General features: G+C 40.2%; 44 protein-coding genes (2 of these 44 cut by a window edge). 17 read left to right on the plus strand and 27 right to left on the minus strand.

From position 1 onward, the window contains the following. From FN809_RS03925 to FN809_RS03960, 8 genes are all read right to left on the minus strand, one after another. Positions 1-2,314 carry the 5' portion of a hypothetical protein gene (locus tag FN809_RS03925; RefSeq protein ID WP_142532147.1) on the minus strand. The gene continues 1,136 nt to the left of window position 1, outside the view, so the window shows 2,314 of its 3,450 coding nt (coding positions 1-2,314); it begins with the start codon at positions 2,312-2,314; its stop codon lies beyond the left edge, outside the window. Positions 2,315-2,352: 38 nt separating this feature from the next. Next, complete coding sequence (locus tag FN809_RS03930; protein WP_142532148.1) at positions 2,353-3,231, minus strand: hypothetical protein; 879 nt, start codon at positions 3,229-3,231, stop codon at positions 2,353-2,355. Between the two features lie 203 nt (positions 3,232-3,434). Next, positions 3,435-5,684: a beta-glucosidase BglX gene (bglX, locus tag FN809_RS03935; RefSeq protein WP_142532149.1), complete on the minus strand. Its 2,250-nt coding sequence runs from the start codon at positions 5,682-5,684 to the stop codon at positions 3,435-3,437. A 173-nt stretch (positions 5,685-5,857) separates the two neighbouring features. Continuing rightward, positions 5,858-6,958 carry a glycoside hydrolase family 16 protein gene (locus FN809_RS03940; protein ID WP_142532150.1) on the minus strand — a complete coding sequence of 367 codons (1,101 nt, stop codon included), beginning with the start codon at positions 6,956-6,958 and terminating at the stop codon, positions 5,858-5,860. Positions 6,959-7,026: 68 nt separating this feature from the next. Next, positions 7,027-8,784 (minus strand): PKD domain-containing protein, encoded by a 1,758-nt coding sequence (locus tag FN809_RS03945; protein WP_142532151.1) that lies wholly within the window; start codon positions 8,782-8,784, stop codon positions 7,027-7,029. Between the two features lie 18 nt (positions 8,785-8,802). After that, entirely contained in the window at positions 8,803-10,329 is a 1,527-nt protein-coding gene (locus FN809_RS03950) for a RagB/SusD family nutrient uptake outer membrane protein (protein ID WP_246095431.1), read from the minus strand. A 19-nt stretch (positions 10,330-10,348) separates the two neighbouring features. Beyond that, positions 10,349-13,480, minus strand: a complete 3,132-nt coding sequence (locus tag FN809_RS03955) for a SusC/RagA family TonB-linked outer membrane protein (protein WP_142532152.1) — start codon at positions 13,478-13,480, stop codon at positions 10,349-10,351. A gap of 652 nt (positions 13,481-14,132) precedes the next feature. Next, the gene (locus FN809_RS03960) at positions 14,133-17,039 is read right to left on the minus strand and encodes a triple tyrosine motif-containing protein (protein ID WP_142532153.1); all 2,907 of its coding nucleotides are present in this window, start codon (positions 17,037-17,039) and stop codon (positions 14,133-14,135) included. A 324-nt stretch (positions 17,040-17,363) separates the two neighbouring features. Here FN809_RS03960 and FN809_RS03965 point away from each other — a divergent pair, with 324 nt between their 5' ends. Then, on the plus strand, positions 17,364-19,586 hold the full coding sequence (locus FN809_RS03965) for a tetratricopeptide repeat protein (protein WP_142532154.1): 2,223 nt from the start codon (positions 17,364-17,366) through the stop codon (positions 19,584-19,586). 149 nt (positions 19,587-19,735) lie between these two features. Beyond that, on the plus strand, positions 19,736-20,149 hold the full coding sequence (locus FN809_RS03970) for a DUF3859 domain-containing protein (protein WP_142532155.1): 414 nt from the start codon (positions 19,736-19,738) through the stop codon (positions 20,147-20,149). A gap of 49 nt (positions 20,150-20,198) precedes the next feature. On the opposite strand, the gene FN809_RS17680 is transcribed toward FN809_RS03970, so the two are convergent. Further along, positions 20,199-20,351: a hypothetical protein gene (locus FN809_RS17680; protein ID WP_185957430.1), complete on the minus strand. Its 153-nt coding sequence runs from the start codon at positions 20,349-20,351 to the stop codon at positions 20,199-20,201. 364 nt (positions 20,352-20,715) lie between these two features. Between FN809_RS17680 and FN809_RS03975 the strand changes: the two genes are divergently transcribed. After that, entirely contained in the window at positions 20,716-21,459 is a 744-nt protein-coding gene (locus tag FN809_RS03975) for a LytR/AlgR family response regulator transcription factor (protein WP_142532156.1), read from the plus strand. Position 21,460: 1 nt separating this feature from the next. Here the strand turns inward: FN809_RS03975 and FN809_RS03980 are convergent, their stop codons facing one another. The 5 genes from FN809_RS03980 to dnaN form a co-directional block, all read right to left on the minus strand. After that, positions 21,461-22,063 (minus strand): DUF4294 domain-containing protein, encoded by a 603-nt coding sequence (locus FN809_RS03980; RefSeq protein ID WP_142532157.1) that lies wholly within the window; start codon positions 22,061-22,063, stop codon positions 21,461-21,463. A gap of 221 nt (positions 22,064-22,284) precedes the next feature. Next, entirely contained in the window at positions 22,285-23,385 is a 1,101-nt protein-coding gene (gene ychF / locus FN809_RS03985; RefSeq protein WP_142532158.1) for a redox-regulated ATPase YchF, read from the minus strand. Between the two features lie 113 nt (positions 23,386-23,498). Then, entirely contained in the window at positions 23,499-25,562 is a 2,064-nt protein-coding gene (locus tag FN809_RS03990) for a TonB-dependent receptor (RefSeq protein ID WP_142532159.1), read from the minus strand. Positions 25,563-25,649: 87 nt separating this feature from the next. Beyond that, positions 25,650-26,849 (minus strand): tRNA 2-thiouridine(34) synthase MnmA, encoded by a 1,200-nt coding sequence (mnmA, locus tag FN809_RS03995; protein WP_142532160.1) that lies wholly within the window; start codon positions 26,847-26,849, stop codon positions 25,650-25,652. Between the two features lie 232 nt (positions 26,850-27,081). Continuing rightward, a complete protein-coding gene (gene dnaN / locus FN809_RS04000) occupies positions 27,082-28,209 on the minus strand; it encodes a DNA polymerase III subunit beta (protein ID WP_142532161.1) in 1,128 nt (375 codons plus the stop codon). A gap of 405 nt (positions 28,210-28,614) precedes the next feature. Between dnaN and ilvD the strand changes: the two genes are divergently transcribed. Then, positions 28,615-30,291, plus strand: a complete 1,677-nt coding sequence (gene ilvD / locus FN809_RS04005) for a dihydroxy-acid dehydratase (protein ID WP_142532162.1) — start codon at positions 28,615-28,617, stop codon at positions 30,289-30,291. An 85-nt stretch (positions 30,292-30,376) separates the two neighbouring features. Here the strand turns inward: ilvD and FN809_RS04010 are convergent, their stop codons facing one another. From FN809_RS04010 to nusB, 7 genes are all read right to left on the minus strand, one after another. Continuing rightward, positions 30,377-30,835, minus strand: a complete 459-nt coding sequence (locus tag FN809_RS04010; RefSeq protein WP_246095433.1) for a DUF5606 family protein — start codon at positions 30,833-30,835, stop codon at positions 30,377-30,379. A gap of 105 nt (positions 30,836-30,940) precedes the next feature. Then, the gene (locus FN809_RS04015; protein ID WP_142532163.1) at positions 30,941-31,675 is read right to left on the minus strand and encodes a TerB family tellurite resistance protein; all 735 of its coding nucleotides are present in this window, start codon (positions 31,673-31,675) and stop codon (positions 30,941-30,943) included. A gap of 294 nt (positions 31,676-31,969) precedes the next feature. Continuing rightward, positions 31,970-32,551 (minus strand): dephospho-CoA kinase, encoded by a 582-nt coding sequence (gene coaE, locus FN809_RS04020; protein WP_142532164.1) that lies wholly within the window; start codon positions 32,549-32,551, stop codon positions 31,970-31,972. After that, positions 32,548-33,567 carry a CdaR family protein gene (locus tag FN809_RS04025; RefSeq protein WP_142532165.1) on the minus strand — a complete coding sequence of 340 codons (1,020 nt, stop codon included), beginning with the start codon at positions 33,565-33,567 and terminating at the stop codon, positions 32,548-32,550. The genes coaE and FN809_RS04025 overlap by 4 nt, the downstream gene beginning before the upstream one ends. Positions 33,568-33,627: 60 nt before the next feature. Continuing rightward, positions 33,628-33,948 (minus strand): preprotein translocase subunit YajC, encoded by a 321-nt coding sequence (yajC, locus tag FN809_RS04030; RefSeq protein ID WP_142532166.1) that lies wholly within the window; start codon positions 33,946-33,948, stop codon positions 33,628-33,630. Positions 33,949-33,962: 14 nt separating this feature from the next. Beyond that, positions 33,963-34,430, minus strand: a complete 468-nt coding sequence (locus FN809_RS04035) for a DUF1573 domain-containing protein (protein ID WP_142532167.1) — start codon at positions 34,428-34,430, stop codon at positions 33,963-33,965. Further along, the gene (nusB, locus tag FN809_RS04040; protein WP_142532168.1) at positions 34,420-35,367 is read right to left on the minus strand and encodes a transcription antitermination factor NusB; all 948 of its coding nucleotides are present in this window, start codon (positions 35,365-35,367) and stop codon (positions 34,420-34,422) included. The genes FN809_RS04035 and nusB overlap by 11 nt, the downstream gene beginning before the upstream one ends. Before the next feature lie 379 nt (positions 35,368-35,746). Between nusB and FN809_RS04045 the strand changes: the two genes are divergently transcribed. After that, positions 35,747-36,109: a DUF3276 family protein gene (locus FN809_RS04045; protein WP_142532169.1), complete on the plus strand. Its 363-nt coding sequence runs from the start codon at positions 35,747-35,749 to the stop codon at positions 36,107-36,109. Positions 36,110-36,494: 385 nt separating this feature from the next. On the opposite strand, the gene FN809_RS04050 is transcribed toward FN809_RS04045, so the two are convergent. Together FN809_RS04050 and FN809_RS04055 are read right to left on the minus strand one after the other, a co-directional pair. Then, positions 36,495-36,803 (minus strand): thiamine-binding protein, encoded by a 309-nt coding sequence (locus FN809_RS04050; RefSeq protein ID WP_221929349.1) that lies wholly within the window; start codon positions 36,801-36,803, stop codon positions 36,495-36,497. 14 nt (positions 36,804-36,817) lie between these two features. Beyond that, complete coding sequence (locus FN809_RS04055; RefSeq protein WP_142532170.1) at positions 36,818-37,582, minus strand: hypothetical protein; 765 nt, start codon at positions 37,580-37,582, stop codon at positions 36,818-36,820. Positions 37,583-37,822: 240 nt separating this feature from the next. Between FN809_RS04055 and feoB the strand changes: the two genes are divergently transcribed. From feoB to FN809_RS04080, 5 genes are all read left to right on the plus strand, one after another. Continuing rightward, complete coding sequence (feoB, locus tag FN809_RS04060) at positions 37,823-40,324, plus strand: ferrous iron transport protein B (RefSeq protein ID WP_142532171.1); 2,502 nt, start codon at positions 37,823-37,825, stop codon at positions 40,322-40,324. Positions 40,325-40,328: 4 nt separating this feature from the next. Further along, positions 40,329-40,541 (plus strand): FeoB-associated Cys-rich membrane protein, encoded by a 213-nt coding sequence (locus tag FN809_RS04065; protein WP_142532172.1) that lies wholly within the window; start codon positions 40,329-40,331, stop codon positions 40,539-40,541. 47 nt (positions 40,542-40,588) lie between these two features. Continuing rightward, positions 40,589-41,101 carry a hypothetical protein gene (locus tag FN809_RS04070; protein WP_142532173.1) on the plus strand — a complete coding sequence of 171 codons (513 nt, stop codon included), beginning with the start codon at positions 40,589-40,591 and terminating at the stop codon, positions 41,099-41,101. 135 nt (positions 41,102-41,236) lie between these two features. Beyond that, on the plus strand, positions 41,237-43,450 hold the full coding sequence (locus FN809_RS04075; protein ID WP_142532174.1) for a TonB-dependent receptor: 2,214 nt from the start codon (positions 41,237-41,239) through the stop codon (positions 43,448-43,450). Positions 43,451-43,642: 192 nt separating this feature from the next. After that, on the plus strand, positions 43,643-43,966 hold the full coding sequence (locus FN809_RS04080; protein ID WP_142532175.1) for a heavy-metal-associated domain-containing protein: 324 nt from the start codon (positions 43,643-43,645) through the stop codon (positions 43,964-43,966). A gap of 174 nt (positions 43,967-44,140) precedes the next feature. On the opposite strand, the gene FN809_RS04085 is transcribed toward FN809_RS04080, so the two are convergent. Next, positions 44,141-44,833, minus strand: a complete 693-nt coding sequence (locus FN809_RS04085; protein ID WP_185957431.1) for an SIMPL domain-containing protein — start codon at positions 44,831-44,833, stop codon at positions 44,141-44,143. 173 nt (positions 44,834-45,006) lie between these two features. Further along, positions 45,007-45,360: a response regulator gene (locus FN809_RS04090; protein WP_142532177.1), complete on the minus strand. Its 354-nt coding sequence runs from the start codon at positions 45,358-45,360 to the stop codon at positions 45,007-45,009. Between the two features lie 328 nt (positions 45,361-45,688). Between FN809_RS04090 and FN809_RS04095 the strand changes: the two genes are divergently transcribed. The 6 genes from FN809_RS04095 to FN809_RS04120 all read left to right on the plus strand — a co-directional run bounded on the left by FN809_RS04095 (position 45,689) and on the right by FN809_RS04120 (position 54,765). Further along, positions 45,689-46,966, plus strand: coding sequence for a galactokinase (locus tag FN809_RS04095; protein ID WP_142532178.1), 1,278 nt, complete (start codon positions 45,689-45,691; stop codon positions 46,964-46,966). Between the two features lie 12 nt (positions 46,967-46,978). Beyond that, positions 46,979-48,001 (plus strand): aldose epimerase family protein, encoded by a 1,023-nt coding sequence (locus tag FN809_RS04100; protein WP_142532179.1) that lies wholly within the window; start codon positions 46,979-46,981, stop codon positions 47,999-48,001. Positions 48,002-48,352: 351 nt separating this feature from the next. Then, complete coding sequence (locus tag FN809_RS04105) at positions 48,353-49,606, plus strand: MFS transporter (RefSeq protein WP_142532180.1); 1,254 nt, start codon at positions 48,353-48,355, stop codon at positions 49,604-49,606. 433 nt (positions 49,607-50,039) lie between these two features. Next, positions 50,040-50,615: a TetR/AcrR family transcriptional regulator gene (locus FN809_RS04110; protein WP_142532181.1), complete on the plus strand. Its 576-nt coding sequence runs from the start codon at positions 50,040-50,042 to the stop codon at positions 50,613-50,615. A gap of 182 nt (positions 50,616-50,797) precedes the next feature. Then, positions 50,798-53,410, plus strand: a complete 2,613-nt coding sequence (locus tag FN809_RS04115) for a TonB-dependent receptor (protein ID WP_142532182.1) — start codon at positions 50,798-50,800, stop codon at positions 53,408-53,410. 236 nt (positions 53,411-53,646) lie between these two features. Then, entirely contained in the window at positions 53,647-54,765 is a 1,119-nt protein-coding gene (locus tag FN809_RS04120) for a hypothetical protein (protein ID WP_142532183.1), read from the plus strand. A 488-nt stretch (positions 54,766-55,253) separates the two neighbouring features. Here FN809_RS04120 and FN809_RS04125 read toward each other — a convergent pair whose 3' ends face one another. Then, positions 55,254-55,679 (minus strand): FKBP-type peptidyl-prolyl cis-trans isomerase, encoded by a 426-nt coding sequence (locus FN809_RS04125; protein ID WP_142532184.1) that lies wholly within the window; start codon positions 55,677-55,679, stop codon positions 55,254-55,256. Between the two features lie 190 nt (positions 55,680-55,869). After that, positions 55,870-56,829, minus strand: a complete 960-nt coding sequence (locus tag FN809_RS04130) for a PhoH family protein (RefSeq protein WP_142532185.1) — start codon at positions 56,827-56,829, stop codon at positions 55,870-55,872. A 137-nt stretch (positions 56,830-56,966) separates the two neighbouring features. Here FN809_RS04130 and mazG point away from each other — a divergent pair, with 137 nt between their 5' ends. Beyond that, positions 56,967-57,671: the 5' portion of a nucleoside triphosphate pyrophosphohydrolase gene (gene mazG, locus FN809_RS04135; protein WP_142532186.1), read on the plus strand. 69 nt of this gene lie beyond the right edge of the window; the window shows 705 of its 774 coding nt (coding positions 1-705); it begins with the start codon at positions 56,967-56,969; the stop codon falls past the right edge of the window.

Consider the following 57,671-nt stretch of genomic DNA (forward strand, 5'->3'; position numbering starts at 1 on the left):
ACTGATCCATAAAGCCTAAAGCGAGGTTCATAAACTCAAGTAATTCTGCCGTTTTAATTGCTTTTTTACGCCCGGAGAAGGAATTAGCATAAATAGTGTTGCGGTACTTTTCTCCTGCGCTGCCCAGCACATCGGCAAAATTTCGTCTCTGCTCATCAGAAAATCCGCTTTGTATTAGGGCCTTGTTATCGGCAAAAAGCGCAAAAATGGAATCCAATAACGCTTTCACTTCCTCCGAAACAGCCACTTCCGTAATGTTTGAAGCACTTAATTTATCCGACCAAAATTTTAAAAACCTGCGTAAATAATATAAGGTTACCATGGATACACCATTACCCACCAAAGCATTATTGGCATCGTTCCATTCCGGACGTTGGGTATTTAACCAGATACCTGCTTCCGGTATAAAATTGCTTAACTTAGCCAAAAGGGTCACCAGTATTTTTTCGCTTAAATTAACGCGATACAAGTCGCCTTGCGCATTGAAAAGCATGCGTGCATCCGCACCAATAGCTTTTACTTTAGCTTTTATCTGTTCGTTTAACTCCGCATCAAACGCTATGGTATCCTGAGGATTAGCTACAATTTGATTGTACGACTTAATACGATAAGGTACGTTTGCATACACAAAGCTATCTGTGCTTAGTAACTGATCTAATTTACCCGGGTGATAAGCATTTGATAGCTCAAGGAATTTTTGAAGATAAATAATCTGATGATCGCCCCAGTAGCCAATATAAGCCCAGGGATCATCCGGATCGGGGCATTCCCAATCAATACCTTCGCGAGTGATTCTGTAAGGGTTATAGCCATCCGGTGTGGATGCATTTACAAATTTACTGATCATACCCTCTATAAACTCAGGATAGGAAAGGCTTAAAGCTTCCCAATTTTGAAAAATATCTCGCCAATTACCCTGATAATTCAATTTTATTGATCCGTCCTCGTTCTTGGTTTCAATAGCAAACTGGTTCCACGGACGGCTAGGGTCGCCGTGTCTTCTGCTAAAGGTTAAGGGCAGGTATTCATTTGTGATTCTTATCAGATCAAGATCCCCGGTTTCTTCGGCCAGTTTTGTTAACTCAGGATAGGAAATATGGGCAGGGAGCTTGCTTAACCAATCCTGGTATTTATCCTTAACTAATTTATTGGTTTGAGACACATACAAGGCGTAATCCTTAGTATCTACCGTATAGTTATTGGTAAAAATACCACCACGCATAACATTAAACAAGGTATTCGAAAAGTGACGAACGTACGATAGTTCATCCTTAGAAACCTGCAAACCATCCGCATCAGAAACAATTTTAATTAAGTTGCTTGTTCCCAAGGCAATATCTTCATCCACTATTTGAGCTATAGCTTTTTCAGTTAAAATAAACTGATTTAAATTGGCTACTGCTACGCTATCCTGGTTTATTTCGGCTACTAAGGCCCATTGCCGGGATGACTTTGGACTTAGCTGGAGCGCTGCGTTTAAATAGTATGCCCCCCGGCAAGCCCGCACATCCACCTCAGTTTGCACAGGCATTCCTTTTTTAAAATTTGCCACCTGCTTTTCTGATAACAGAATTTTTTTATCCTTTAAGCCGTGAGACCAAACCGTAGTGGTTTTTAATGATTCACTGGGTTCGGCACGATCGACGGGTATTGAGCTTAACATAAACAAACCCAACCCAGATTCCGCCAATAACTCATTTTTTTTATAGGCATCCAGCAAATTGCTATATTCGTTCTGAAAGGCATAATCAATGCCATAAGGGAGTATGTTTTTAATACCATCCAGCATGTCAAGCGAAACGGAACTGTCTGTTAGGTTGGTGACCTTAGATTTTTTTACAAATCCAAACTTTTCCGTGTTGCTCCACTCATACCGAAAGCTAACACCCAGCTCTTTATTTATTTCTTCAAAAACAACTTTGTTTCCGTAAATACTTTTGTAAATATTTCTTTCGATACTATAAACCTGGCTTACATCAGAAAAGGGTTCCCATAAAAAGGTTTTACCCTCTTTGTTGACCAAGAAAATAGTTTTACTGCCTGTTTTACCTTTGTAATCATGAATTTTATCATCGGTATAATATGGGAATAAGGCATTGTCACGATTCTTTCTTCCGGCCGACAAAGATCCATTACTCGATAAAAACATCCAATGGTCAGAATCGCTTACGATGCTCATAAAAAAGTCCTCCATCTGGTCGTAATTACCAATCTTGTAAAACTTTTCCTGTTGCCATTCTACGAACTCTCCCACAACTTCAGCCTGACTGAAATTTAAACTTGTATTTCCAAGAAAAATACGCTTCTTATCCATTATTTATTAATTTTATTTTTCCTTTTTTTAAAACCACTTTATCCAACATTAAAAACACTATACGTTCGTTGCCATGTATCCGACTCGCCGGGCTTTAAGTGAATTCCTTTAAAAACTTCCGGACTAACTACATGTTTGCGTCCCCATAAATTTATTTTTGTAGGATTAAAGTTTACTGTTTCGCTAATTCCTATACCTAAATGCTCATTTATCAATGTCCAGTTAGTGCTGTTTTTAACCGGATCGGCAATATTTTCATAAAAAAATTCCTCATTGGGTGTCCTGCTCCAATTAACGGTATGCTCATTATACAAAACGACTGCATTTGCACTTAGGCCTTTGTTATATTGAATGGGACACAGCTTACCGTTAAACCTAAGCCGGGTATGCTTCGAGATATTTTTACCTCCCGGTGCCAAAAAATTATGTACATACTCCGAGGTTTTAATTTCACATTGCCCAACATTCTCTAAAAAATAATCTATAGTAAAGCCATCCTCACAAATATTAAATTCCTTTTTCAGAAAAAAGGCACTGTCAAAATCTTTATTTAAACAATGAAACAGAACTGCACTATTATCAACCACCTCGCTAAAATGAATCGGTTTCATTCGATAGGTATGACTAAAATCATAAGGTTCGGGCGTTTCTTTGCAAAGCAATCCCACGCCAATTTTTGGAAAAAAAGCGCCCACTTTACAATCATCGTATCCCACCGGGTCCGTTAATCCAAACTCATTAAAAAAACCACGACCTCCATTTACTTTCCTTCCTTTATAATTTTCACTTGTACAAAAAGGTATGTTTTTCCAATATAATTGAACCACCTTACCAGTCCAGTCGAATCTGGTTCCCCGATATCCCTTTTCGGGCCTCTCAATCAAGAGTTTTATATTTCCTCTCTCTAATTTTATCATCTCAAGTTGTAAGCGTATAGTACAAAGTATCAAGTATTAAATACGTATCATCACGGCCTGTATAGCCAGGGAGGTGACTTGACTAATATATGTTTAATGCCATGTTTAGGAGGTTAAGCACCTATTGTTACACTCCAGTTTTTATTTTCACAGCCTTACCCCTTTCTTTTTACCGGGGCAAGGCTGCTTAAAAATTATAATACTTACTCTACTTTAAACGTGGCCATTAATTGTGCATTTGAATCGCCACCTACCCATAAGTTAAAATCGCCCGCTTCAACTACGCTTTCCATATCCTCGTTATAAAAAGATAAGTTGGCCACTGCCAGCTCGAATTTTACCTTTTGGCTTTCGCCAGCTTGCAGATTAACACGTTTAAATCCTTTTAATTCCTTAACCGGACGCGTAACGTTTCCTACTAAATCGCGCACATACAACTGCGCTACCTCGGTTCCATTATGCTCACCAACATTGGCCAGTTCAACCGTTATTTTTATCGTATCCCCAATAGCATAGGATGCTTTATCCAGCGTAAGCTTATCATAGGCAAAGCGGGTATAGGATAAGCCATAGCCAAATGGATATAAAGGTTTAAAACCGGCATCAATGTAATGCGATTCGTTTCCTAAAGAAGTTTGGGATGCCTTAACCGGGATATCATCTATATGGGTCCACGAAGCCGGATTGGCGGGGCGACCGGTGTTTTTATGATTATAATAAATGGGTATCTGACCTACCTGCTTTGGAAAAGTTACCGGTAACTTTCCGGAAGGGTTTTCATCACCAAACAAAACATCAACCAATGCCTTACCGCCCATGGTTCCCGGATGCCAGGCGTACAGCACGGCATCGGCATAATCCGAAATTTCGCCAATGGTAAGCGGACGACCGGCCATTACAACAAGTACAAGCGGCTTTCCGGTTTTATGTAATTCTTTTATCAGTTCTTCCTGTGCTCCCGGCAAACTAATATCTGCTCTGGAATGTGCTTCACCCGATAATATAGACTCTTCGCCGCCACAGAATACAACTACATCGGCTCTTTTGGCTTTTTCTATTGCCTTTGCAAAACCCTCATTGGTCTTAGTTCGAGATATTGCCAGGCCACTGGCATATTTTACTTTACTCTCGCCCAGATATTCATTTAGTGCTGCAAGAGGTGTTACTGTTAAGGTACTGTCTCCATCAAAAATCCAGGTTCCCAACTGCTCATACATTTGGTTGGCCATGGGTCCAATCAGGGCAATACTTTTAACCTTTTTATCGATTGGTAAGGTTTTATTTTTATTTTTTAGCAATACCATGCTTTCTACTGCTGCTTTTTGGGCAGCATCCAGGTATTCTTTTTTAGCAAACTGGTATTGTTTCTCTTCAGGTACATAGGGGTTGTCGAATAAGCCCAGCTCATATTTTACACGCAGAATCTCCCTCACTGCCTGGTTAATCGTTTTTTCGCTAAGTAAACCTTCGTCTAATAAGGTTTTAATATTTTCTTTATAAGTTGTGGCAAACATCTCCATGTTTATCCCTGCATTAATGGCTCTTAACGCGGCTTCTTTTTTGTCCGCGGCATAACCATGCGCCAGCATTTCATAGGTAGAAGCCCAATCGCTAACCACAAAACCGTCAAATTGCCACTCGTTACGCAACACCTGCCTAAACAAAAATTTGCTTCCCGTTGCAGGCACACCGTCTATATCGTTAAATCCGGACATAAAAGAACGCGCACCGGCATCCACGGCCGCTTTAAATGGTGGGAAATAAACATCCCTTAGTTCGCGGAGCGGTACAAGTGTAGAGTTGTAATCCCGTCCTCCTTCGGCCGCTCCATATGCAGCAAAATGCTTTGCACAAGCAATGATAGATCCCTCCCGGGTTAAATCATCCCCTTGAAATCCTTTCACCATATGCACCCCCATTACAGATGTCAGATAAGGGTCCTCCCCAAAACTTTCTGCAATCCTGCCCCAGCGGGCATCGCGGCTAATATCAATCATAGGTGCAAAGGTCCAGTTTACGCCTGATGACCATGCTTCCTGTGCGGCAATCTGAGCCCCCTGCTGCACGGTTTCCGGATTCCATGTTGCGGCTAACCCTATGGGAATAGGGAAAATAGTTTTAAAACCATGCACCACGTCACGGCCTATAAGTAAAGGTATGCCTAAGCGACTTTCTTCAACGGCAATTTTTTGAATTTCGTTTAGTCTTTCAACATCCACCTCATTTAAAATAGATCCAATTTCGCCGTTGCGCAAGGCCGTTTTCAGCTCATCGGGAATTCCTCCAAAGCCATTTGATTGACACATCTGACCAATCTTTTCATCCAGGGTCATTTGGTTTATTAAATGACTCACTTTTTGCTCTATATTATTGTCTTGCTTTACGTTGGAATACCGGCAGCCCGTAAAAATAAGGCATAACAAGCCCATATATAAAAAATAAACTTTTTTCATTTGTCTATAATTTGTTTTTTAATGGCCAGATGGAACACGCCACATCAGACGCCCTTCACCCCTTAAGACGAGACAGGTTATATGAGAAGGTACGCTCATAGCCTATCCCGACAGTTCGGGGGTTCGATTCATCAAACATTAAATACCCAGGAGAACTCCCGATAAAACTAAAATTAATTTGGTAATTTATATACCCTTACATAATCCACTTCCATGGTTTGAGGAAAAATGCTGTTGTCAATACCTTGAGCACCACCCCAAGTACCACCAACCGCCACATTCAGGATGAAAAAATGGGGTTTGTCAAAAGGCCAGTTAGAGGCGTTTTTTACTGCAGGAGCATAGGTATGCGTTACATTATCCGGTGTGTCAATATAGAAAACCAGCTCATCCTTATTCCATAGCAGGCCATAGATATGAAACTCTTCTTCAGCTGTATCCAATGCTTTGGATTTACCATTACCATTACCACCGTAACCAGCGGGGGTGTGCACCGTTGCATGTACCACATTGGGTTGATAACCCACATATTCCATAATATCTATTTCGCCACAAGCCGGCCACGACACCTCACTTAAATTAGCACCCAGCATCCATATGGCAGGCCATATACCTTTTCCGGATGGGAGTTTGGCTCTTACCTCTATTCGTCCGTAAGTAAACTCTTTTTTTCCCCAGCTTATCATTCTTGTAGAAGTATACGATCCAGGTGCCTTACTGTCGTTTACTTTTTGTGCAGTAATAATAAGTTTGCCGTCACTAATACGTGCATTATCGCCATTGGTATAGTTCTGTAATTCATTGTTGCCCCAACCACCCGATCCGGTTTCAAATGTCCAGGTGTTTTGGTTAATCTCAGTGCCATCGAATTCATCAGACCAAATTAGCGTTTCTTTATCCCCATCAAAATCCGGATCATCCTGAGCAATGGTGATAGTTTTTGAAATAACTTTGGTATCGGCTGGTTTATTTGTAGGTCCCCATACGGTTAAACTAATTTCATAGGTTCCTTTATTGGGATAATGAACAGACCGTACCGTTGTTTTATCTGTATCTTTACGGCCGGCCCCCTCTCCTTTCCCTAAATCCCACTGTAAGTATAAATAATCGCCCTCAGACGTATTGGTAAGATTTATTTTATTAGGATTTGAGCTATCTATTTCATAGGTGAAATCTGCTGTATAAAAATCTGTTTTTTCGTTTTCAGAACACGAACTAAACAGGATAATTACACTTATCCAGGCCCAAAATATCACACTAATATTTTTATTCATTCGGAGTTTTTTTAAATATCACTTTGTAAAAAGGAGGGTTACAATAACCCTCCTTTATTATTGTACTATTACAATTTAGCTGACTTCAATCCTTCTACATGAGGCCCGGCCAAATCGTCGAAATAAAATTCGTGAACGCCATCACCCACACCCGGGTTGCACATAATGCGAATAATATTGTAAAATCCCTGATTAAAATTAGGATCGGTAGTTACATCCGAAGTAAACTGTTCTCCAGTCCAGTCCCATCCTGCTCCAACACCAGCAAAATCATACTCAGCTACTTCCCAAGTGTCATCCGCTTGAATGGTGTAAATTAGATCATATGTACCAGTTTTCCACGCTTCAGCTTTATCGGTATTTTCCAGCTTCATTAAAACCTGCTGACCTGCTTTACCACGAACCATAATTTTAAACACACTATTTGTGGTTAAATCAAAACGATATCCGGCGGGCAGTGTCATATTGGCATTCGCCCATTCTTGACCTTCTTTCCGGTAATGGAAAACATTCAGCCCTTTATTAGGATAGATGCGATCAGGATTCTCTACTACAGAAACATCACAGTCTTCTCCAGCTACAGGTGCCATTTCTACTTCACTGTTATCCACGTACATTACCATATAATCCAAAAGGAAAGGAACATAGTTAGAATGATGGTTTTCGACTAATATATACTCATTAGTTACCACATCCTCATTAGATGCCATAAGGGTTATCGTAACCGGATAATTACCCTTGCGCATGTACGTATGCTCTGCAGTTCCGGTATAACCATTTACTTCCACCACTTCGGAACCGTCACCAAAATCAACCGTGTAACCACTTACGCTCAAACCTTCCGGTATTACCACATCCATTAAACTTAGCAACCAGGTATTCTCCTCTGCTGTTGCTGCTATATCCACCGAGTAAGTTACGGTAGGCTTAACGTATCCCTTGGGTATCAGTTTAATATACCAACGGTTTCCATCGCCACCAATACAGCTCATATGAATGGAGTTCTCGGTTACTTCGTCTATCTTATACTTATTATCACTTGAACCATAATCGAAACCGAAAAACACGGGTTTCGCTGAACTTAACGTGATATAGTTAACTCCATCTTCCTCACTAAAAGACCATGTTGCGGGAGCGGGAGTAAAATTCACCCTACAATCCAGCTCACCGTATAAAGGCGTAGCGTTTGAATAGTGCTCATTGTCCTTTTGAAAGTCCTTCACGTAGGAATCGCCATTGTTATTGTATTGGAAATCAAAACCCACCAAGGTAAACACAAACTCATCATCGTAAGCTCCGGAATTTGTTTTAGTCAAGGGATCGGCAGCCCACCATTCAAGGCCTGTTCCATCGGCCGGGCCGATGCCAAAATGGCCTGAGGAAGTACTGTCGATAACCCATGTTTTACCTTCGGCAGCAGCCACACCACCCGAAATCATGGTTAGCATAGGGCTTTCTAAAAAAGCATAATCTGTTTCGGTTTGCACTACATTTTGCGTTATAGTAGTACTATTACCATCATTGGCAGTAATGGTTAAAGCTACCTCAAACTCGCCGGGTAAGGGATAGTAAGCTATTACTTTATCACCCTTTGCCGTGCCACCATTCCCAAATTCCCAACTAACCGTATGAATACCCTTTACCGGGGTAAGGTTTTCAAGCACATAATGATATGCATCCTCGCCCTGGGTTATTGTAAACTCCATTTGTTCCTCAGAGGGTGTGGCATTTAGCTCCAAATCCGACTCTCCAAACTCCTCCGGTTGACAGGCAACGAATACCAATGTCATCGCCAAGATAAGTCCTGAAATATATTTAATCTTCATAATTCCTAATTTATTATTTTAATTATACCCCTTATTCTGTACTAATTTGAACTCTCCTTCGGTTTTATCAATTTCCGATTGAGGAATAGCCAAGTACTTCATATCATCGTTCCATGTTCTTTCCGATGAATATGCAGGAATACTCTCGGTAAGCAGATTAGTATCGCCCCATCGTACCAAATCCCAAAAACGCATTCCTTCGCCCACAAACTCGCGACGACGCTCTAATTTGATATTTTCGGCCGTAGCTGCGATAGGATCTACACCAGCCCGTGTACGCACCAAGTCCAGACACTCTTGTGCAGTTAAGCTACCAGCCGGAGCTACACCGTGTATCACCATTAGCTCTGCAGCGTTAAGCAGGGTTTCTGCATAACGGAAAATTCTAACATTATTTTCGAAGTTCAGATCCTGTCCATAAGGCGCATCGTTATACTCTTTACGTGCAGCATATTTAGCCATAAAGTAACCTGTATCCTGAAAACGCGGTGTATAGGTACCTTCGCTAAACTGATTGATGGAAGCGGCCAAACGCTCATCACCTTCTTCATAAATACCAACTAAATCGGGTCTCACCGGGCCAAATCCCCAACCTCCTTTGTAAAAGTCTTCACCACTTAGGTTATCAGCTCCATTGAGTCCGTTAGGTGAGATAAACGCGGGTAGGTTAGTTCCATAACCGGTCCAGGCAGCTCCCCAATCTTTACCTTCGGGCAGATGGTTGGCTTCGAATATTGATCCCGGTCCAAACTCCCCTTCTCTATCCCAGATAGAAGCAAAATCAACCAGCTCAAATGCTCCACTGGCATGGATCGCTTCCATATCGGCCAGCACTTCGGCATATTTGCTTTGGTCTTTCTGATACATTACAATCCTGGCCTTCAACATCATGGCAGCGGCCTTTGTAGCACGTCCATCGTTGGCAGCTGTTGTTTGCATAGGCAATTTATCTCCTTCGATGGCAAAGTTTACATCATCAATTATTTCGTTGTACACTTCGTCAGCCGTAAATTGGCGTGCAAAATAAGGCGCAGGCAGATCCTGCTCAAAATAAGGGATATTACCCCAAAACTTCCACAGCCAGTGTACGTAATAAGCTCGTAAAAAACGGGCTTCTGCTCTAAACTGGTTTAATTTGGCTTCATCTACACCCACTGCATTATCGCAAGCCTCGAGCACATTATTACACCTACTTAGTCCGCTGTAGTAAATATTCCACAATCCTGCGGGTGTTTCGTTGGGGTTTACATTAAACTGTGATAACAGATAAAGCGGACGCTGGTCGCCGGCATCACCACCACCTTTGAAAATATCATCTGATCGAAGATCGGACAGTAAAGGGACACTATTGTAATTAAAGTCGGCATAGCTATCGAACAACAACACTTTATATGCAGAGCCCAAATTGGACAAGATAGCACCTTCCGTTGCAGTACCCCCTGCCTCCTGCGAAGCGGTAGGTTGCACCGTTAGGAAATCTTCGCTGCAGGAACTGAATCCCATCAATACAGCCAAGAAAACTGGCAAAATATATTTTTTCATCATTTTTTATTTTTTATATTATTTAAAATGTAATGTTAGCACCTATCGAGATCGTTCTGGATTGCGGATAAATACCTTTATCTACACCTATAGTTGTATATCCACCCGAAGCAATTTCCGGTTCAAATCCATCGTATTTTGTGAATGTCAATAAGTTTTCGGCCGAAACATAAAGTCTTATATTTTGGAACATATCTTTACTTACCAAATGCTGTGGTAAGGTATAGCCCAATTGTATATTTTTCAATCTCATGTATGAGCCATCCTTTATATATAAATCAGATGAACGCCAGTTAGAATTAGGGTTGGCCGATGTCATACGCGGTATTTTGGTGGATGTACCTTCACCTGTCCAACGATCTAACACCCATGAAGGTCTGTTCATGGCAGCAATATCACCACGTTGCGATATGTCGAAAATATCATTACCCGTGCTTCCCTGGAAGAATACATTCAGGTCGAAGTTTTTATAATCAGCACCAATGGTAATTCCATAAGTAACATCCGGCATACCTTTTCCAATCATGGTTCTGTCCAAATCATCAATAACGTCGTCATTGTTATAATCTACAAAACGTACATCACCGGGTTTTGCATTTTGACCGTACATGGAATTGTAGCTATCTGCTTCACTCTGGTTTTGTAAAATACCAGCCGTTTTATATCCATAAAAATAAGGGAATACCATTCCGTTTGTTCCTTTTACAAAGCTACCAACACCAGAAGCATCCGACGATTCATAGATATTCTCGCCCGAGTCGTTACCCATATTTATCAAGGTATTTTTGATATAGGATGCCTGACCTGTAATACTGTAGTTTAAATCGCCGATGCTATTTTTAAACGTTATTTCCAGCTCTACACCCTGGTTTTCCATATCTCCTGCGTTTGCAATTGGAGCACCTTTACCTACGTAGGAAGGAATAGGCTGATTCATCAACATCCCTTTGGTATCTTTTTTAAAGTAATCAACACCAATAGCTAATGCATGCTTAAATAATCTAAAATCCATACCCACGTCAATCTGCTCCGACTCTTCCCATTTAACATCGGCATTAGCAATACGCGAAGGATTGCTACCATACTGCATCAAGGAATAATCGCCTGAGCCAAAGTAGTAGTTCTGACCACCATCCATCAAGCTGGTGTAAGAGAAAGGTGCAATATTTTCGTTACCATTTCTACCCCAACTGGCTCTTAGTTTCATATAACTTAACCACATAGGTCTGTTGTCCATAAAACTTTCGTTAGTGATATTCCAACCTGCAGAGAAAGACGGGAAAATAGCCCATTTGTTGCTGGGGCCAAAGTTTGACGAACCATCTCTACGAACCGTAGCCTGAAGCATGTAGCGCTCATCGAAGTTATAATCTAACCTTCCAAAGTAAGAAGCCAGGGTTCTTGATGTAAAACCACCTGTACCACCTGCAACACGCTCATCATCCCTATCGGCAATAGCATAATCAATTACAGCTTTATTAGGGTCGTTCTCCAACAAATCATAATCATCGCCAGCTAAGTACCTGGTTGTATATTCCTTAGCGGATTGTCCTAATAACACCGAGAAGTTATGCTTATCATCAAAGCTCTTTACATAATGCAAGGTATTCTCCAGCTGCCAGGTATAGCCTCTGTTCATGTTAGAATACACATGGCTGCGCTCTACATGTTTACCTTGGCTGGCTAAGAAATGAGGGAAGGTATGTCCATCACCACCCCAAAAGGCTAAATCTACACCATAGCTCGATTTAAACTTAAGATCTTGCAACAATTCCAGTTCGCCCCAAAAAGTAGCTACTATTTTATCTGAATTGTCCTTTGAGGCCGAAGGAGCATCTAACATAGCTACCGGATTCGCTATCTCCTGAAAGCCTGCCGGTGGCAAAGAGTATACTCTTCCGTTTTTATCGGTAACCGCCGTAGGTTGCGATGCCAAAACTGCATCAGGATCCGTGGCATAAACCGGAACAGTAGGATTAAAGGCCAATGCACTACCCAGTACCGAACCAAACTCCGAGTTAGTTTCGATACCTGAGGAAACAATACGTGTGTATCCTGCATTAACACCTACTCTAAGTTTCTTCAATAAACCTCTGTCTACATTAAAAACATCGTAAGTATTATTTATACGCACACTATAACGCTCAAAATTTGAACGATCGAAATTACCGCCTACAATACCTTCCTGATTGTAATACCCAAAAGATAAAAAGAAATTAGAAGTCTCACCACCGCCGGATAAGCTTATTTGGTGATTTTGCACCGGTGCATCATAATTAAATGTTTTGCTTTGCCAATCGGTACCTGACCCTGCATTGGCAATTTGATCGGCAGTGTACCTGGCACTGTTGCCATCGTTCAAAGCCATTTCGTTCATAATAACCATATACTGCGTAGCATTCAGCACATCTCTTTCTGTCCAGGGATTCTGGATTCCGTAGGAAAAATCGTAATTCACCTTCGTTGTTCCTTTTTTTCCGGATTTTGTGGTTACCAAAATAACACCGTTTGCCGCCCTTGCACCATATATAGCACCCGATGCCGCATCTTTTAACACCTCAACAGACTCAATATCTGATGGGTTCAGGTAATTGATACCACCATCAACTGCCATCCCGTCTACAATGTATAAAGGCTCACTGTTATTTACAGTTCCTACACCACGAATTCTAACCTTAGAGTCTGCACCAGGCTGACCAGAACTTTGGGTGATTTGAACACCGGAAACACGTCCTTTAAGCACATCCTCGATACGTGATGGATTTGCCTTTTCCAGCTCATCTGCATTTACACTACTAATTGCGGCAGTCATAACACTCTTTTTCTGCACGCCATAACCCACTACTATCACCTCGTCCAAATCGGAGATAATACTTTTCATTACCACGTTAATAGTGGAAGAGCTAATCACATGCTCCTGCGTTTCCATCCCGATAAAGGAAAAAACAAGTGTTTCGCCCATGTTGGCCTGAAGCGAAAAATCGCCATCCAAGGATGTGATGGTTCCAATTGTGGTCCCCTTTACTAACACGCTTACTCCGGGCATACCCAGACCATCGTCCTGGGAAATTACTTTACCCGAAACCGTAGTTTCTTGTGCCCACATTAGTGTGGTGCACATGAAAAGGAAAATTGTTCCTAATAAATTTTTCATTTGTTTTTAGATTTTAGAAATTATAGTGATGCAAACATGTGGACAAATGTTAATGGAAGCTAATAAATGACATCATAAAAACCTCTAACATGCCCTTTTTTTACCTCACTAAAACCTCACACCCAAAAACATTAACCATTATATATCAAGCATTTATACAAACCAACCTATGAAATTCACTTTTTCACCAACCACACTTTAATTATTTTTTAACAAAACGATTCAATAACATCTTTTAACAGCTAACGATTTACTACCCGGGTAAAAGACGCTGCTACTCTGTTAAAACAGGAAGTTTTCTGAATTGCGCTTTGCGCTATTCAGTTATAAACGAATAAATATGGGATTTTTATTTACCACGAAGAAATGTTACCATTATATGCATAGCGCATTTAACGATTCCCCGCCTTTTGCTCTTCCGTTAAACCTGTGGATCATGGAAAGGAAAGCCTGTTTTTGCCGGCCATGGATAATGTAGAGGTACGAAACACCCCCGCCCTAAAGCAGGCAGGCGAACAGAACAGTACACGCCGGAAAAGTTGATTGTGTAGCTTTACTGAGTTAAAAACTTACCTGCCAAACACGAACTAAAATAATTTGCACCCTCAGCAGGTGAAATCTAATTCTTATAACACACCCAGCGCCACAGGTTTTACAAGCTAGCAATATAAGCCGATAAATTATCCCCTTTGTCCAATCCTAATTTTAATCGCAATTTGTAGCGGTTATTTTCAACGGCGCGAGTAGTAACATTCATTAATGCGGCAATTTCTTTGGATGACATACCCATTTTAATAAAGGCGCTTAATTTTTGTTCGCGTTGACTGAGGTCGGGATGTTGTTGGGTAAGTTTTCGTAAAAATTCCTCGTGTACCTGATCAAAGTGCATTTCAAACACATCCCAATTATTTTCGTCGACCAGTTCCCGATTTATTTTTTTGATGATAGCGTTTACTTCATTGTTGATGCCGGATGCCGCCGGCACCTTACTTATTTTTTTGAGCCGTAGTTTGATATCCGACAATACCTCATTTTTTTGTATGAGGTGCAAGGCCGAGTTAGCCAATTCCTTCTTCTTATATACTATTTCGCTACGCAACTTATCGTTACGCATTTTTATCATTTCCTTTTCGGACAATAAGGCGGCATTCTTAAGTTGCTCCTCTTTCGCTCTGAAGTGTTCTTTTTGTTTGGCCTCTTCCTTAAGCCTACTCAAAACAATCCTGCGGTTGATAAAAAACATAAGGATTAAAATTAAGCCTATGGACAATAGTAGATAGGCCATTTTGGCATACAAGGTTCTGTACCATGGTGGCAGCACTTCAAAGCTAAAATAGACAGGTTCCGCTTCTACTCCATATCTATTTTTTGCTTTCACCCCAAATGTATATATACCTTCGTGCAGATTGGCAAAAGTTCTGGTTTTCGATTCGGACCAATCAGAGTAAGCCTGGTCAAAGCCTTTTAGGTAGGTTGAATAGCGCATACCGCTACCCTCTAAAAAGGAAGCTGCGTAACTCACATCAAAAGTATTATTCCGAAACTTAAAAACAGGCATCACAATTTGAGGCAGTGGTCCGCTTTTTACACTGTTAAAACTATAACTTATTGTATCGGAGAGCTCCTTAAACGAACGCACATGCACGTTAAAAGGTATTTGATAGTTTTTTTTGTCATATGATGAATAGTGTGCAAAGCCGTCTTCTATTCCAAACAGCGCATTTTGGCGGTCTTGCACAAAAACAAACTCAAAACCCCCTACCAGCTTCCTCTCCAAAGGTAGAAATGGGTTTACCACTTTTCTATACGTGCCATCCTCCATATAGCGGAGTACCCCCACACTATTATCGCTAAAATACCAGATGTTGTTGTATTTGTCCTCTTTTAAAAATTTAGGAAACCGGCCGGCATCGAAAAACGCATCGTAAAGCTCTTCTCTTTCAAAGGTGGAACTGTCTGATGCAAGTCTGTAAATCCCATCAAAACCCGAAAAAACGCACATACCTCGCACCTTAGAAAGAACCAGGCTAGCCCTGTTTCCGGGAAAAGAATCTCTGGTAAAAGAATCTGCCCTTGTTACGGCCGTAAAATCGTTATCAAACCTTAAGCTAAAAACCCCTTTAAACCCGTGCGAAACCCACAAATTTCCCTTGTCATCCCACTCCATATATCTTGACGATTCGTCGAAACCTTCAATTTTACTTTTAAACAACCACTTGCCTTCCCGTTTTTGAAAAACGCAAATACCCTGATAGGTACCTGAAAGAATAAGGTCGGGTCTACCGGGCACCGGCTTAAAATTCCACACCCCGTTTATCCCTCCCGGCGTAATTTTTTTTGCCGTGCCGTTTGAAATATCAAAAGCGCCAAAATTATGACCGCATAAAAGACTGTTCTGATCATGATATAAAGCCCACACCTGACCATCGGTGTTTGCTAAACGTTTAAAGTCATCTCTGGTTTTCAAGGGATCGGAAAACTTTGAAGCGGAGATTTTAAAAAGAGCCTGGTTGGTGCCAAAATACAAATCATCATTATACTTTTCCAAACAGTATCCGGTTCCCAAATTGTAATAGCCTTGTAAAAAACTTACGCTCGAATTAAAGTTAATCCTTACAATACCATTGTCCAACCCGCCCCAAATATTTCCTTCGCGATCGACAGTCAAACTCAATACCGTATTATTATTAAGGCCTTTGTCTTTATCTATTTGCATAAAAACCTTTCCTTGCATATCCACCACTACAACCCCCCCCTGAATGGTACCAAACACCATAAAGTCGTTGTTATACTTGAGGCCACAAAAAATATTGGTTATTTTCAGCAAGGGGTCGGCCTCCACATTCCACTTCACCACGCCACGCATGTCCCATAAAAACAAACCCGCTCTAATGGTACCAATCACAAAGCTATTATCCGAAGCAGGTAGTATTGAGGTAATTTCCTTACCAATAAACACCTCGCCGCCCGCAACAGGAAACACTTTATCACCACGGACTTCCATCAGTCCCTCTTCCTCATCATGCACCAACAGCAATCCATTTACTACATACGACGAAGTAAAGCGTAAAGGAGCACTGATAATCTTAGCTAATTTATCATTGTTTATAAAAACCAGAGAGTGCTCAGTACGCAACACCACCTCTCCATTCCAACTATGTATATCCCATATATCCCCCAAGCCCTCAGGTATATCTTTGTCCCACAAAGAATTATAACTAAGCTGCTGAATACTATCGTACTCAAAATACCCGAACTCCTCAAACGAACCGGTATACAATCTGTTTCCAATTTCACTGACACTGCGGACGATGTTACCGCTCATCCGGTCAATCATATTCCAGTTTACGCCATCGTACTCTAATAGGCATTCGTTATTGGCAAAATAAACAAAACCGGTGGATGCTTGCTGTATGTCCCAATTTTGTGTGGCCCCTGCATATTGCCGTCTGTTAAAATATTCAATTTCGGGAATACCAATTTTCTGTATCTGGGCATACATGGAGCTTGCAATTATTGCCCACAACAAAAACAGTATGGAGAAGTATTTTTTTTTCATATGGGTATCCTATTGTAGTTCTTCCAAATTCCTGCCTAAGCACCTTTATGGCGAATCCAGGCAGCCGCTAAGCTTATCTAATCATAAAATAATGGTGCTAAAAAAGTCAATAACTCCTATTTCAACTAAGCCTGTCTAAAACCAATTCTTCCTTGTTATTCCGGAGCTTTCCTTTTCGTATTGTAAAGCAAAAATAATATATTCGCATCACAAAAAAAGTTTAGTCCCAAATTATTCTGCACTTTACCCACGTTTTCGATAATCTTTGGGTAGTTAAGCGTATTAATATTAAATTTGGGAGAAGCATTTTAAACTACAGCAATAATGAGCATATCCGAAATAAAGAAAGCACAAGATTCCATTGAAAAAGCCTTAAATGAAAAACGAATTAAGGATGCACTGAATATGCTGGGCAAACTTACTAAAGAACATCATGGAGGACATCTGATTGACGAACATTACAATTTGGAATTAACTTATAAAAGCTTACTCAAATATACAGTTGAAGGTGTTAACGACCCCGAACGTCAGAAAGTATATAACAATATAATAATATCGTGCTACCATTTGTGCGATAACCTTGTTAGATCCATCCGAAACGTGCATTCGAGCGATATTTTTTATGAAACGCGCAGAATGATGGCTGCCAAGGGGGAAATGCAACTTGAGGCATTTATAAAAACCTATTACAGCGAAGTGGCCAAAAAACAAATGAGCGAGGAAGCCGGCATTGGGGGTTCTGCAAAAGATTTAGACACAGCGGTACAGGAAACGGCCACACAGCTTTTCAGAAAATTATGGGTACTGGATAAAATATCAAACGACGAGGAAGAACAAATTAAAAAGCTTATTGACGATGAATCGCTACATTATAGTCAACGCTGTATTTTTGTTTCGGCATTGACTATAGGCACCTTGAAAGAATTTAATTTAGAAAAAATACTTTTATTATTCCACTTTATCCACCATTCGCACAATGAAATTAAACAACGTGCAATTACCGGGCTTTTGCTGGTTTTATTTAAGTATGATACCCGCACCGTACTGTACCCTTCCATTACTTCGCGACTTTCCTTAATACAGCAGGATGACACATTAACAGACAATATGGTTAGCATTGCTATACAGCTGATACGTACCCGCGAAACCGAAAAAATATCCAGAAAACTAACGGACGAAATTATTCCCGAGGTAGTAAAAATGCAGCCCAACCTACGCAACAAATTAGATTTGGACAACATGATCAGTGATAGGTTTAATGAGGGCGAAAACCCTGAATGGGAAGATTTTTTTAAGGATTCGCCGGAGTTAATGAGCAAATTAGAAGAACTTTCGGAACTGCAAATGGAGGGAGCCGATGTGTTTTTAAACACTTTTAAAATGCTTAAACACTTTAGCTTTTTTAACAACATAAGCAACTGGCTAATACCTTTTTACATTGAAAACGAGGCATTAAAACAAGTATGGAAAGATGAAACCAATTTGTTTTCATCTCAAAAATTACAAGACAGTCTTACCAACTCCGGTTTTTTATGCAACTCAGATAAATACTCTTTGTTTTTAAGTGTACCTCACATGCCTCAATTTCAGAAAGATATGATGGGCAACATGTTGGAACAACAACTTGAGCAGATGGGTGAAATTGAAGCTGACGAAAAATTGGTGCAAGCCGGAAAAGAAGACGCCACGATATCGAATCGCTATATTCAGGACCTTTACCGTTTATACAAACTTCATCCGCAGCATCAACAATTTGAAGATGTATTTGCCTGGCAGATGGACTTTCACAACAAATGGTTCTTTCATCAAATCATTAGTAAAAGCAAGCATTTACGCCAGATAGCCGAATTTTTCTTTAAAAAGGAATATTATGCCGATGCAAAAGAGGCTTTTAATTTGATTAACCTGGATGACAACAACCAACTCGAGATAATACAGAAAATAGGCTATTGCCAACAACAATTACAAAATTATCAGAGTGCATTAGATGCTTATCAGAAAGCGGATATTATAAAGCCCGAACAATTGTGGACAACTAAAAAAATAGCTTTAATGTACAAGCTCTTAAAGCAGAATGAAAAAGCATTAGAGTATTATCGCATAGCCGAACGCCTTAAGCCCGACGACTTGCACACCCAAGCATCCATAGGCCATTGCTACCTCGATTTAAAAGATTACGTACAAGCGTTAAAATATTATTTTAAAGTGGAATATCTGGACAACTCCAATACAAAAGTTTGGCGTCCCATCGCCTGGTGTTCCTTTGTAACGGGAAATTTTGATCAGGCAGAAAAATACTATCAAAAACTGCTTATTTCAGATGCAAGAACACAAGACCTGGTTAACCTTGGCCATGTGTATTGGTGTAAAAGCAACAGAAAGGAAGCCTTACTGTTCTACCAAAAAGCGGTGGCCAAAATGAAAAACGACTATTCGGTATTTTTTGAAACTTTTAAGGAGGACACCCCAACTTTATTGGACAATGGGATTAATAGTGAGGATATACCCATTATGCTTGATCAACTAAAATATTTATTAGAAGAATAATACAACAGACTGTTGGCGTTTAAGCAATCCACTTAACTCCAAAGCCTTAGCAAAGGAGCAAGACATTAATTTCATTTGCCAACACCGCACTAGCTGTTATAATTTAAGTTACAAAAAATAACAAAGTTTAGTAGTTTACAGAAAGTACAATGGCAAAAAACAAAATTCAATCCGAATTATATAGTTATGGCATATATTCGCAATGGAACCGCGATTCAAAGGAACTGCCCAAACTAAAAAAAATAACTACGGAAATACCTCTGCAGCTGGGAATAGAGTTTGGATATGTGATAAAAATCAAAGGAGCCAAAGGCAAGCGAATACAATTTGAAATTGATCATCCCCCTTTTCCGGACGAGAACGGAAAAACCACGCCACCCTTTACCGGAGAGCTATTTGTTAAATCGAATGATTATGAGTTTTTTTTGGGCGATACGATATGGGAACCTATTGAGGATAAAAAGGGCGAATGGAAACTATCGACCTGGATTGATGGTAAAGTACTCTACCAAAAATCGCTATTCGTTACAACCATACAACATAACAAAAACAAACCTGGCTAATATCCTTGGCAGTTAAAATATTTAACCCTGTTATATAATTTATTTTAACCTATGGTAACACTACCGTAATAAGGAAAAAGGTAAAACCCAACAAAGCAATCACCAACAACACTTCAATTACAAAGTACCAAAAAATCTTCCGTTTTAACTTTACGGTATTATCATCCGTTTTGCCAAACAATTCCTTAAATTTTAATCTCATAAAAACCAGATAATTACGTAATGTCATCAGTGAAGTTTGGTTTTACTAAAAAATTACATTCCAATTTTTAGGCAAACTGTATCCACAACCATTTATAGTTTTTCTTAACTTTTTTCTTTGTTTACATGGTGTATGTAAACATTTTAAAACTATTAAAAAAAGGCTCACCTTAAAAGTTAAAAAAACTTAATGATAAATATGCGCATGTGTTTTGATCAAAACATCGCTGTTTAAGAACATTTATAATAACATAAGCATACTATTTATGCACTAAAAATAACAAAGCTCAGTTTTTATTTATCAGTTTAATACTTTTTTACTATTTTACTGCTTTATTTCTCACACATTATTTTAGATACTACCTATGCTTACCGCTGCGATAATAGATGATGAGTATTCTGCCCGGCAGAGCTTAGAATTGATTTTACGTATGTATTTGAACGAAACCATTGAAGTGGTTACAACAGCAGATAACCTTAAGGATGGTGTTTTATTAATAAAAAAACACGCCCCCGACATTGTTTTCCTGGACATTTCGATGCCACAGCAATCGGGCTTGGATTTCTTCAGTTATTTTAACACCATCAATTTCGATGTTGTTTTTGTTACGGCACATCAGCATTACGCTATCAATGCGGTGGGTTTAGGTGCATCAGGCTACATATTAAAGCCAATTAAGCCGAAGCAAATAATAGATGAAGTGAATAAAATTAACCTAAAAAAAGAAAAGTATGCACAACAGCTGGCTAAGGACAGTAACGCCGGCTACAATAACTGTAAATTACTGGTAAACCATCAAAAAGGTTTACACATCGTTGCATTCAACGAAATTACTGTTGTACTTGCCGATGGTAATAGTTGTAAAATAATAAAAACAAACGGAGAGTGCTTGTCGGTTAATAAAACCATTGGAAGTATTCAAGAATCACTGCCCCAAAGTCATTTTTTCAGAACACACCGATCGTGCATCGTAAACCTCAATTTTATTACCGAAATCGACAAGGAAAAAAATAAGATTATTTTATCGGATACTGAAACCCCCGTGGCATCTTCAAACATTAAACTGTTGATTGCAAGATTATCGCGATTAAGCCATAATTGCGTATAGTTTACAGCAAGCCATTATCAATCATCAGTATTATGTGTTCTACCATAGCCTCACTGCCCTTACTATTGTACTCGGCCTTAAGGTTGGAGCCAAAAATACGAGCAACGGACTGCCACATAAAGGCCGAGAAGCCTCCCTTTAACTCTTTTATCAGTTGGTAGCTTGTGTCGCCGGTTTCTCTATCTATTAATTTTATCAGCATCCGACCTTGCGAATACGTCAATTTTTTTAGGGGCTGCTCAAATTCATTAAACAGCTCCTTTTCCGATTGTTTTACAAACTGTTTTCTGTGCTTCTCTCCTTTTATGGTATCCAATGAAGCAGCAATTTCATCAATTTTATTTCTGGCCAAACGCGCATAGGGTAAGGTTTTTTTTATGTTTATCACCAATCTACCGTACCTGCGTTGCTCTCTTTTATTTTTAAAAACCCACGGCGTAACTACTTTAATTTCATCAATATAAACATGCGGAACGGTGTCGCCCCGAATTATTTTTTGCGGCACATAAATCACACCGGAATGTATTGAATCCCTTAACTGGCCATACGAGGATTTGCTCGCGACAAGTACAAAAAATAATATAAAAAAGATTAGCCTGTACATTTATATCAACTTGGTGCACAACAAAGTTAAATAAAAAATAGCAATCGATATATAGCGCATAAAAAAACCGATCTGGTGTAGATCGGTTAGTAATAAGCATATTTTAATGGGCCAGCTGATCAACTCCATTTGGCCTCAACACTTTATGGCTAATTATTATTTACAATAAATAGGCAAAACTACCTACCTCCATGTTTTTTAACGAAGCAAAGGTAAAACCGCTACACATTAAATCTAAAGTGCATTATATCACCATCTTTAACCACATACTCCTTTCCCTCCACATTCATTTTGCCTGCTTCTTTACAAGCCTGTTCCGATTTATATTTTATAAAATCGTCATATTTTATGACTTCCGCCCTAATAAATCCTTTCTCAAAATCGGTATGAATTACTGCCGCTGCCTGAGGGGCGCGATCTCCTTTTTGATAGGTCCAGGCACGTACCTCCTTCACACCTGCTGTAAAATAGGTTTCCAAGTCCAGTAACCTATAAGCCGAACGAATCAGTTTAGCCACACCCGATTCTTTCAATCCAATATCTTCCAAAAACATTTGACGTTCCTCAAAAGAGTCCAGCTCGGCTATGTCGGCTTCCGTTTGTGCCGCTATCACCAGCACTTCGGCATTTTCATCGGCAACGGCTTCCTTAACCGCTTCAACATGTTTATTTCCTTTGAGCACTGAACCCTCGTCTACATTACAAACATATAGCACGGGCTTATTGGTGAGCAAAAAAAGTTCCTTGCCCAATTTCTGCTGCGCATCCTCTAATTGAACTGAACGTGCTGATTTCCCCGATTCCAATGCGGCTTTATATAAATGTAGCACCTCCACCAGTTTTTTTAAATCCGGATCTTTAGATGTTCTGGCCGCTTTCTCGGAGCGCTGCAATCTGGCCTCAATCGTTTCCAGGTCTTTTATCTGAAGCTCCATGTCAACAACATCTTTATCTCTCACCGGATCAACAGAACCGTCAACATGGGTAACATTATCATTATCAAAGCAGCGCAGCACATGAATAATGGCATCTGTTTCGCGAATATTCGACAAAAACTTATTGCCCAGCCCCTCGCCTTTACTGGCACCTTTAACCAAACCTGCAATGTCAACAATCTCTACCGTAGCAGGCAGAACTCTTTGGGGCTTCACCAACTCTTCCAGTTTTATCAACCTATCATCGGGCACCGTGATAACACCCACATTAGGTTCAATTGTACAGAACGGAAAATTGGCCGATTGCGCCTTTGCATTCGACAGGCAATTAAACAAAGTTGACTTTCCCACATTGGGCAAGCCCACTATTCCACATTGTAATCCCATTTTATATATTTATTTCAGTATCAATGTAATCTAAACATGATTTGTGTAATCTCAAAAATTTGTGCAAAAGTACATCAAATTTTTGGCTTGATGAAAATAAGACAGTACTTGTTTTAAAAAGACAATTCCACTCCTCCAATGGCATTAAAAGGGAGCCCGGGATAGTAATATCGTGGCCGGGCATTGCCAAAAGATTTAGCATTAACCACCAGCATGGAAGCATAAGGCTTATCGAATATATTGTAAACACCCAAATAAACACTTCCGCCTATCTTGTTTAAACTAAAGTCAAAAGACACCCTGGCATCGGTTTTATGGTATGAGTTTAACTGCTTGCTGTTGGCATCGTTAAGATACTGCGACCCGGTAAAGGCATGGTTTATATTAAATCGGAATGGATTAAAGTATCCCTGCAACTGCAAGCTTGTACTTGAGCCCGGAATACCTGGCAGATGCTTGTTTTTATAGTTGATACCGTCATCAACAAAATCAATGAACGTATTTTTGGAGACAAAAAAGGAAAATTCTAAGCTCAAATGTTTGCTTTCTACTTTTTTAATAAGATCCAGGCCAAGGGTGGCTTCGATACCCCGATGTGCCGTTTTACCTGCATTTTTTCCATAAAACTGATCTATCGCATCGCGCTCGGTTACCAAAAGGTTTTTCATCCTCATCCAATACAAGGTCAAATCGGCATAAATATTGGCTTCGGGATAAGCCCACCTTGTTCCCATTTCATAGCTCATTCCCTCTTCGGGCTTTATGTTTTTGTTAAAGGATCCATTGGGCATTTGCGCTTCTTCTACCGAGGGGGTCGAAAAACCGTGCCCCAAGCTGCCAAAAACATAGATTTGTGCCGATAGCTGATAGTTAAAACCCACCCGAGGCGAAAACACCGGATCATAAGCATATTCTGTTTCTTCGTTGGTTTTAATCCTATTCACTGAAGCATAATCCGTATGGTTATAGTTGAATGCCGCTTGCAAAACAAGTTCCGACAAAGGATGGTACTCAAGCAGTCCAAAAATATTGTAATAGCGGCGCCGATGTTCCGTATCACTAAGCTGCTTACCTAAATCATCCTGTTTTACCCCAAACATAGCAACTTCATTGTTATCGATCATTGTTTCGATTCCAACTTCTGCCCTTAATTGTGCCACACTATAACTAAGCTTATTTCGCAAACCATAGGAATAGCGATTTTCATTAAGTTGGTTAAAAGGACGTAACTCGTTGAGCGATGAACTTTTTGCAAAGAAGCTAAAGGAATTAACCCAGTTGTTTCTAATGGGAGATACAAACCCCAAGCAAAGCATATGTCCCCTGTCCTCTTCGTAGCCCCTGATATTGTACCATGAGGAGGCTGCTTTTTGTGGCTTATCCTTAAAATCCAAACTATCCAGGGAACTGGGAATTCCACCTTTGAGGTATTTGAAATTATACAAGAAATTGAAATAATTACGCCCCAGTGTTTGCTGTCCTTTAAAGGTGAGGTTATACCTTTGATACGAACTATTTTGCCTGTATCCATCCGTATTTATGGCACCCCCTACAAGTTGAAAATTTCCTTTTTGGGTGTTTTTTAGCTTGATATTTGCGTGATGCAAATGGGTACCAAAACTACCTACCCCGCTATTTATACGTATGGTAGACTTATCCAACCCCTTACTAAATGGATGCAGCAAAACAACCCCTCCCAATCCGGCACCGTATAAGGACGAAGCAGGCCCCTTGAGCACCTCTACCCTACCCATGTCGTTAAGTCCAATATTCTCCAATGCAGTAGCACCATCCCCGTCTGTCAGAGGCATTTCGCCCCAATAAGCTTTTATACGATTGGTTTGATAAGGCGTGCGTGATCCGATACCGCGGATAGTGATGCGATTGGTGCTTAAAGTACCCTGCTGCATCACCACACCGGGTAATCTATTAAGTTGAAGCTGTAAAGTATAGGGGCTCCCCGATTGAAGCGCTGTACCCGGTATGGCAGCATAAGCACCCGGCCATTTGTTTTTTGCGATTATTTTTACGGGAGCCTGCACAGAAACTTCATGAATCTGACGATGCACCATTTTTCTATCCAGCGTATCCTTGGGCATTTGATCCTTTTGCCCAGTTTGACCTTTTGATATAAAAACAAAACAACAAAACACAATTAAGGCCCAATTTTTTACCATGGATATCAATTATTAAACATTTGATGTGCCAATGTGAGGATGTAGCTCCTTAGTATAAAATAAAATAGCTGATAAGCACAAGGTATCTTAACCTATTACTCCGGAGCCTATCAACTCATCATCCATATACCAAGCGGCAAACTGTCCTGGTGCAATGCCACGCTGGGGTTGATCAAACACCACATACATGCCTTGTTTACGGCAATGAATCACTCCATTTTGCAGTGGCTGCCGATAACGGATACGAATGCGCAGCCTGCAACTCTCGCCCTCTTTCAAGGCTAAATCAGGACGAATCCAATGCAGCTCGCCGGTATTTATTTTAAGTACCTGACGGAACAACCCGGGGTTTTCTTTGCCCATACCCACATAAATCTGATTGTGCAGAATATTTGTACCAATAATAAACAGCGGTTCGGGAAAGCCTCCAATATTCAGCCCTTTACGCTGTCCCACGGTATAAAAGTGTGCCCCGCCATGCTCACCGACCTTTTTGCCATATTTCGGATGAAATAAATACGGTTTGGACAGCTCTTCGAGTACCTCATCGGTTGGGTTGTCGAAAGCTTGTTGCCAATTGCGCTTGTATAATTCCGAATCCTTTTCAATAAGAAAGACTTTACCTTTTTTTGATTCCAGTTTTTGCTGAAGAAAAACGGGTAAATCCACTTTACCTACAAAGCAAATTCCCTGCGAATCTTTTTTATGGGCAGTAATCAGATTTAACTCATTAGCTATCCTGCGCACCTCAGGTTTTACAATATCTCCTATTGGGAATAAAGACTTGGCCAGTTGTTGCTGCGAGAGCTGGCAAAGAAAATAACTTTGGTCTTTGTTGGTATCATTACCCGCCAGCAATCGATGATATACCTTACCGTCTTTTTCTATGGTGTCCTTTCGGCAATAGTGGCCGGTAGCCACATAATCGGCTCCCAGCTCAAAGGCTTTGTCCATAAAAACATCGAACTTAATTTCGCGATTGCACAGTACATCCGGGTTGGGTGTACGCCCCTTTTCGTACTCGCTAAACATATAATCCACCACACGAGCACGGTACTGCTCGCTCAAATCGACAAAATGAAAGGGAATATCCAGTTTTTTTGCCACCGACATGGCATCGAACCTATCCTCTAACCATGGGCAATCCGAATCCAGCACTCCTGTGGTATCGTGCCAGTTTTTCATAAACAGGCCGATTACCTCATAACCCTGTTGCTTTAAAACATAGGCCGCAACACTCGAATCTACCCCTCCCGACAATCCTATAACTACTTTCTTTTTTTGCATGATTATTTCTTTAATACCCGGACAAGTTATACCTGTAATAAGTATCAGTTATGAAGTATTAGCCATCAGATAATTAAGGCTTTGATACTCACAACCAATAGACTAACTACTGCATTCATCCATCGTAAAAATTTAGCCAACAAAGATATAAAAAAAGGGAGCGCAAGGCTCCCTTTTTTATATCTATATTCATTCATTAAACTGCATCCATTTTTTTATCGGATACAACTAATTACGCGTTAATCATCATGGGCATTAACAACATAAGTTCATCCTCGGGGCCATCGTTTTCGGTGGGTAAAAATATACCCGCGCGAGCAGGGTCGGCTAACTCCATTACCACATCATCTGTAGAAACATTGTCTAGCAACTCAGCTAAAAAGGCCGATTTAAATCCTATTTCTATTGGTTCACCTTCGTACTGACAGCTTAATTTTTCGTATGCTGAGATAGAAAAATCAATATCCTGTGCAGAAACCATCAATTCATCTCCCTTGATAGACAACTTTACCAAATTACTTGCCTGGTTCGAAAACAGGGATACTCTTCCCAACGAATTGACCACCTCCTGACGGTCGATAATCACTTTATTGGGATTGTCCTGCGGAATAACGGCATTATAACTGGGGTAGTTTCCTTCTACAAGGCGACACACCAAACGATGGTTTTCCATCTGAAAAAAAGCATTTTTATCGTCGAACTCTATCAGCACATCCCCCTCTTCTTTTACCAAAACACTTTTTAAAAATGAGGCCGGTTTTTTGGGTAAGATAAAGGACGAGGAAAACTCCGTAGTCGCATCACTGCGCTGATATCGCACCAACTTATGTGAGTCGCTGGCCACAAAGGTGAGATTTTCGGGCGACATTTCGATCAATATTCCGTTCATTACCGGACGCAACTCATCATCGGCAGTAGCAAACAGCGTTTTATTAATCCCCGAAAGTACCAAGGAAGCGGGCAAATTCAAACGTGACGACTTATCGGCATCTATTTGTGGTATCTCCGGAAACTCATCTCCATCCAATCCTACCACACTAAACTTACCTTTGTCGGTAACAATATCTACCTTTTTGGTATCGTCCGAAATATCAAAAGTGATGGGTTGCTCAGGGAACTTTTTGAGTGTTTCAAGTAAAATTTTTGCCGGTAATGCAATTACTCCGGTGCCTTCAATATTTTCCAGAGGCATGGAAGTTACCATGGTCGATTCCAAATCGGAGGCCGTGATGGTAAGTTTATCTTCGCTTAGTTCAAACAAAATGTTTTCCAATATCGGAATAGTACTCTTGCTGCTCACAACACGGCTTACCGCCTGTAAGTGATATAAAATTTCGGAACTTGAAACTACAAATTTCATATTTTATTGTTTATTTTTGATTATATATCTTCGGGGTCGTGCAAAATCCCTTCCTGAATTATCTTGCTACGTACTGCATATGAGCCATTTAAAAAACATCTGCCTTTCCAGCTTACGAAAGGTAATAATAAACTAATTCTTTGATTTAACCAAACCTAATACGTAGGAGTTAACATGTTTTTTTTTGATGAATTACCCTACCATCCGACAAAAAGATAAGCTAAGCAAAACGGATAAGATAAAGGTAAGTGCCACAGGGTTGTTTATAGCTTCCACCTAAACTTGTTAGATGTTTAATAATCCCGCAGGGTGTAAAACAATTCAATTTGCTTAGGTGTTAAAGGAGTTTACAGTTTAAATTAATAACCCCGACATTGTTAACCCCGATGTCAGAAAAAAAAATATATGAAACATCCATTAAACCGACATAGCCGTACTATTACACAAGACGAGAGCCTTCCCGCTGCACAAGCGATGCTTTATGCTATCGGGATGAACGAAAGCGATCAGGAAAAAGCTCAGGTGGGTATCGTAAGTACCGGATTCCAGGGCAATCCCTGCAATATGCACCTAAACGACCTGGCCACCCTGGTTAAACAGGAAGTAGATATCCAACAAGATCTCTACGGACTTATTTTTCACACCATCGGTGTAAGCGATGGCATTACCAATGGTACCGAAGGAATGAAATATTCCTTGCCCTCGCGCGAGATTATCGCGGACTCTATTGAAACCGTTGTTGGTGCCCAATTTTATGATGCTGTGATTCCAATTGTGGGTTGCGACAAAAACATGCCCGGTGCCATGATTGCTTTGGGCCGACTGAACCGCCCGGCCATTTTGATGTATGGTGGCACTGTAAAAAAAGGACATTGGAAAAATCAGGATTTAAATATTGTATCGGCTTTTGAGGCCTATGGCGAGCGGATAACTGGTCATATCTCCGATGATGATTACAAGGGGATTATAAAAAACTGTATACCCGGAGCAGGAGCTTGTGGAGGTATGTACACAGCCAATACGATGGCATCTGCCATTGAATGCATGGGGATGAGCCTACCTTATTCCTCATCCAACCCGGCAATAAGCCCCCAAAAAAACCAGGAACCACAACTTCTTGCCTCTGCCATCCGAAACCTCCTGGAAAAAGATATCAAACCGCGCGATATAATGACAAGATCGGCTTTTGAAAATGCCATTGCGCTTATTATGGCTCTGGGAGGATCAACCAATGCGGTGATACACCTACTTGCCATGGCTAAAGCTGTGGAGGTACCACTTAGCATAGATGATTTTCAGAACATCAGTGACCGAACACCACTTTTAGCCGACCTAAAACCCAGCGGTGCATTTCTGATGGAAGACCTGCATAATGCCGGAGGAATACCTGCTGTGATGAAATTATTATTAAAAGAAGGTTTTATTGACGGCAACTGCCTCACCGTTACAGGAAAAACCGTAGGGGAAAATCTGGAGGAAATACCGGATTTAACAAAAGGACAAAAAATTGTGCATTCTAAAGATCAGCCTTTGCGCAAAAGCGGACATCTTCAGATTCTATACGGTAACCTCGCCAAAGAGGGGGCGGTTGCAAAAATTACCGGCAAAGAAGGTGATCTGTTCAAAGGTCCCGCCCGCGTTTTTGACGACGAAAATGCCGCCATAGAAGGGATCCGTACTACAGTAAAACCCGGCGAAGTAATCGTTATCCGTAATAGTGGACCTAAAGGGGGACCCGGCATGCCCGAAATGCTAAAGCCTACGGGAGCGGTTATGGGAGCCGGATTGGGTAAGGAGGTGGCGCTAATTACCGACGGGCGTTTTTCCGGGGGCTCACACGGCTTTGTTGTTGGACATATTACTCCTGAAGCTTACGAAGGCGGCTTAATAGGGTTACTTAATAACGGGGATATCATTACCATTGACATCAACAACAACCGGATTGATGTAGACTTGAAAGAGGATGAAATAGAAAAACGCAGAAAAAAATGGAAACAACCCGACAATGATTTACCGAGCGGTATGCTAAAAAAATATAGGAATCTGGTATCGCCTGCCTCGCAAGGCTGCGTTACCATTTAACTTAATAAAAAAGAGCCGCATCATACGATGTGGCTCTTTTTTATTATCCCAACAAACAGGTTGTACTCAACTCAAGCACCTCTGTTTAAGCTTCTTCTTCTTTTTGTGTTGATTTTTCATTCGGGGCTTCTTCTGCTGAAGTTTCCGTTTCTTCATCAAATTTAATAATATTCTTATCTACCAGCAGGTTGTACCACATTATAACTTTTTTTATATCTGATACATATACCCTGTCCTTATCGTAATCGGGTAATACCTGGTTAAAATAGCTTTTTAACTCGTTGGCCGACGACTTGTGGCTAATCGCTTGTTTGCCACCTTCCTTTTCGTAGATATTTTTAAACACCTCAGCTAACTTTTCATCACCCTGTTCGGTAAAAATAGAAATATCCTCTAAGGCACTTATCCTTGACGTTGCATATGCAGGCATTCTTTTGCCGTCCACCAAGGATTCGACAATAATGCTATTTTTGGCTTGCGAAATCATTTTAAACAACCCGCTTTGTCCCGAAACGGACAATATCCCCTTTAACATTTCACTCATTGTAATATTTTTATCAATTTAACCCTTGTTGTACGCTATTGCGGTGCAATCTTTAATTCTGTGCAAAAATAGTACAATCACATTAACATCAAATAAAAACCGCAGCTAATTAAATCCTCTTTGTTTTTTTATGGTATTATACGCTTCGTTTACATGCTGAAATTTATTTTTGGCCGAAGCTTGAAACTCCTCTCCCAGATGGGCAATTTTATCGGGGTGAAATTTAATGGCCATTCTTCGATAGGCTTTTTTCACTTCTTCATTGCTTGCCGTAGCCTCCACTTCCAATATCTTATAGGCTGATGTTGTATCTTTTACGTACATATTTAGCACTGCATCATAATCTATCGTTGACAGTCCCAACAGCAATGCAATATGGCGTATCATATCCTGTTCGCTTTGGGGTATATGGCCATCGGCATTGGCCACTCCAAAAAGCATATGTACAAGTTGCACACGCGAGTTATAATCTACATGGCGCGCTATTTGTGCGGCTACCTGCTCCAGTGGAATGTCCTTTGAGAGGATATCACGTAGCATCAAAAGTGCCTCTGCGGTCTTGCTTTCACTGAACGAACCACGCAGGTAGGCTTTAACAAAATCAAGCTCGGTACGCACCACTTTACCATCTGCTTTCATTACGGCAGCAATCAGAATCAGCAGGGCAGCTACAAAACCGTCGCGTGGATTACCAATGGCACTTCCTCTTTCAAAGTCGGTAGAAACCTTATCGGCCATAGTACCTACAACAAAACCAAGCAGTGCACCCACCGGGCCAAATACCCACCATCCTAAACCGGCTCCTAGTAAAGAGGAACCCGATATTTTAAATTTTTTCATCTTTTTATTGTTGATTTCATTTACCAAACGAAACTCGCCATTATAATCATTCCTCCTCCTGCTAAGGCAGGACAAGTAGTGTGAGAGAAAACTCTCATAGCTTGCCCCGACCCTTCGGAGGCTCGTTTCATCTGTAATAATCTACAAGCACCATGTACTCAAAGGCAATACGAGGTTCACTATGTTTTTTGTGTCCTTTGGTTTCCTCCGTGTTCCCTATGGTCATTTATTTAAAAGAACCCCATTGCATGGCTTAAAATAAACTAACAAGCAAAGCACCTGTTGCATCAATATCTATACCATCAATTCCTCATGTATGCGGAGCACTTGTGGAATCACCAAATCAACATCGTTGCAGGCAATAATATAATCTGATTTATTCACCTTTTCTTTCTCCTCCATCTGATTTTTCATTCTGTCCAAAACCATTTTTTCACTTATTCCATCGCGACGCATAACACGCTTTATCCTAACACCTTGCGGTGCTGTTACTGTAACTACTTTATCAACTTGACGATAGGCGCCGCTTTCAAATAAAATGGCAGCTTCTTTAATCACATAGCTACAATACCTATGCTTGCTCAACCATACTTTAAAATGCGCTGCAACGAGTGGATGAATAACAGCATTTAATTGTTGTAATAATTCCTTGTTGCTAAAAACCAAAGCGCCCACCTTATTCCTATTCAATTGGCCATTGTTGTAAATATCCTTACCAAAAAGCAAAGATACTTTCTTCACGATTTCCGGATGGGTGTTGGTCAAATGCCGTGCTTCAGTATCGGCATTATAAACCGGTACGCCTAAAACACCAAATATGTTGCACACGGTAGTTTTACCGCTGCCGATACCACCTGTTACCCCAACTGTTATCATCGTTCCTTAACTTTTTTAAACAAGCATTCCACAAACAATGGTGAGTAAGAAACGTTTTTAATGCCTTCGGGTTGTTTTAACATCCTTACCTTCAACCGGTCGGGCAAACCGGGAGTAGTACTTGAATTAAAATCGACCGCAACAGAAAAATCCTGTATTTTAACCTTATTAAAACGGCTGGCAGCGACGGTAAAGCTAATACCTATATCGTCGGGGAAGGTTTTTAAAGCTAAGGTATCGGGCACATTAAGATGCTGAATGGGAATACGCATATTTTTTTGTGTATAAGGCTCAATAGGAATACTTACAACCACCCTGGCCGGATTGAATGTAACATTAGCGATCTGTTCCAGACTCACATTTCGAATGAGTGAATCGCTCAATCCTTCATAAACCATAAACTCCGTATTCACAAACAGAGTTGAATCCAGGAGCGAACCGGGACCTGCCACCTCAATACTGTCGGGTTTAATTGATACTTGTCCGGATTGATAATACTGCTGCTTAAAATTTAACTGCGAATTAAACTTTACCGGTACCCGTTTACGTACTTTTTTTTCGAAATAGATAAAAAGTGTATCTGGTGAGATGGATAACAACTCTACATCCTTAGGAAAAGCACCTGCAAAATTTTTAAAAATTTCGTGTGTTGGCAAATAAGCCCCATACCTATTTTCTGTTTCTATACGTCGGAAAGTGGAAACTTTAAGTAAATGCGGTTCTAAGAGCTTGCCCATATGGTAGGGTAAGATATTATAGCCCAGAGATTTAATTTCGATATTTAATTTATTTTGCGGTTTACCCAATAAAATAAAATCGTCGGGAAAATCGCCATATTTTACAGGGTACGATATGCTTGTAGTAAACTCCTTACGCAAGGCGTTTAAAAACCAGAGCCCTGTAGCAAGCACCAAAAACAACATAAACACCAACAAATCGCGGTTTTGCTTTACCGAAGCAAACTTTGTTTTGGCTTTATCTGACCACTTTGTTATGTTATTTTTAAATTGCTTCATAGTTAAAAAAGGCCAATAACCACAAATTTAGTTATTGGCCCGGAATTAAAAAATTATCCTTTATCGTTTTGCTTGCGCATCCGACATATCCATGATGATAGCCGACTTGTCGATTTTTATCAACACATCATTGGCTATCTCCATCATAACATGCGCATCTTTTATTTCGGCTACCTTGCCATAAATACCTCCGGTGGTAATTACCTTATCACCTTTTTTAAGTTCTTCGCGATATTTTTTCAATTCTTTTTGACGCTTCATTTGCGGGCGTATCATAAAAAAATAAAAAACCACGATAATTAAAAGAAAGGGCAATAGTTGTTGAACAACCCCAAATCCTCCTTCGGGAGCTCCTTGTAAAAAAACACTTTGTAAATTCATTGTAAAAAATTTATCTAATTAATAACATTGGCCGTAACGACCAACTCTTTCATTTTGCTTTTAATATTTGCGTATATTCGAATCACTTTATACTGATGTCCGGAAAAACCTCGCGAATCGAAGCGTACTTCAATTTCGCCCTCATTGCCGGGCAATAAAGGCTTTTTAGGGTACTTTACCAGCGTACAACCACAACCCGCCTCCACTTTATCAATAACCAGCGGATGATTTCCTGCGTTAGTAAAGTTGAAATAGCAACCTACTGTTTCCCCCGCTTTTACCTGGCCAAAAGTATGAAGCGTTTTTTCAAGTTGTATTTGTGTTTCCTGTGTTGCATGACTAACATCTTGTGTAGAACCGGATGAGTTGCATGCACCTAAGGCTATAAGCACCATTGCACTTGCAGCACAGCCCCATACCTTAGTTTTAAACTTTGTACACAATAACGCCGTACACCAGCGTGTCAACCTTTTACTTTTCACCGTCCATTAATCCTTTTCCGGTTTTTTTAATTTGATTCGTTTCTTTCAGTTCCAGTATGGCTTTATCCAAAATACCATTAATAAACTGACCGCTTTTTTCAGTTGAGTAATGTTTGGCAATCTCAATATACTCGTTCATACTTACTTTAACCGGTATTTCAGAAAACTCAATCAATTCGGCCAGCGCAAGCTGCATTAATACAATATCTAAAAAGGCCACTCTTTCTACCTCCCAATTTTTAGAGTGTTTTTTTATCATTGCCAAGTAATCGTTATGATTAACGGCTGCTTTTCGGAAAAGCCTCTTCACAAATTCTTCATCGTCATCATCCTTAAAAGTATCCATAAGTTTTGGCGGCACCTCTTCATCCAAGGTTTTAACTGTTTTAACCACCATGCTCAAAACAAATTCTACTTCGTCGTTCCAATAAATACTTTGCTCCTCAAAAGTGCTGTAAATAGGCTCAAAATAAGCGATAACTTTTTCAAACAGCTTGGCAATAAATTTCTTATCCAGTTCAAAAGAGCTGCCTTCGGCTATCATATAATCCTTATACTGCTGTGAATCAACAATGTGTGCATATAAACTTTTTACCACTTCTTTATGGTTCGCCCAATTATTGCCTTTTTGATCGAGGTATGTACGAACATCATCACAATCGGCCAGTTTAGAAAGTACTTTGTTAGTTATAAAACGTGTATTGGGATTTAACTCATCGCTTGAAGCCAATTTTTTATTCCTACCATACTCTATCCGTCCCATGGCATAATCCCTAACCTCAAGTATTAAAAGAATATACAAATAGTATAAATCCAGTGATTTAGAAATACTATGAAACAGTTCTTTCTCGGAATTACCGATGCTTGTTTCGCTATGTTGATAGTGTGCATACAATATCTGCATCACCTTAACTCGTAGTAGACGTCTGTTTAACATTATTCAAAGAACTTTTAATATTTTAATTAGGCCGTAAAAATAGGTCTTTTTTAATATGATACCACATAAAAAGTAATATTTCCTTACATATTCAATACAGCAAACGACCTACCACAAGCATAGGATAAAAAGAGTTTAAAAATATAAATATAAAAACTTAAAATGTTAAATTAAAAACATCGCTTCTATTTTATTTAGTAATTGATTACCTAAATATTATAACGTAATTGTGTCGTATTTAAAGTAAAAAAAATCATCTATTAAAGATTATAGTCAATTTTAATTTGGAATAGTATACAATTATTAAAAAATAATTCCCATTTTTGAACAGCAATTAAGAAACAACTTTTTTATTCAATAAATTACAAATTGATTGACGATGGAAGGATATGCGAAAAAAGAAGGTTTTGAAAAGAGAGAAAGAGATGAAATCTTTTCGAAAGCGGTGAGAGCAGGCAAAAGAACTTACTTTTTTGACGTTAAAGCTACTCGCAAAAACGATTATTATTTAACGATTACGGAAAGTAAAAAAAAGTTTGAGCAAGATGGCAGATTCAGTTTCGAAAAGCATAAAGTTTTTCTGTACAAAGAGGATTTCGATAAGTTTGCCGATGGCCTGCAAGAAGTGGTAGATTACATCAAACAAAACCAACCGTTTGAGCAAGAACCAAAAGAAGAGCTGGCAGAAGTTTTGGAAACAAACGAGTACACCAACGTTGAGTTCGAGGATTTATCAGAATAAAACAACTACATTTAAATAACAATAAAAAAAGCTGCTCTGAGAGCAGCTTTTTTTATTGTTATTTTTTTCCGGCTAACCGAAATTAATGATGATGATTCAAACTGACTCATAGTGACGAAAGCCGCTTCCCTTGATGTACGCCATGGTAATTTGTTTTTCAATCCTTTTATTATTACTGTTGCGGTAGTTGGTGCTTACCTTTTTTTATTTTGTTTTAACCCTTGACCACCACATGCCGATCTACTTTTCACGTGTTCAAGAACTACCCGGTAGAGGAGCTTCGGTGTTGGTAAAAAGCTTACCATAATTACCACAAATACCCGGTACAAGAACGTGGCGAAGGATTGGGCATAGCACGCTTATCATCACGTAAATTCCTGAACCTCTATTCAATGTATTTCGCCATTTTATCGTCAATGGTAACATCATGACCGGCTACCGATTGTATTTTTACGTAACACATTACCTTTTGGGCTCCTTGTGAGTAACATACGTTTTGAACACTTTTTACAACTTGCATTAATTCGTCGTAATGACCTTCCAAAACCGTTTCGAATGGGCTTACGGTATAATTTACGCCCGACTCTTCTATCACTTTAATCGCACTATCAACAATCGCATAAGCGTCTTTTTCAGTAGAGATGGGCAGCACTTGCACCGCCACATTTACCATATTCTGATTTAAATAATCCATGTTAAGTTTTATGTTTAATTGTACTCTTCCGTGCTGCCTTTACTTTCATCGCGGGCTTCCTGCACCATATTCCTTATTTCCTCTACAGACAGTTTCTTAACATTGGTAACAATAAATGATGACATTAAAAAATCGCCCATCTGATTACATTCTTTCACTACTTTGTTTATAGTATCCTTAACGTTTACAGCAAAATCAAGCAGTCCGGTTATCATAAACATATCCTTTTCAATTTTCACCTCTTCAACAACACCGCTGTTTTCATCAAAAACATAATCGATTTCTTTTTGAACCAGTTCTTTTTGCCACTCAGCAAGCTCAAGACCCTCGTTGGCCACCAATACAATAAAGTAACGCAAATTACTACCCTGACCACCCATTCCTGTAGAAACGAAAATAGGGGCTTCACCCAGCAACGAAGTCTCCAGCACCATTTTTGATTCTTGAAAAGCCATTTTGCTCCATTGCTCCAGTCCGGCATCCGGCTTTTCGCGATAGGCCTCCAGCGCACGGTAGGCCACAGGGTCGTCTATTTTAGCCAAAGACGATAATAGTTTCTTTTTTTCATCAATGTCAAGCGCTGGATTCAACAAGCCATCTTTTTGATCTATAAGCGCTTTTTTATCCAACCCATCGTATAGTTTTTTCGACATGTCAAAATACTCCATCTGCAGCTCCACGTCCACCTCATCTTCTATTACCGAAATGGTGTTTTTACCATTCCTCAACAGCTCCTGCAATCGCTGATATGCCTTATTAAAATCTATCTCTTCTTTCATACTCTCCATGTTTAAGAACTGCAAAAATAACAAACCTATTTGGTTTCCCGAACCTAAACCATTTATAAACGTTATAAAAAATCGCCCGGTAAAAATGAACACCTGGCATTAAAACACATTTAGCTGTAGGTAACAATAAGGTAGGCATTTTAGCTTATTATAAAAAATCCCTATTTGTTGGTATTTGAGGTGCAGTTTTATAACTATACATTTGTTGATCATTTTGAGGGAGTCAGGTAAATGAATTTAGCAGAACTACATACAAACCAAGAGGCCGTTATTGTAAAAATAAAAGGGCACGGCGCATTTCGTAAGCGTATTATCGAAATGGGTTTTGTGAAGGGGAAAAAAGTGAAGGTAGTTAAAAATGCCCCCTTAAAAGATCCTATTGAATATAAAATATTAGATTATATGGTTTCGCTTCGACGCAGCGAGGCCGCATTGGTAGAAGTAGTATCAGAAGAGGAAGCGAAAAAAATGGCGTCCATCCCATTTGAGGGGACAATAACCGATGAAGTGCTCCGGGAATCGGCCATGGAACGCCGTAAAACCATTAATGTGGCCTTAGTGGGCAACCCTAACTGTGGAAAAACCACCCTTTTTAATTATGTGAGCGGCTCACAGGAACATGTGGGCAATTACAGCGGTGTAACCATCGATGCCAAAGAGGGCACTTTTAAACACAAAGGCTACACCTTTAATATCGTGGATTTGCCGGGCACTTATTCATTATCGGCTTATTCGCCCGAGGAAATTTTTGTGCGCCGCCACATCATCGAGAGAACGCCCGATATCATCATCAATGTTATAGATGCCTCCAACCTGGAACGCAATCTACTACTTACTACACAGCTTATCGACATGGATGTAAAGGTGATAGCAGCACTTAACATGTATGATGAACTGAAAAAGAAAGGCGATACTTTTAACCATCAGAAATTGGGTAATATGTTGGGCATAAATTTTGTGCCCACGGTCAGTTCAAAACGACAAGGTATTCATGAACTGTTTACCAAAGCCATTCGGATTTACGAAGATATGAGCGTAAATCAGCGGCGGGTATCTATAAATTACGGACCGGTGCTGGAAACGGCTATTGCTAAACTACAGAAGGAAGTTTTTCCAGATTTTGACTTACCCAAAGACATATCGCCCCGGTATATAGCCCTAAAAATGTTGGAAGAAGACGAAGTTTTCTGTGCGAATCTTTTGCAAAATGGTGAACTACCTCGTCTGGAAGCCAAAAACCAATCCATCATTAAAAAAGTAGAAACCGATTTGGGTGATGATTGCGAAACCTTGATAACCGATGCCAAGTACGGTTTTATTGCAGGCGCACTTAAACAAACCTACAAAGAATCGCCCAAAATAAGAATCCGTAAATCCGAAATAGTAGACACACTTATCACGCATAAGCTTTTCGGGTTTCCCATCTTCTTCTTTTTCATGTGGCTGATGTTCCAAAGCACCTTTACACTTGGTCAATACCCCATGGATTTGATTGAGAACGGGGTGGAGGCACTGATGGGACTGATGGACAACATCTTAACGGCGGGACCATTTAAGGATTTACTTATAAACGGTATCATTAGCGGCATGGGCGGTGTAATAGTATTTTTGCCCAATATACTTATCCTCTTCTTTTTCATTTCATTTATGGAGGATACGGGTTACATGGCTCGTGCGGCCTTTATCATGGATAAGCTGATGCACAAAATGGGCTTACACGGAAAATCATTTATACCACTTATAATGGGCTTCGGGTGCAACGTGCCAGCCATTATGGCCACACGCACCATCGAGGACAAAAACAACCGCCTGATTACCATGCTCATTAATCCATTAATGTCGTGCAGTGCAAGGTTGCCTGTATATATTCTTTTCATAGGCGCTTTTTTCCCTCAACATTCGGGAACCATATTATTTGGCATGTACGGATTGGGTATATTATTGGCCATTCTTATGGCCCGCTTATTCAGGAAATTTTTATTCAAAGACAAGGATATTCCTTTTGTTATGGAGCTTCCGCCATACCGCATGCCCACGCTACGAACCACCTTGAGACACATGTGGAACAAAGGTGCTCAATACATAAAAAAGGTGGGTGGTATTATTATGGTAGCTTCTATCATCATATGGTTTTTACAGAGTTTTCCGAAAAATATAGAATACACCCAAAATTACGATAACAATATTCATGCACTGCAAACGCAACAGGAACAATTAAAATCTGCAACAAATGAGGAAGCAGATCAGGCTGGTTTAAAGGATGATTTGCAAAGACAAATAGATGCCTTAAAAGCCTCCAAATATACCGAACAACAAAAAGCCTCTTACATCGGTCGCCTGGGGCACTTTATTGAACCTGCTATCCGTCCGCTTGGTTTTGATTGGAAAATGGGAATCAGCATTTTGAGTGGTGTTGCGGCCAAAGAAGTGGTGGTGAGTACCATGGCCGTGATTTACCATAGACCCGGAAATACAGTCGAGGAGGATGAAAATGGCTTAATAGGGAACCTCCAGACCTCAACCGATAGCCAGGGTAAACCATCCTTTACACCTTTAGTGGCCTTGAGCTTTTTAATATTTGTGTTAGTGTATTTTCCCTGCATTGGTGTAATTGCTACCATACGCAGGGAGTCGGGATCGTGGAAGTGGGCCGTATTCACTATTTTTTATACAACAGGCTTGGCTTGGTTGTTGTCGTTTATTGTTTATCAAACCGGAAGTTTAATATTTTAAAGTTATGGTACAAGAGATATTAATGTGGACATGTGTAGTTGGGGCCTTTGGATATACTGCTTATTCATTTGGCAAAGCTATTTGGGAAGCCTACCAACCAAATGTTACCAATGGATGTGGAAGTTCGTGCGGAGGTTGTGGCCCCAAATCAGATTTGATGAAACAGGTAAAAAAGAACCAAATAAGACCGCTCAAGCTATCCAACACAGAGCGTTAACACTTTTTTAACACGAAAATTTAAAAGGATTTATTTTCTTTGTATATATGATAATTCGAGAAATAAATAAGCGTTTTATTGCCATCCTTACCCTGGCTATGTTCTTGTTGAGCACCAATGGGATGGTTCTCTTTTATCATTATTGTCAGCACGGCAGCACGGTAGAATATGTTATGTTTATGGATTCCACCTACGATCAGTGCAGGGAAAATGCAACTGACCATTGCCATATCCATCATCCTGAAAAAGAATGCTGTGAGCAGCACAACGATAAGCTCAATGAGAACTTCAACGAAGAACATTTCTGCTGCTCGGATCATAAAACCTATACAAAAACATTAAAGCTTAAAAACGAATATAATTCTTCTGACAGGCAAGCCATGCCAAAACCTATCTGCTTAGAATTATTCTTATCCAACATTTCTCCAGGCTTAAGCATAAGCAATCACACCATTTTCACTACCGAAGGTTGGCGGGAACTTCCGCTCGAGAAACCTCTTTTTCAGTACAGTGGTACACAGTTGGTGACTTTATATCGCACCTTAAAAATCGCTTGTTAATATTTTGCTACCCCATGAATGCTTTTAATGATAAGGCTTTCATTGATAATTAAAGGATGCAGGGGAACGTGTCTTTACAAAAGCAGCTAATGCTCCCATGCTAAAAACAATTAAAACCACGCAAAATATTTATTGATGAGCAAGATATATACAATCGCTTTCGCTATGCTAATTTCCTTGTCGGCCTATGCCGCTAATATTAAAGGAAAAGTATTGGAGAAAAAAGAAAACAATACCGTTCCGCTGGTAGGTGTAAATGTTTATTGGGCAGGAACTACCCATGGCACCGTTACAGATTACCAAGGTAACTTTCTGTTGGAACAAAACAAAACAAAGAATCAATTACTCGTTTTTAGTTACGTAGGCTATCAAAACGATACAATAACTGTAAAAGGCACTTCGCCCATAACGGTGTTTATGCGTCAGGGTGCAGATTTAGACGAAGTAACCGTAACCTATCGCCGCCCCAATACATCCATTTCGAAACTGACCCCCCAATTTGTTCAAAATATATCGCAAAAAGAACTGGAAAGGTGCGCCTGCTGCAACCTTTCGGAGAGTTTTGAAACCAATGCCTCGGTTGATGTGGCCTATGCCGATGCTGTTTCAGGTGTTAAACAGATACAGCTTCTGGGACTATCCGGCCGTTATTCGCAACTTTCCATAGGTAACATACCCACTTTGCGCGGTGCCGAGTCGGCCTTTGGGATGGAATATATCCCGGGCACATGGATGGACGGTCTGCAAGTTTCAAAAGGTTCTGCCACCGTTAAAAACGGCTACGAGTCTATTACCGGACAAATAAATATTCAGTTAAAGGAACCCGCCGGAGAGGAACGCCTCCATTTTTACAGCTATGGAAACATGGACGGAAAGGTAGAATCAACCTTTGGATATGCTTTTGACTTAAACGAAAAATGGAGCACTTCCATTATGGTGCAAGGGAGTGGTAATTTTAGGGAGATGGATATGAACAACGATGGCTTTTTGGATAAACCCAAGGCCAAAATGGGTACCTTCATCAATCAATGGGATTATTCCGGCGATTCGTTCTCATCTAAATTTGGGTTTTCGTATATAAATGAAGAGCGCCAAGGTGGTCAAAAAGGGTACGATCATAACAAGACACAAGCCTTACAAACACTTTATGGAATCGGAATAAATGTAGAACGTTTCAATGCCTTTGCCAAAAATGGTTTTATTTTCGATCGTGAGGCAAGCAGCCTGGGCACCATCCTGTCGTACAATTACTTCGACAGAGAATCATTTTATGGCAACAGGGTATTTGACGTTACACAGCAAAATTTTTATGGCAGTATCGTTTATCAATCCTACCTGGGCGACACCCGCCATACCTACAATATCGGCACAAGCCTGGTATACGATAATAATGATGCACTCTTTAATAACGATAACGATAACGTAGGATACGAAGAAACCGTGCCCGGTGTTTTTGCCGAATACAACTTTATACCCAATTCAAAATTTACGCTTATGGCGGGTTTGCGCTACGATTACAGCAGCCTGCACGATGGATTTTTCACACCCAGAATACATACCAAGTATAGCCTATCCGATTATGTAACCTTCCGTGCCAGTGCCGGTAAAGGATATAGAACCGCCGATGCCATTAGCGAAAACTCCAACCTATTGGCCAGTTCAAAAGTGTTTTATTTTGATGAGAAGATAAAACAGGAGGAAGCATGGAACTACGGACTAAGCATGGTTAACGAAATCCCCTTGGGCCAAAGAAATTTAAACCTGAGTCTGGAGTTTTACCGTACCGACTTTGAAAATCAGTTGGTGGTAGACATGGATCAAAACAGCAAGGAAGTACATTTTTATAATCTGGATGGTAATTCTTTCTCTAATATTTTTCAGATAGAAGCAGGCTATGAATTATTTAAACGTTTTGACCTTACCGCTGCCTATCGCCATAACGATGTAAAGAGTACATTTAATGGAGTGGAAAAAGAAGTTCCGTTTGTAAATAAATACAAAGGTTTACTATCGGGATCCTACCGTACTAACATGGATAAGTGGCAGTTTGATGTAACAGCGCAGTTTAACGGCGACCAGCGTTTACCTTCAACGGGCAATAACGCCCCAGCCAATACCCGACCCGACACATCGGAGCGTTATGTAATACTATTAGCCCAGGTTACCAAAAACTACCGTAACTGGAGCGTTTATGTAGGTGGTGAAAACCTAGGCAATTTTAAACAAAAGGATGCCATCGTAGCACCAGAAAGCCCTTTCGGAACTGATTTTGATGCCAGCAGGATATGGGGACCCCTTTATGGTGGAATGGTATACGTGGGCGTTAAGTATAATTTAAGTAAGGAATAACAAGGTGGTGATGTGGTGGGGTAAGGTAATTGACAACGGATAATTATTACCTATTAGTGATCAGCCTGTTGGCGACACACGATCCGTCGAAAAATATTGTATTAAGATGACGATATACCGTGCTACCCCCGCAGCTTACCATTTATTAATATCTGTTTACTGAAATAAATAATCATTTAAAAACAAAACATCATGAAAAAGATGAAGTTATTGACAGTAACCCTGTTATTATTTATGGGTATGGCAAGCACTTTTGCCAAGGACGATCCTAAACTAAAGAAAGTAACCTACACATGTAATGTAGATTGCCACACTTGCAAGGAGAAGATAATGAAAAACATCCCTTACGAAAAAGGGGTAAAAAAAGTGGAGGTAGACATTAAAAATCAACTGGTAACGGTAACCTTCCGGAAAGACAAAAACACAACCGAAAAAATTAATAAAGCTATTGATAAATTGGGTTACCAGGCCAAAGTAAAACAACCTGAAACCAACGAGGCATCCGAAAAAAAATAATCGGACAGAGTTCAGTATACACTCCGGGAGTGCTTTTTAGACACCCCTCCCTGCCTAACTTGAGCAAGCCAAAACCCTGCAAAGGTTTTGCCCTGTTCAGGTTAGCTTGTGTTTGTCTTGCCAAGCCATCAACCTCATTTAGGTTCCTGGCACTCCCGGGAATTACCCCAGTATTTATTCCAGCATAAAATAAACAACTATCTCATATTCAAGTACTATTTTTTCAAAATCTATATCGGGCATGTTTCGCTGGGCAGCATCACTTTCGGCTTTAAATGCCCTATTTACCATCCGGTTCCTATAGGGCCTAAAGTTACGCTCTTGCACGTAAAGCGCCTTGCCAATCGTTTGACCAATGGCCTCCGCCATACTACGTGCTTTTTGTTGAGCGGCTTTTATTGCCTTTACCTTTACCTCTTGCCTGAATGCCTCAATTTTGGAATGGTCGGTTTTGAGGATAGCCAAATTGGAAATACCAATTTTTTCTAATTGGTAATATACCTGACCCGCCATTTGGCCACTGTTTACTATAAGCTGGTATTTTTTATCATTGCGGATACTCGACTTTTTATACCAATACTCTTTAAAGTCACTTGAAAAATCAAGTATGCTTAAATCACGCTTCACATCAACACCCATAGATGAGAGTGCGCTAATCATTTTTTTTTCAAGTTGCTCAACTTCCTTCTTCCCTTTACTATCATCTTCTTTAATCTCAATTGAAATATAAATTTCGTCGGGCACTATTTCTATTTTGGAGCTACCGGTTACCTCAATATAGGGCTGATCTATAAAATTTTTAACTCCTTGTGCTTGTGCTGTCGTAAAACCATAAATAACAACTAACAATAACAATAACTTTTTCATAAAATAATATTTTAATATTTGTTTGTCTATATAATGTACAAAGTAGAGTTTTTCCATAAAAAAAACGACACAAAATTAATTGCATCGCTTTTTATGCTGAAATATTTTTTAATCGTTGCTAGTATAGATGCGTTTAATTAAGCCCTAAGTACTTTCATCAAACTATAATTATTTCAATCTATTATTTTAATCGCATCATTAAACTCAACTACATTAACCGGTTTTTTTAAAAATGCCTTTGCCCCGGAGCTTAAACAAGAATCTATTGTGCTTTGCTGCGTATCACCTGAAACTACAACTATAGGCACCCCTATCCATTCCTTTGCCATGTCTCTTAGTATTTCAAAACCATCTTTTTGAGGCATGTATAAATCCAATAATACCAAATCAGGTCTTTCTTTTATTATAGTCTGCCATCCCTCCACCCCATCATTGGCTTCCAATATATGTAATCTGTAGTTTTTTAACATACTGCGCAACGCCAGCCTCGAATCCAAGGCATCATCAACAATCAAAACTTTTTTCATCACAATAACGATTTACGCTTTATACTTATATATAAAGAAACGCAATATATTACAAATAGATTATAGATATTGATAAAACCGCGTATACTTTATTTAAACCCATGCATTTACACCATCAACAACATAGCTGCCATTTCTTAAGTGTTAAAAAATTGAACTAGTAGGGACTGGTAGGTATTTTGTTATATTTTTTTCTTATTATTGCAATAACTAAAAAGAATTAACCAGAAACACCTACTATTTAGCGGATAGTAACTATTAATCTTATCTGGTAAAAGGATTGCAAAAAGTACAGAACTATTCATCTTAATAAATAAATTACAAAATCATGGCACAGATTAATTCGTTAATCGAGAAATTGAACGGTGGTGACAATCCATTTTTTAAAGAATTATACGGTACTGAGAAGTCTGTTTTAAAAGAGCAAGCTGATCGTTACATAAAGTACATGAACGAATTTAAAAGCATCTACAAAAGTAGTGATGTGAGTCTATTTAGTTCACCCGGGCGTACCGAAGTGGGAGGCAACCACACGGATCACCAACTGGGACGTGTTTTGGCCGGTGCGGTTAACCTGGACAATATTGCGGTAGCAGCGCCCAACGGAACAGATAAGATAAGAATAACATCTGTTGGTTTCGACCCTTTTGAAGTTGACCTTAACGACTTAGAGATTACTGAATTTAAGGTTACGCCGGGCAACCTGGTAAAAGCCATTGCTACAGGAATAAAAGAAATTGGTTTAAAAGTAGGTGGTTTCGATGCTGTTATACATGGCTGTGTCCCCGAAGGTTCCGGTTTAAGCTCCTCGGCATCTATCGAAGTGCTCATTGGTGCCATTTTCAGCCATTTGTTTAACGACGGTAAGCTTGACCCTGTAGACAATGCCAAGATAGGACAAAAAGCCGAACACGCCTGTAAAAAATTCTGCGGATTAATGGATCAAACAGCCTGTGCCGTTGGTGGTTTTATTACTATTGATTTTAAAGATGCCAGCAATCCGATTGTTAAAGCAATCGATTTTGATTTTGCCCACACCGGTTACTCCTTAGTAATAACCAATACAGGCGGTAGCCACGGTGGACTTGATGAAGAATACAATGCACTTCCCGGCGAAATGAAATCTGTGGCTAAAGAACTGGGGCACGATGTACTGCGTCCACTTTCGATGGAAAAAGTAGTGGAAGCCATACCTGCCATACGCGAAAAAGTTGGCGACCGGGCATTACTTCGCTCCATACACTTTCAGGCCGAAAACGCCAGGGTTGTCGATGAGGTAGCCGCTTTGGAAGCCGGTAATTTTAACAAATTTCTGCAATTGGTTATCGATTCGGGGTTCAGCTCGTACATGTACAACCAAAATATTTATGTAGGCAACGATCCGGCTTATCAAAGTGTATCCTTGGCGTTAGCCCTGAGCGACCTAGTACTTAAAGGTAAAGGCGCCTGGCGTGTTCATGGCGGAGGGTTTGCAGGAACCATTCAGGCTTTTGTGCCCAACGACGCACTACATACGTACATTTCAACCTTAGAGCCGGTATTTGGAAAAGGCAATTGTCATGTACTGTTTATCCGATCCAAAGGTGCCGTAAAAGTAGAACTTTAAAAATTTTTAGAAATGACAAAAGCTTCAGATGTTTTTACGCTAAAGAACGCAAACAATGTTGAGCTTACCTTTATTGGTAGAGGTGGGCAGATAACAGGAATGAAAGTACCCGACGCCAAAGGCGAAATTACCGATGTAGTGATTGGCTATCCCGGCATAGAAGAAACACTCGCCGGCGATGCTTATCTGGGTGCCCTGTGTGGCCGATATGCCAATCGCATTGTAAAAGGCACTTTTGAACTCGATGGAAAAAAATACCAATTGGACATCAACAACGCCCCCAATCATTTGCATGGTGGACACGATGGCTTTAACAGCCGCGTATGGGAGGTTGAACCATATGCCGACAGCAGGTATGCGCAAGCTTATAAACTATCGCTCACAAGTCCGGATGGTGATCAAAAATATCCCGGAGAACTTACCGTTAGCGTAATATATGGCTTGACCAACGATAACGAACTGGTGATAGATTATACGGCTCAAACTACAAAGCCAACCATTGTTAACCTCACCAGTCATGCCTATTTTAATTTAAAAGGAGCAGGAACGGGCAACATCGAAGATCATCTACTGGAGGTGAACGCCGATTATTACACGCCTATTTCTGCCGATATAGGCACCGTTAACGGCGAAATAGCACCGGTAAAAGGTACTGCTATGGATTTTGTAGATGCCAAAACAATAGGCGAAACATGCCATAGCAATGATCCTCAGGTTAAGATAGTGGATGGCATAGACCATAATTTTGTGATAAGCGGTTACGATGGGAACTTAAAGCTGGCAGCCAGATTAAAAGATCCCACGAGCGGCCGCGAAATGGAAGTTTATACCGACCAGCCGGGTATACAGATTTATACGGGAAGCCATTTCGACAGTACAGAGATAGGAAAATTAGGTAAACCCATACAAAAATGGGCAGGTCTGGCCATGGAAACACAAATATTTCCGGATTCGCCAAACAAGGATAACTTCCCTAACGCTATTCTCCGACCAGGAGAAACTTATAAACATACTTGTGTTTATCGATTTTTGTAATAGCTACGAAGATTAAATAAGAGGATAGCGATAACTGCGCTTATTAACAGCCGGCTCATCTATTACTTAGCCAGCATACTTGCCGTTATCGTCTACCCTCCGGTTAAATACGTTTAGCCAAAATAAATAATTTAAAACTATTTTTTATAAGCGCTTTTTTTGTGTTAAATGTCAAACATGCGTTTTTAAGTATTATATTGCTACCGTTTTAAAACACGCAGATTGTTTGCAACGATATTATATTAATAAGCAATAGAAACATAAATTCAAATTAATTAATACAAACTAGAAGCAAATAGGGTTAACCTTATCATTTGATAAAGTTGGCTGCTATGTTAACTATTTAAAATTATGAATAAACAGAAGAGTTATTTGGGGCCATTTGTAACAATGGTATTCCTGTTTTTTATTGTTGGTTTTTTAACCGTGGTGTTTCAGCAGTTTCAAACACCCTTGCGCGAAGCATTTTTAGGCGCAGATAGTATTAAGTCCATTAAAAACACATTAACCATTATGGTTACTTTTGCCTGGTTTTTAGCTTATCCGCTAACAGGTAATACAGGTTCGAAATGGGTAGATCGTTTTGGGTATAAAAAAACCTTACTGCGTGCTCTGGGTGTGATGGTAATTGGCCTGTTAATTACGGCTGGATCTGCCTACCTGGGCTCCATGAAGGACGGTATTGTTATAGCCGGTATACCCTTGGGCTTCTTTGTGTTTCTTATTGGTTCTTTCGTAGTGGGTGCAGCCGCAACTATTATGCAGGTGGTAATTAACCCTTACCTGACGGCCTGTGAGGTAAAAGGAACAAGTGCTATTCAACGCATCACCATCGGTGGTTCATCCAACTCCATTGGTACCACTTCTGCTCCGTATTTTGTATCGGGTCTTGTGTTCGGTGGCGCTTCCATGGCCGAGGTGGACATCAATAAAGTAATCATACCATTTATGTTGTTGGCCATTACCATTGCCTTGGTAGTCTTTGTTGTAAGCCGTTTGTCCTTGCCTAACATTGAAGGTACAACCAACGTAAGCGGTGAAAAACTGGAGAAAAGCATCTGGTCCTTCTCCCACCTGAAGTTAGGTGTGATTGGTATTTTCTTCTATGTGGGTGTTGAAGTGGCAATTGGTGCCAACATAAACGTGTATGCCGAATGGTTGGGCGGTTCCTTCGCCGAGGCAGCCGCTAAAATGGCCACTTTATACTGGGGTGGTATGTTGGTAGGCCGTTTAATTGGCAGTACCTTAAGTAAAATTTCTGCCAAGACGCAGCTGGTGGTTACCTCTGTAGGCGCTACTGTTCTGGTTTTAATCTCGATGATTTCAGGTAATCCTTGGTTTTTGGTGGGTATTGGTTTATTACACTCCATTATGTGGGGCGGAATCTTTTCACTAGCCGTGGCCGATCTTGGCAAATATACCTCCAAAGCTTCAGGTGCCCTCATGATTGGTGTAATCGGTGGCGCTATTCTGCCCTTGTTGCAAGGAATGATGGCCGATGCGCTGGGTGGCAACTGGGCTTGGACTTGGACACTGGTTATCCTCGGTGAATTGTATATTTTGTACTATGCACTATTGGGTTCAAAAGTACGCCAGAAAGGTTAATCGTTTTAAAAAAACAAAAGTAACAGACATGACTTTCTGGTTTTCCGGGGAGTCATGTTTATTTATGTAGCTTGCCTTAAAAATGTTATTAAAATATACTTGTATCATATAGCTTTAAAAAAAATGGTGAGAATATATTATTAATAACATACATAGCATAGCAATCTTAAGCCACTAAAGAATATAATTTCTGAAGTGGCTTTTTTATATACAGCCTAGCAAGCAAGGTGGTTTTTATAATAAACCAGGCCACCCTTAATAGTGCCGGTTTGGACAAAAACAGGTTGAAAATATAAAACCGGGTAGCAGAACCGATGTTATTTTAAAGTAAAAATGAAATCACCGCATAAGCAACTCTTGTTTTTAACCAACATTAATGTATTTTTATGAAGGGAAAACAACTTGCACTCTTAAGGAAATAAACATCCCTTCGATGAATAAAAAACGAAAGCCTACAAAAAAGGAAATTATTATAAACGAAGCCGTAGAATTATTCGTTAACAAAGGCTTTACGGCTTCTACCAACGAATTGATAAAACTAGTAGGCATAGCCAAAGGAACACTCTATCATTACTTTAAAAGCAAAGATCAGCTCATTGTGGAGATATACAAAACCCTGATGTTTGAGATTGAAAAAGAATGCGTGTCGGAAATGTCGGAAACAGACGACCCGCAGGCCTATACCAAAGACGTATTCGGAAAAATAGTGAGCTGGTTCATAAAAAACCCCAAGCGTTTTGCCTACATCAATAGTTTTGAGGCCAGCCCCTATATAAAAATTCATGCACTCTCGGTGCGTGAAACTTTAAGCGGTCCGCAAAAAAATATCTTGCAGAAGGTAAATATGGGTGTGATGAAAAACTACGACACCCACCTGATTACCTATTTTGACTTTGCTTTTACCCGATCTATGGCCAATTATTTTCTTTCCCAGGGCAACCCCATGTATAAATTTAAAAAAGAATTTAACGAAGCCTTTGATTTATATTGGAACGGCGCATCAAGATAAACTTTCAAGAAAAAAAATCTTTATCTATAAAAAGGTAATTACCTCAGCTATAACAATCTGTTAGGCCAGGTTAACCTTCAAACAACCGACTTGCTGGTCGGTTTTATTCATTTTTACATCAAAAAATTCAAAAATTTGAGTAGCTTTAAAACGTTTATTCAACCTTAAATCAATTTTTGAAAATGAAAAATTTAATGACAAAGCTCTATGTGGTCAGTATATTGCTGGCCCTTCCCATGGCAGTCTTTGCCCAGGGTAAAGTATCCGGTAAATTGGTGGACGCCGACACGAAGGAACCCCTGATAGGGGCGGCCATCTTTTTAGAATCAGACAACGGTGTAGGAACGATTACCTCACTGGACGGTACTTTCGCACTAAATCTCGAAAACGGTGCTTACACGCTTGTATTATCCTATTTGGGATATGTAGAGCAAACAAAAGCTATTCGGGTAGATGGCGACCTTAAATTAGGAACTATTAAGCTGGAATCTTCCTCTGTAGGCCTTAACGAAGTGGCAGTAATAGCCTCCGTAGCTGTGGACCGCAAAACACCCGTTGCACTATCTACTTTGTCGCCACAGGTAATAGAGGAAAAACTGGGCACGCAGGAATTTCCGGAGATACTCAAATCAACCCCCTCGGTATATGCTACCAAAGATGGTGGTGGATTTGGCGACGGACGTATCAACGTTCGAGGATTTGATTCGCCCAACGTGGCCGTTATGATAAACGGAATACCCGTAAACGGAATGGAAAACGGCAGAGTGTATTGGAGTAACTGGGCCGGGCTTGCGGATGTGACCCGATCAATGCAGGTACAGCGCGGATTGGGAGCATCAAAGGTGGCCGTTCCTTCAATCGGTGGATCCATCAATATCTTAACAAAAACCACCGATGCCACTAAAGGTGGTTCTATTGCAACATCAGTGGGTAACGATGGCTACAAAAAGGTTTCCTTCAACGTATCTACCGGGCTTAACGAAAAAGGTTGGGCAATGACCCTCCTGGGTGCAAAAACAACCGGCGACGGATATATTCAAGGCACCGAGTTTGAAGGATACTCCTACTTTTTGAACGTTGCCAAAAGGATTAACGACAACCACCAGCTATCCTTTACCGCTTTTGGTGCCAAGCAATGGCACTACCAGCGAAGCAGGTTCGACAAACTTTCGATAATGGACTGGGAGACTAAAAAAGATAAATATAAATACAACGGTACTTATGGCTTTGGAGTAAACGGAGTACGTAAATCATCGGCCAAGAACTTCTATCACAAGCCCCAATTTTCGCTGAACCATTACTGGAACATTAACGAAAAATCAAGTTGGAGCACATCGTTATACGGTTCAGTTGGTAATGGCGGAGGACACTCTGCCCGTGGCGATAACCGCAGTTGGTTGTACGGGACTGACGACACGTACAGGACCCTTGACGGTTACAAGGACTATGCAGCTATTCAAAAAGTGAATGCCGAAAACCCGGATGGCGCCACTTCCATAATAAGTATATCTAACAACAGCCACCGCTGGGCGGGTGCCATCTCTACCTATAACACAAGAGTAAACTCCATCGACTTTTACGGAGGTATTGATTTTAGATATTACGAAGGAGACCACAACAACGAAATAGAGGATCTTTTAGGGGGTGCGTTTTTTATAGACCCATACAGAGCTAGAGTGGCCCACAAAAAGAACGACCTTTCATTTACCCAGAAGGAATTATTGCACGGCGATAAAATCTACCGCGATTATGTGGGTCATGTAATGTGGTCGGGTACTTTTGCTCAGGCCGAATATAACAAAGGCCGATTGGCCGCATTTCTTTCGGGAGCGCTCTCCAATACTACCTATTGGCGAGTAGACAACATGTACTATGCCGAGAATGAAAAAAAATCGGATAAAATTGATTTTATCGGATTCAGTGTCAAGGGAGGTGCCAACTATAACTTGACAGATATTCATAATGTATTTGCCAACATAGGATATTTTTCCAGGGCACCTATTTTTGACGATGTATTCCTCTCGAGCAACAACAGCAACAGCATGAACGATGGTGCAGAAAACGAAAAGATATTCTCTACCGAAGTGGGTTATGGCCTCAGAACAGCACAAGTTCATGCCAACCTGAACCTGTACAGAACCGAATGGCGCGATAAGTCGTTTACCGATGCCATTGACAGCCAGGATCCAGACCTGGGCAGGGTGAATGCACAAGGAGTGAACGCCCTGCACCAGGGAATTGAACTTGATTTAAAATACAAACCCACCAAAAATTTGGAGATTACCGCCATGGGATCGTACGGTGACTGGCAATGGGTGGATGATGTAGAAGCTTTTATGATGGACCGCGACGGTAACCTTGTGAACAGAGACAAGGAGATTGTTACTGACCCCAATGAAGCTGAAAAAGTGTTGTTGAACATTGGAGATGTGCATATTGGCGATGCAGCACAAACAACCGCTGCCTTAGGTGTTAACTACAACTTTTTAGATGGTTTTAAAGTAGGAATCGACTACAACTATTACGATAGGTTGTTTGCCGATTATGGAAATATCGACGATCTGGAGGGAGAAGATACCTGGCAAGTTCCATCGGCCAACGTATTTGATGCCAATGCCAGCTACCGCTTTAAGTTTGGCAGTTTCGACGCATCCCTTTTTGGTAAGGTAAGCAACTTGTTCGATGCAGTGTACATCACCGATGCCGAGAGTGGATCCAACGACACATGGAAAGATGCCTACGTTTTTTATGGTTTTGGCCGTACTTGGTCCGTAAGCCTTAAATTAAATTTTTAAAGGAACCGTTAGTTATAAAATTAGCATGATGAAACGAGCCCCCGAAGTGTCGGGACAGACTATAAGAGTTCTTTCTCGAACAAGAGCGGCATGAATGGCAAGTTACTTCGAATGCTATATGTAAACAAATAATTTTAATGTGATGAAACCGGCATAGCCGGAGCAAATAATTAGGCCACACAGGAGGATGATTATAAATTGCACTGGCTATCAGGGTTTTGCTAATTTTTAAACAAATGAAAAAGATTTTAAATATAACCATTATAGCAGCTCTGTTTGGTTTGATGGGCTGCGAGGACGTAACCGATCAATTTGACGGTTTGGATGATCGACAGTCCAATTTTAACATTGGCAAAACACCGCTCGAAGGCCCTTATGTTTTAACCGAAGAGGATTACGCACTGTCGTCAAATAAAGATGTTAACAATTTCAAGAATTTTTCGGAATCGCTTCCCGCTAAAGATTATGTACCGGAAATTCTGAATAAGAACTATTATACCAAAGAGGCCGGGATTGAATTGAGAATTACCTACGATTATTATTCCAGGCCGTCGGTTGATGAAGATAATGCGTATGAAATTAGTAACGATGAATATAAACTCATGGGTCAATCCTATTCTAATTTTACCAATGACGACCTGGCAAAGGCATCCATTGCCCTATTGTTCACAAATAATATCCCTCTCAGTTTAATGGATCCGGGTTCGGAGCTAACTGCTAAATATGTTATTGCCTCACAGGGAGATACCAGATATGTAAAAGTTAACGACGATTTTTCTACCGAAGTACTGAGCAAAAAGCCGGATGCATTTTATACCTTAAGTGGAGATGACTATGATCTTTTGGGCGAACGTTACCCTAATTTTTATTCTATCTCCGATGCACAAACCAAAATTGCTGAATTTGCCCAGATGGCAGAGGGCAAAGGTGCGGGCAATTATGCCTGTGTGGTGTACAGAAGTTTTTACGACAGATACGCAGTTTACAAATATGATGGCACCGCCTGGTCGTTGTTGGGTTCTGTAAACCCCAAATCCGAACTGTTTAAGTTCGACGGTATGGAATGGTCGTGGATACCCCCGATTAAATTCGTAAAATCCGACAAAGCATTTACGGTGGAATACGAACTAACCGATGCCGACTACGAATTGGTAGGTAACGGTAGGTATTATAATTTTGACGTACGAGAAGGCAAGGACGAGGAGAGTGAAGAGGTACGGATAGAAAAAATATCGAAAATTCTCAAAACAAATTTCGAGGTGGCTTTAGGCCAGGTGTATAAAGTATCGTTTAAAGTGTACAGTGGCCAAAACGAAACTTGGGATCTCACCCTGGAAGCTGTTGAGGACAACTAAAAAGAAGCGAACAATCAAGCTATATTCAAGGCCGACCCCGCGGGGGTCGGCCTTCTTTTTTATACATCCCCTATCAGCTATACCCTGCCAGGTTTCAGGCTTTCGATTGATTCCTATCCCTCAGATACCGGCAGACTGCGACGGGCAGAGAGCGCTTGTCTCCCAAATCGAACTTGGGAAATGTTGTCACGAGCAGGCTTGTATTTTTACAATCAGAAAATCCTTTTAAAATAGGCTGGTAGATTGTTATGCCAGTACCGATTGGTTTGTCACAATCATTTTTTTTAAGCTGATTTTTTTATTTACGGATCAATGCACACCTGTTTAACCAAATGCAGCCACCAGGCGAAAATTCATATTTGACAATGTGCATTGGGCGTATGGAATTTATGGGTGCGGCATGTCAATTGATTACGTATTAATAGGACGTAACAGACTATGCCTACAGGTGCGCATAGCTTTTTCGCTACAAGTACTTTGCAGGCTGCCTAAAAATCAATCAAAGTAATTTTAAACTTTAGCACCTTACCGTCGCGATAAGCGTAGCTGCTCGGAACATAAAGGTAGGCCGCACCACCTTTTTTCATATAGGGGATACCGATTTGCCAGCCAAGTATTAATTCCGACAATTTAAATGTTATTGGATCATCGGTTTGCGGCACCCGCGTATCCGAAGGCAGATTGTACAGCTCATATTTTACCTTAATATTATCGCTTAAAATGGGGCTCTCACCTGTACCTTCCTTTATATGCTGAATATATACACCCGAAGGGTCTTTTATCGCCGTTGTTATGTCATTACTGTCAAGGTATTTCTGGATAGTTTTATCATCCTTTTCCATTACCGACTCCTCTTTTTTGCAACTGCCCAAGGCCAGTGCAAGTGTTAGAATGATTAATAGGGTGTTTTTCATTTTCAAATTGTTAATAGTTTATTTTGGATATTTATATGAAACCTATGAGGCAAAAAAACACCTTTGTTGCGTGGTTATAGAAAAGTTTTATGAATTTCACACCTTCCTGAAGTTTGAATTAAAGTGCTTTGCCGAATTAAAACTCCTTAAAACAGCCTTTTAATCGAATAATTTGCCTAAGAGGTAGCCTTTATTGTGTTTTGACTTCTTCGCCTGGTTTCCTCTTATCGTAGGCATCCACAATGCGTTGCACCAAGGGGTGACGCACAATGTCGTTAACATCAAAAAGTATTGTTTTAATCCCTTTTATTCCCTTTAAAATTCGCATGGCCTGCACTAATCCCGACATAGATTTGCGTGGTAGATCAATTTGTGTAATATCGCCGGTGACCACATATTTAGTGCTTTGCCCCATGCGTGTTAAAAACATTTTAATTTGATTGGTAGTGGCGTTTTGTGCCTCGTCCAGTATTACAAAAGCCTCGTTTAGGGTACGTCCACGCATAAAAGCCAGGGGGGCAATTTGTATAGTTCCGTTTTCTAAATAATCTTTTAATTTAGCTGCAGGTATCATGTCCTGCAGTGCATCATATAAAGGCTGCAAATAGGGGTCTATTTTTTCTTTCATATCACCTGGTAAAAAACCCAGCTTCTCCCCTGCCTCTACCGCCGGGCGACTAAGGATAATTCGGCGTACCTCTCGCCTTTTAAGCGCTCGCACAGCAAGGGCAATGGCGGTATATGTTTTTCCCGAACCTGCCGGACCCACGGCAAGGATAAGGTCATTTTTTTCGTACTCCTGCACAAATAATTTTTGGTTGGGTGTGCGTCCTCGTATGGGTTTTCCGTTAATGCCGTGCAATATAACATCATTTACCTCCTTAGTTCTGCCTACTGCTCCACTTTCCACAATCTCCAATATGGAATGTTCGCTAAGTACATTGTACTCATTATAGTGCTCGAGCAACAGGTGTACTTTTTCTTCAAAGTTAAGTACCTCCTCCTCCTCCCCCATAACCTTAAGCCAGTCGCCACGGGCAATAATACGCAATTTGGGAAATCTGTTTTTCAACAAATCAAGCTTTACGTTTTTAACACCCAAAAACTCAATTAAATCAACAGAATTCAGGTAAATCAGTTTTTCTATCATATCATAAAATAAACAATAATGCTTACAAAGAAACAACAAAAATCAGTAAATCTAATACAAGGCACTAAAAGCGTTTCACCGAAATAAATATTACATTTAAACTTTATTCATAAATCGACACAGAAAAACAAAACATAATGCAAAAAAAACTGACGGCCTTTGAAGAATTACTCCATATAATGGATGAGCTGAGAGAAAAATGCCCTTGGGACAAAGTACAGACCAATAAAACACTGCGTACACTTACCATTGAAGAAACCTATGAACTGGCTGATGCTATTATTAAAAATGACCCGGCACTCATAAAAAAAGAATTAGGAGATTTACTCCTGCACATTGTATTTTACGCCAAAATAGGTGAAGAAAAAAATCAATTCACCATTAAAGATGTAATTGACTCCCTGAACGAAAAATTGGTGTACCGTCATCCGCATATTTTTAGCAACACGCAAGTAAACGATGCGAAAGAGGTGGAAGAAAACTGGGAACGGCTTAAACTGAAAGAAAAAGATGGTAACAAATCGGTATTGGCAGGAGTACCTCATTCGTTACCGGCCATGGTTAAAGCCAATCGAATACAGGATAAAGCTCGAGGTGTGGGTTTCGATTGGGAAAACCGTGAGCAAGTATGGAACAAAGTACAAGAAGAATTAAAAGAGGTAAGAGCCGAAATTGCCAAAGGCGATTCCGACAAGATAGAAGCCGAATTTGGCGATTTACTGTTTTCCATTATAAATACCGCACGCCTGTATGGCGTAAACCCCGAAAATGCCTTAGAAAGAACCAACCGTAAGTTTATAGCACGTTTCAATTATCTCGAAGAAAAAACTATTAAAAAGGGT

Origin of the sequence: Saccharicrinis carchari, from assembly GCF_900182605.1 — a bacterium.
GTDB classification, from domain to species: domain Bacteria; phylum Bacteroidota; class Bacteroidia; order Bacteroidales; family Marinilabiliaceae; genus Saccharicrinis; species Saccharicrinis carchari.

Bases quoted from the DNA above. Each gene is read 5' to 3' on its own strand.
- FN809_RS04065 (WP_142532172.1), top strand. From the start codon at position 40,329: ATGGTACAAGAGATATTAATGTGGACATGTGTAGTTGGGGCCTTTGGA.
- FN809_RS04120 (WP_142532183.1), top strand. From the start codon at position 53,647: ATGAAAAAGATTTTAAATATAACCATTATAGCAGCTCTGTTTGGTTTG.
- FN809_RS04110 (WP_142532181.1), top strand. From the start codon at position 50,040: ATGAATAAAAAACGAAAGCCTACAAAAAAGGAAATTATTATAAACGAA.
- FN809_RS04095 (WP_142532178.1), top strand. From the start codon at position 45,689: ATGGCACAGATTAATTCGTTAATCGAGAAATTGAACGGTGGTGACAAT.
- FN809_RS04070 (WP_142532173.1), top strand. From the start codon at position 40,589: ATGATAATTCGAGAAATAAATAAGCGTTTTATTGCCATCCTTACCCTG.
- FN809_RS04125 (WP_142532184.1), bottom strand. From the start codon at position 55,679: ATGAAAAACACCCTATTAATCATTCTAACACTTGCACTGGCCTTGGGC.
- FN809_RS03960 (WP_142532153.1), bottom strand. From the start codon at position 17,039: ATGAAAAAAAAATACTTCTCCATACTGTTTTTGTTGTGGGCAATAATT.
- FN809_RS04085 (WP_185957431.1), bottom strand. From the start codon at position 44,833: ATGAAAAAGTTATTGTTATTGTTAGTTGTTATTTATGGTTTTACGACA.
- FN809_RS04010 (WP_246095433.1), bottom strand. From the start codon at position 30,835: ATGAGTGAAATGTTAAAGGGGATATTGTCCGTTTCGGGACAAAGCGGG.
- nusB (WP_142532168.1), bottom strand. From the start codon at position 35,367: ATGTTAAACAGACGTCTACTACGAGTTAAGGTGATGCAGATATTGTAT.
- FN809_RS04075 (WP_142532174.1), top strand. From the start codon at position 41,237: ATGAGCAAGATATATACAATCGCTTTCGCTATGCTAATTTCCTTGTCG.
- FN809_RS03955 (WP_142532152.1), bottom strand. From the start codon at position 13,480: ATGAAAAATTTATTAGGAACAATTTTCCTTTTCATGTGCACCACACTA.
- bglX (WP_142532149.1), bottom strand. From the start codon at position 5,684: ATGAAAAAAGTTTATTTTTTATATATGGGCTTGTTATGCCTTATTTTT.
- FN809_RS03930 (WP_142532148.1), bottom strand. From the start codon at position 3,231: ATGATAAAATTAGAGAGAGGAAATATAAAACTCTTGATTGAGAGGCCC.
- FN809_RS03965 (WP_142532154.1), top strand. From the start codon at position 17,364: ATGAGCATATCCGAAATAAAGAAAGCACAAGATTCCATTGAAAAAGCC.
- FN809_RS17680 (WP_185957430.1), bottom strand. From the start codon at position 20,351: ATGAGATTAAAATTTAAGGAATTGTTTGGCAAAACGGATGATAATACC.
- mnmA (WP_142532160.1), bottom strand. From the start codon at position 26,849: ATGCAAAAAAAGAAAGTAGTTATAGGATTGTCGGGAGGGGTAGATTCG.
- ychF (WP_142532158.1), bottom strand. From the start codon at position 23,385: ATGGGATTACAATGTGGAATAGTGGGCTTGCCCAATGTGGGAAAGTCA.
- FN809_RS03945 (WP_142532151.1), bottom strand. From the start codon at position 8,784: ATGAAGATTAAATATATTTCAGGACTTATCTTGGCGATGACATTGGTA.
- feoB (WP_142532171.1), top strand. From the start codon at position 37,823: ATGAATTTAGCAGAACTACATACAAACCAAGAGGCCGTTATTGTAAAA.
- FN809_RS04045 (WP_142532169.1), top strand. From the start codon at position 35,747: ATGGAAGGATATGCGAAAAAAGAAGGTTTTGAAAAGAGAGAAAGAGAT.
- FN809_RS03980 (WP_142532157.1), bottom strand. From the start codon at position 22,063: ATGTACAGGCTAATCTTTTTTATATTATTTTTTGTACTTGTCGCGAGC.
- FN809_RS04090 (WP_142532177.1), bottom strand. From the start codon at position 45,360: ATGAAAAAAGTTTTGATTGTTGATGATGCCTTGGATTCGAGGCTGGCG.
- FN809_RS03975 (WP_142532156.1), top strand. From the start codon at position 20,716: ATGCTTACCGCTGCGATAATAGATGATGAGTATTCTGCCCGGCAGAGC.
- FN809_RS03950 (WP_246095431.1), bottom strand. From the start codon at position 10,329: ATGATGAAAAAATATATTTTGCCAGTTTTCTTGGCTGTATTGATGGGA.
- FN809_RS04055 (WP_142532170.1), bottom strand. From the start codon at position 37,582: ATGAAAGAAGAGATAGATTTTAATAAGGCATATCAGCGATTGCAGGAG.
- ilvD (WP_142532162.1), top strand. From the start codon at position 28,615: ATGAAACATCCATTAAACCGACATAGCCGTACTATTACACAAGACGAG.
- FN809_RS04100 (WP_142532179.1), top strand. From the start codon at position 46,979: ATGACAAAAGCTTCAGATGTTTTTACGCTAAAGAACGCAAACAATGTT.
- coaE (WP_142532164.1), bottom strand. From the start codon at position 32,551: ATGATAACAGTTGGGGTAACAGGTGGTATCGGCAGCGGTAAAACTACC.
- FN809_RS04130 (WP_142532185.1), bottom strand. From the start codon at position 56,829: ATGATAGAAAAACTGATTTACCTGAATTCTGTTGATTTAATTGAGTTT.
- FN809_RS04115 (WP_142532182.1), top strand. From the start codon at position 50,798: ATGAAAAATTTAATGACAAAGCTCTATGTGGTCAGTATATTGCTGGCC.
- FN809_RS04015 (WP_142532163.1), bottom strand. From the start codon at position 31,675: ATGAAAAAATTTAAAATATCGGGTTCCTCTTTACTAGGAGCCGGTTTA.
- yajC (WP_142532166.1), bottom strand. From the start codon at position 33,948: ATGAATTTACAAAGTGTTTTTTTACAAGGAGCTCCCGAAGGAGGATTT.
- FN809_RS03970 (WP_142532155.1), top strand. From the start codon at position 19,736: ATGGCAAAAAACAAAATTCAATCCGAATTATATAGTTATGGCATATAT.
- FN809_RS04025 (WP_142532165.1), bottom strand. From the start codon at position 33,567: ATGAAGCAATTTAAAAATAACATAACAAAGTGGTCAGATAAAGCCAAA.
- FN809_RS04080 (WP_142532175.1), top strand. From the start codon at position 43,643: ATGAAAAAGATGAAGTTATTGACAGTAACCCTGTTATTATTTATGGGT.
- FN809_RS03940 (WP_142532150.1), bottom strand. From the start codon at position 6,958: ATGAATAAAAATATTAGTGTGATATTTTGGGCCTGGATAAGTGTAATT.
- FN809_RS04105 (WP_142532180.1), top strand. From the start codon at position 48,353: ATGAATAAACAGAAGAGTTATTTGGGGCCATTTGTAACAATGGTATTC.
- FN809_RS03990 (WP_142532159.1), bottom strand. From the start codon at position 25,562: ATGGTAAAAAATTGGGCCTTAATTGTGTTTTGTTGTTTTGTTTTTATA.
- FN809_RS04050 (WP_221929349.1), bottom strand. From the start codon at position 36,803: ATGGATTATTTAAATCAGAATATGGTAAATGTGGCGGTGCAAGTGCTG.
- dnaN (WP_142532161.1), bottom strand. From the start codon at position 28,209: ATGAAATTTGTAGTTTCAAGTTCCGAAATTTTATATCACTTACAGGCG.